Source organism: Pseudomonas sp. PDM32 (genome assembly GCF_019219225.1).
Taxonomy (GTDB): Bacteria; Pseudomonadota; Gammaproteobacteria; order Pseudomonadales; family Pseudomonadaceae; genus Aquipseudomonas; species Aquipseudomonas laurylsulfatiphila.
Genome location: NZ_JAHUWE010000002.1, coordinates 166,460 through 224,130 on the forward strand (window position 1 = coordinate 166,460; position 57,671 = coordinate 224,130).

The window sequence follows — 57,671 nt, forward strand, 5'->3', positions numbered from 1 at the left end:
ACTGACGACAGTTCGGCATATCGACGTTGTTACCTCAGGACACTCGCTCTAACAACAATAACAAGTCTACTTAACAACTCGGATTTCAACTGTCGAAACCTGAATGGACGTCTTTTGGGGATATGGTATGGATCTTACTCTTGGTATCAATCGAAACACTGGCCTCAAGGGACTTACCTTTTGGGGACAATGGGCGCTGGCACAGGGCTTTGTAGTTTCTCTGTTGTTCATACTTGCTGAACGGCACACAGGATCGGTCGAGTTCTATTACCGAATGTGCGCAACGCTCGCCGTCCTGGCCTCGGTTCCGGCTTATACGTTCAGCGGTGTGTACCGCAAAAGAGACAATTATCTGTCGGGGCTCGGACGCCTGTTCATGGGCTGGTCCATGACGATGGCAGCGCTGGCCTGCATCGCGTTTATCTGCAAGGCCGACGAACTGTTTTCCCGACAAGTCATTCTGGGTTGGGCGGTGTACGGTTTCCTCGGACAGGCGTTGCTGTATGCGCCGCTGCATGCGTTTTCGAAGTTCTACCAGCGGTCACGTAAAAGCGAGCATAAAACCCTGATCGTCGGCACCGGCGAACTGGCACTGGGATTGGCGAACAAGCTGAGCGACCTCGAAAACCTGCCATTGGTGGGCCTGGTCAGCAACGGCGCACCTTCTTCCCTGGAACCCGGCGCACCCCGCATCGTCGGCGCCCAGGAAGACCTGCTCGAACTGATCAAGACCCATGACATCCGTCGTTTGTACATCACGCTGCCCCTCTCGGAAGCGGCACAAATCGAAGCCATGTACGTCGATTTGCTGGATGCCAACGTTGACGTGGTCTGGGTGCCGGACTTGAACAGCCTGACGCTGCTCAATCACTCGGTGAAAGTCGTGGACGGCTTGCCGGCGATCTACCTGAACGAAAGCCCGCTAACCAGCCGGCCCACTGCCGCGCTGAGTAAAAGCCTGGCGGAAAAAAGCGTGGCCCTGCTGGCCATTATCCTGCTGAGCCCGGTGTTGCTGCTCATTGCACTGGCCGTAAAACTCAATTCGCCCGGCCCGGTGTTCTTCAAGCAGGATCGCCATGGCTGGAACGGCAAGGTGATCCAGGTGTGGAAGTTCCGCTCCATGCGGGTGCACGACGATCATGAGGTCAAGCAGGCCAGCCGTAACGACTCGCGCATCACCGCCGTCGGACGCTTTATCCGTCGCACTTCGCTGGACGAGTTGCCGCAACTGTTCAACGTGCTGCAAGGACACATGGCGCTGGTCGGCCCGCGCCCTCACGCCATCGCGCACAACAACTACTACTCCGGGAAAATTCTCGCCTACATGGCACGCCATCGAATCAAACCGGGCATTACGGGTCTGGCGCAAATCAATGGTTGCCGCGGCGAGACGGACACCATCGACAAGATGCAGAAGCGTGTCGAGATCGACCTCAAGTACATCAACAACTGGTCGTTGTGGCTGGACCTGAAGATTCTGGTGAAGACGCCGTTCACCTTGTTGTCGAAAGACATCTACTGATGGTCTAGGGCTGCACAAGGCAACACCGCAAGGGGACGCAAGTCCCCTTTTTTGTGGCTGTGATTCGGGAATTGGGCGGCTACCCGGATCTCCGATCCACCAAAAGCCCCCCTGTGGGAGCGAGCCTGCTCGCGAAGGCGTCGTGTCAGTCAACATCAATGCTGGATGTGCCGACGCCATCGCGAGCAAGCGCGCTCCCACAGGAATAGGGTATCTAGCCAGATTTCCGAGCCACCAATAGACCACTGTGGGAGCGGACTTGCCCGCGAAAGCGTGGGGTCAGCCAACATGGATGCTGGATGTGCCGACGCCATCGCGAGCAAGCTCGCTCCCACAGGAATCGGGTATCTAGCCAGATTTCCGAGCCACCAATAGACCACTGTGGGAGCGAACCTGCCCGCGAAAGCGTCGGGTCAGCCAACATGGATGCTGGATGTGCCGACGTCATCGCGAGCAAGCTCGCTCCCACAGGTTACTCGGTGATCTTCTCGAAGTTGCGATAGAACATGTCGTCGTCGCGGCTGTCGGTCATGGAGTGCAGCTGGAAGCTGCGATTGAGCCGTGCACCGCCGTCCCGGGTCAGTGGCGACCAGACGAGGTTGGCGCGGCGCATGGTCGACATGCTCATCAGTTCGTCGAACGGAATGGACAGATAAATACCCTTGTCGAAACTACCTTCGCCGTATTCAGCACCGGTGGCGGTGGTGATCGTTGCCCAGGCGCCAAACCGTACGCCGTTGGAAAACTCCCGCGAGATATCCAGTGTGCCGCCCCAGTCACCCGCCAGGTACCGCCCGACGCTGACGGCGGCCAGCGTATCGTAGGGCAAGTCGGTGTAGCCGGTGATGTGGCCGGTCACCACTGAATAATCACGCAAGCCAAACCCCTGGTCGAACTCCCGCTGGCGGACGTAGTTCAGGTCCGCGCCCACCGACCAGCGCTCGCCGGTCGGCCGGAACAGCACCTCGCCCCCGACGCCGGCAAACATCGACTCCAGGTAGCCACCGTAAACCATGCCATACAGGTCCTTGTCCAACTGCTCGGCATGGCTGACCTGGAACAACGGCATGGTGACATCGGACGTGGTCATGTACTGGCGCAAGTCCGTGCGCACGCGGGGCAAGCCGCTGGGTGCGTCATAGGTGAACTTGTCGAAGTTGTTGATCAGGTTGGCACTGAGCAAGCCACTCCACCAGGTGTTGCGGTTGAAGCGGTACTCGGCGTCCGCGTCGGCGCTGAACTGATAGAGCAAGCCATCGGGGCCGCCGACGTTCTGCTTGAAGCCCAGCCCGACACCATAAGCGAATGGCTGCATCGCTTCGGTGTAGAGGGTTTTCTCGTTGTGCGGCATCGCCGGGTTGATCTCGGTGGTGCGGTGCAGCGATTGCAGCGGCTCCTCATTGTTGATCACTTCGCGGAAGGTTTGCCGAGGCACGCTGGTTTCTTCAAGCGGCAGGCCGTAGCGCTTGTTCACCACGGTGAACCAGTCGATATCGTCGTTGACGCTGTTGTCCAGAATCCGGCTCGCGCGGCCTACGGCCTTGGCCGAATGGAAGTAACGCTGCTGCTCGCCGTACACGAACAATTCGGAATCGCGCTGGCTGATGCGCTCGACCTTGTACCCGGCATTTTGCTGCAGGCGCCGGGACACATCGGCCCAGTCGACCTGATCCATCCCGGTACTCGGCGCCTTCGTCGGTAAGGGTTCAGCCGGCGGGTCGAACGTCTTGGCCGGCGCCTTGCGGCTGGCGAAGTTGGTGTGGAAGGTGACGCCGAACATCGCCGTGTTGCCGCGCTCCCAGGCCGCGCTGACGTCGATCGAGTCAGTCAGCTTGAACACCGCGCCAAGGTTGATCGGCGTGTCCTGCTTGATCACGTTGTCCTTCGGCTCGTGCTTGTAATCGTTGCCTTCGTATTCGAGTTTCAGGCTGAGCCGATCCCAGGGTGTCTGGTAGCTCACGCCGCCGAAAAAGGAAGGGCTACCGCGAAAATAGGCCCCGGCGTTGACATCACCGGTGCCTTCGTTGTTCGGCCGGGTCTTGAATCGATCACCGAGGTAGCCCAGCGGGTTTTCGAAATCGCCGCGGTTGCCCAGGTAACCCCAGGCAATGCCGGCGCTGAAATCAAAATTGTCGTAGCGCTTGTTGGCCACCACGAACTCACTGGAGAACAGGCCTGTACCGCCGATGTCCCGGAAGCCCAAGGCCACCTCGGGCGCCCAATGGGTTTCTTCCCACAGGCGGGCCTTGAGGTCGACCGCCTTGTCCTTGTAGCTCTGGTTGCCGCTCAACGATTCGGGGCCGTAAGGGCGGTTGGTGATCGCGGTGTAGCGAAACGAACCTTCCAGCCACTCAAGCGGCTGAAGTGAAACGCTGTAGCGACTGTAGGGGTCGGTGCGGTTGGCATTCAGGCTCAACTCACCGGCCGGCGCCATCCGCGCCGTCGGCGTCTGCAACAAGCCCGCGCCACCGAAATCATTCTGGGTAATGCGTGGTTCTGCGTAAGCCAGACCACACGGCAATAACAATACGGCTGCAAAACGTAAATTCAACGAACCACCTCAGCCAGCTGCGTGGCAATAAATTCGGCCAACTGCTGATTCAGTTCAGGGACAGGCGGATCAAGGTCATCGGTTTTGACCGGGACCAGAATCCTGCTGCCGGCGACAGGTATCTGCCCGCTCTCGCGATTCCAGTGCGCAATGCCGACGCGTCGGGTGACACCGTTGGGCTGGATCAACCACAGGTAATCGGCGTCCGCATCGACCAGCGGCGTGCAACCCTGCAGGTAATCGCGGGCCTCTTGCAGGGGCTGATAGGTCAACCGGCACGACTCGACGACAGCGCCGAGCACCTCGACTTCGTCGACCCGCAACGGGTAGATGAGGCGGTCGCCGTCGTCCAGGCGGATGTTGCGGGCAAACCCGACTTCCACGGCGACCGGGTCCAGAACCGCCACCTGGCGCCCGGTGACCGGCATGCGCCGCACTTGCTCGGCCAACCGCACCGCCAGGGCAGCCCGGCTCGGCCTGTCGAAAAGCACAGCCATGCGCTGCAACACGTCCAGATCGAACAGCACCCCGGCCTTGAGCCGGGCCTGTTGCTCGACGAGGGACTGACGCAGCAATACGCCCGCCAACCAGTAACTCTCGGCATTGGGCTGGGCCACGTTAATCACGTCCAGCAACCGCCCGCCCGCCGGCAGTTCGACCGGCCCCGGATGGGCCACGTCACCGGTGACGGTGACCGCTGCATGGCTGACACTGGTGAGCAACAGCAGGCACGCCGATAGAGCCCTGACCCGCTTCACCGGGCATGCCTGCGGTCAGGGGTCAGTTGCAGGATCTTGACTCGCAGTTGCGAGGTCAGTTGCTGCTCACTCTGCACAATGAACCCGTCAACGGGGTCGACCCAGTAACGATTGGTCGCACGCAGGCCGATGGCCGGCGCGTCAATCTGCTCATCGACACGTAGCACGGCGTATTCCTTGTTGAGGATTTCCAGGGTTTCCACGGATTTGCGCGAGAAGCGACTGTTCAAGGTCACCCCGACTTCCTGGCCCTGGTAGAGATCGATCCAGCGCTGGCTGGTGTAACCATCGGGCACGTTGTGGAGGCCAAGCTTGAAGGGCGAGACGTCGGCAAGGCGTGTCCCGTCCAGATCGCCGCCCAGGCCCAAGCCGATGCTGCGCACTGCCAGGCCATCGCGCATGAGCAGAACCTGTTTGCCGGACGCGACCCAGAACTGCAGGTCGTCGCGCTCACGCACCAGCGCCAGCACGCCGGAACCGGACGGTGTGGTCAGCTTGAGCTGGGGATAGCGGACATCCGCCACCTGGGCCGCCGTCACGTCCAGCTCATCCGGCCCTGACACCGCCGATTTGAGGTTGGTCAGCGAAGCGACCATCAGCGGGTTACAGCCACACAACACCAAGGCCGCTATCAAGCAGACGCCAACTTTCAACGTTCTCACGATCGGACCCGGCCTTAATTGCTGTTGCTGCTGACTTCACTCATGTTCTTCGCCGCGGAAGCGCCCGTACCGACAATCGATGCCGACGGCACCAACTGGCTGATGAAGCGATTCCAGCGAGTCACGTTGGCAGGACCTACGTACACGACGTCCTGGGGACGTACTTCAAAGTGCGTGGCCAGCGCCATGGCGGTCGGTGATTCGGCTTGCAACTGATAGACCTTCGCCGGTTCCACATCGAGGTTTTCAACACCCCTGATCACGTACACGGCATTACCGTTGGAGGTGGTCTGACTCAATCCGCCGACCGAGCCCAGCACATCGGACAGGTTCATGGTGGCGGTCTTGAAGCTCAGTGCGCGCGGCTGGTTGACCTCACCCATGACGTAGATGCGCTTCTTGTCGTTGTACGGCAGATACAACTGGTCGCCACCCCTGAGGTAGACGTTCTGCAACTCGGAATCCGACTGATTGAGGGTGTCGAGATTGAGCGTATAGACCCGCCCGTTTCGCGTCAGCAACAGACCGGACAAGTCGGCGCTCGCCGTATCGATACCGGCGGAACCGAGGGCCTCGACCACACTGAGCGGGTTGGTGGAAATCGCTTGCGGACCGGCCTTCGAAACGGCGCCCGTCACCACGACTTTCTGGCTGGAAAAGCGCAACACGGCGACATCCACTTGCGGCTCCGCGATGAAGGCCGACAGCCTGGCTTCGATGTCCGCCCGCAGTTGCTGGACGGTTTTACCGGCCGCCTGGACCTCTTTGATAAACGGGTAGTAGAGCGTGCCATCGGCACGCACCAGGCGACCGTTGGCGTCAATCTGCTGTTGCGCGCCGGAGGGGGCCGTCAGCTCCGGGTGGTCCCAGACCGTGATGTACAGGACATCGTTGCTGCCGATGCGGTACTCGGCCGGGGCCGCCAACAATTCCGCCGGCACGGACTCACGCTTTTGCGTGGCCCTGTTCATGGAGATGAGCTTGGGGGTGATCGGAATGAGCTCGACCCGGCTGCTCTCACTGGCGCCCTGACGCGTGATATCACTGGTGCTCAGGTATTGGCCGGGGGAAAACATGCAACCTTGTAAAGCGATGCTTGCCAACATTAAAAGAGAAAAACTACGAGTCATAATGGCACTACGCTATTCAAGGGCGAATCTAAAAACAAGGTCACCCGATTTGCATCGGGCGACCTTGTACTGCACCAACAGGTGTTTCAGTTAGTTGTGCGTGCCGGTTGTACCCGTGGTACCTGTCGTACCCGTCGTACCGCCGTTTGCACTTCCACCACTGTTGGACGCCGCTACAGCACTGGCGACCATTGCAGTACTGGCTGCAGTGGCTTGAGTCGCCGCCACGTTACCCAATACATTGGTCGCAGTTGTAAGCGGCGCTTCTACCGCGGACGCCCAGTTGCTCAACATCGTCAACAGGGCAATTGCCATCGCTTTCTTCATATCAACTCCTTTCTAACATTCAACCTGATAGAAATCGGGCATTACGTTAGAGGTGGTAGAGTTCAAGTCCGCAAAAATGCGAACAAGATCCGTTGTTCTTTCACAGTCTTACCCAACTGATAAAAGTCGAACGGCAGGTTTATATCTACGGACTTGCAAAAGGCATGGCCAGTGTATTTTCCCGACGATATCTAACAACCTGACCGGAAATAACATTGGGCTAAAACGCCATCATCCCAGGTAGCCTTTGGGGTGATTCGATTGCCAGCGCCAGGTATCGATGACCATGTCCTGCAAGTTGCGCGTAGCCTTCCAGCCCAACTCCTTCTGCGCCTTGGAAGGGTCGGCCCAGCTCTCGGCGATATCACCCGAGCGACGCGGCATCATCCGATAGGGCACCGGCTGGCCGCACGCCTGCTCGAACGCCCGCAGGACTTGCAACACGCTGTAGCCATCGCCCGTGCCCAGGTTCCAGGTATGGATGCCGGTGCGCCCGGCGATAGATTGCAAGGCCTTGAGATGCCCGTCCGCCAGGTCCACGACGTGGATGTAGTCGCGTACCCCGGTACCGTCGACCGTGGGGTAATCGTTGCCGAAGATCGACAACTCCTGCAGGCTGCCCACCGCCACCTGGCTGATGTAGGGCACCAGGTTGTTCGGAATGCCACTGGGGTCTTCGCCCAGATGGCCGCTGTCATGCGCGCCAATCGGATTGAAGTAACGCAACAGCGCGATGCTCCAGCGCGGTTCGGCCAGGCTCAGATCGCGCAGTACATTTTCGACGATCAACTTGGATTGACCGTAGGGATTGGTGGGGTTGCCCGTGGGGAAATCCTCGCGGATCGGCATCTGCTCCGGCTCGCCGTATACCGTGGCCGATGAACTGAACACCAGGCGAAACACCCCGGCAGCGGCCATCGCCTGACACAGGGTGATGCTGCCGCTGACGTTGGTCTCGTAATACTCAAGCGGCTTGCGTACGCTCTCGCCCACGGCCTTGAGACCGGCAAAGTGCAGGACGGCATCGATGGCGTGCTGCTGGAAAATCCGGTCCAGCAAGGCCCGGTCGCACACATCGCCGCGAATCATCAGCGCACTCTTGCCGCAAATGGCTTCCACCGCTTGCAATGCCGCGTCGCTGCTGTTGCAAAGATTATCCAGCACAACAACTTCATAGCCTGCCTCAAGCAGCGCGAGCGTGGTGTGCGAACCGATATATCCAGCTCCACCCGTTACCAGAATTTTCATAGCGCGGTCCATAGTGGGAAAAGTGCGAAGTTGCGTGTCAAGCCCCTCTTGTTAAAGCTGTGTGCTGAACCACACAAATAAGAGCGACAACAACCCAAAACAAAATTAGTTCAACGACTGGCAATAAATATTTTTTCAGGCCAAACTGTATTGCGGAATACTTATTAGCATTCCGACGCACTCACCACTATCAACAGTTACCGACTAAAAATAACTAACAACTATCAACCCGACATCTCATAACATTGTCGCGTTATCCGCACATTGCTATTTGCCACTAGTGGCCAGTCTCAGGTATTAAAGTAAGCCTTCAATAATCATTGAAACTTGCAATCACTCGTTATTGCGCGCACCCGTTGGCTGTGTTCCATGACTGTCCAGGATACTTTTATGATTCGTAAATGTTTGTTCCCCGCTGCCGGCTATGGCACTCGTTTCTTGCCGGCAACCAAAGCCATGCCCAAGGAAATGCTGCCGATCGTCAACAAGCCATTGATCGAGTACGCCGTCGAAGAAGCACGGGACGCCGGCCTGCAACACATGGCGATCGTCACCGGGCGGGGCAAGCGCGCGCTGGAAGACCACTTCGACATCAGCTATGAACTGGAGCACCAGATTCGCGGCACCGAGAAAGAGAAGTTCCTGGCCGGAACCCGCGAGCTCATCGACACCTGTACCTTCTCCTACACCCGCCAGGTGGAAATGAAGGGCCTGGGCCACGCGATTCTCAGTGGCCGTCCGTTGATCGGCGACGAACCCTTCGCCGTGGTACTGGCCGATGACCTGTGCCTGAACCTGGAAGGTGATGGCGTCCTCACGCAAATGATCGAGCTCTACAAGAAATTCCGCTGCTCGATCGTGGCCATCCAGGAAGTCCCCCGCGACCAGACCCACAAGTACGGCGTGATTGCCGGCGAGCCGATCTCCGACGGGATCTACCGGGTCAACAACATGGTGGAAAAACCGGCCCCGCAGGACGCCCCGTCGAACCTGGCGATCATCGGTCGCTACATTCTGACGCCGGATATCTTCGACCTGATCGCCGACACCGAACCGGGTAAAGGCGGGGAAATCCAGATCACCGACGCGCTGATGAAACAGGCGCAGAACGGCTGTGTGCTGGCCTACAAGTTCAAGGGTTTGCGCTTCGATTGCGGCGACGCCGAGGGTTACTTGCAGGCGACCAACTTCTGCTACGAAAACGTGTATTTGAAGGGCCGCTAAGACGGCTCCAACCCCCGACGCCCACTCTTCATTCAGGCAGGCCAACCATGAACATTGCACAACTCTCGGCATACATTGAAATGGAGGTGGGCAACCTCGGGGTGATGTCCTCGTTATCGCGCCATCAGCGGTTGCCGAGCGCCAACGAATCCTGGCTCGGCCCCACTCTGCTGGTGGAGCGCATCGGTATGTTTCCCTCTTCCGGAGACATCCGCCGGCCGATGCTCGACCCCTATCCCCTCCTCGCTCACCTGAAAAGGCTTTACCGCGGGCAGGCGCTGGAAATCGACGACCGCGATGGACTGAAAGCAATTTTCAGCGACTGGCGGTTCCGGGTGCGCATTTGCTACAACGACGCGGCCATCATCATCAACGTGGAGACCCGTTGTGCTACGCAACTGATGCCGCTTAAAACCGCAGAGCTGCTCGCTCATCTGGAGCACTTCGAATCGGCTGCCCTGTAGGAGCGAGCTTGCTCGCGAAAAACTCAATGACACCGCAGCTCTCCAGGATTCGCGCGTTAACGTTGACGACCATCGCGAGCAAGCTCGCTCCTACAGGTGTCCTGTGCTGATTCCCCGGTATTGCCACCGACAATAAGACGATAGAAGTAATCGGCAATCACCCGCCCACCCGTGGCCGGAACCGGATGAATCTTGTCCGGGCCGATCATGGTGGCGGCATAGCGCTTGAAGTCGGTGCCGAACGCGCACTGCAGATTGGCGTAACCGAGGTGTTCCTTGCGTGCCCAGGGTTCCAGGACTTGTGCATAGGCCGACATCGGGTAAGCACTGGAACGTGTGGTGTCCTGACGCAGGATCAGGTTGATGCTCGCCGCCGGTTGAATCTCGCGAACCATCCCCACCAAACCCTGGATGTTCTTCAGGTACTGCTCGGGTTTCACGCCAAAACCCTGGTCGTTGCCACCCAGCATGATCAGGTAGATGTCAGCGGGAATCTTCGACACCACCGTCTTCCACTGCGCCTGCCAAGGGCCATCGCTGTGGTAGAAGTCAGCGGACGCCGCGCCGGATGCCGCGAGTTTGGACACCCTCACGCCGTCCTGTTCGTTGCTCATCCACAGGCCGAAGAGCGTTGGCGCGCCCCTCACCACTTCCAGCCGAAACGCCCAATCCTTCGCTGCCGATGTGCCTGGCAGTGGCACTTCCTGAACCCCTGAGCCTGCGAGCGTCAATGGCTGCCAGGATTGCGACGGTGCCCAGCGGTAGCGAACCTCATTGGGTTCGCCATTGCCGAGGTAGAGCAATTTCGCCTGGGTGACAGCCGTGTTGATGGTCGGTGTCGGATCGGCATCGATCTCCAGCCAGGCACCGGGCCGACCGGCAAGGGTACGACTGTCGGGGCTGGCCTGGCCGAGGGCGGACACTTGCCAGTCACCGCCGAAGTACTTCTCGCTGCTGCGGGTGTATTTGAAGTGCGTGCCGCCAAGTGCAGCGCCGTGGTTGAAGCCAACATAGCCGGGACCGGCGAAACCCGCCTCCCCGGCCAGCCGCTGCACCAGTTTGTTCAGATAGAAATCCTGCCCGGCACTGTAGCTGTCGCCGATCACCGAGATGGACAGGACCTTCCCACCCTTCCCTTCGCGCCACTGGCCAAACCGTTCACGAGCGTCGCCGACTTCGACCACTGACGCCGCAACTGGCTGGACGTCATCAACTGCCAACATGCATCGCTTCCTTCACTCGGGTACTCATCAGGTCTGGGGCACCGGGGAGACGTTTGCCGGCGGCTTTTTCGCCGCCGCACGCTCACCCAGGAACAGCACGGAGGTGAAGTTGAATCGACTGAAAACCATCGATAGCACCACCGGCCCCAGCAAGCCACACGCCAGGCCACCGAGCACCAGAAGGCTTTCGTCCTTCACGCCCAAACGCCCCAGGACAAACCGCGAAGTGGCGGCAAACAGCACATGGAACAAGAAGATCGCATAGGAATACCCGCCGAGCCAGGTCAGCCATTTCGAGCGCATGTCACTCGACAGCAACGCAATGCAGGACACGCAACCCACCGTCAAACCGATCAGGCTGCGGCGGTCGACGATCATCTCGCGATCAATCGCCGCCACGTACAGCAGCGTCAGCGAGATCAACACAAACACCAGCGGCCCGATCACCTTGAACCGTTGCTTCAACCCATCGACATTTTCCTGGCCAATCATCCCCGCCACAAAAAACGGTAGCAGGTAGATCGCGCCGTTGATGCCGAACGCATCGAACTTGAACGGCGGTAGCAAGAACAACACCGCTGCAAAGGCAAACAGCAGATACAGGCGCGTCGCCGAACGCAGCAAACCACGCCACTCCAGCAGGCCGACGAACATGAAAATGATGAACACCGCCTGCAAGAACCAGAAGTGGTTGATCGGCACCCAGAACGACAACAACGCATCGATCACGCCGACGTCCTTGTTCACGCCCGGGCCCACCGCCTGCAATACGGAGAACGGCACGCCCACGCAGAACAGCGGCACGATCAGCCGTCGCACCTTGCCGGAGAAGAACGCCGAAAAGTCATTGCCGCGGATTTTGTAGATGGAATAGATGTAGCCGGAAATGAAGGTGAACAGCGGCATGCGCACGTATACCATCGAGTCGGCGATCACCCGGAACGGCGAGCCCAGGTCGATTTTCAAGCCGCCGCCCAACGGGCCGATGACGTGATAGAGCACCAGCAGCAGGCACGCCAGGCCGCGCAGGGTTTCGATCTCCAGGGACTTTTTCTTGCTCGACATAAAGCACCTGCCTCAATTCAGAATTCTTGATTCAACCTGCACCGGCTTGTTCGCCCGCAACATCAACCCCAGGCCCACGAACAGCACCGGCACCACCATCGAGAAGTGCCGGGCGAAGGAGCCAAAGTCCGGCTCGAACAGGCCTTGAACCAGCAAAAATGCCAGCGGAATCGCGATCAGTTCCTTGGGTTTGGTCTGGATCGGCGCGCCTTTGTAATCGGTCGAGGTGATGACTTTGAACAGCAGCAGCGCGGTCATGATCATCAACGCCACGAAGATCACCTGCCCCGGCCCCGACAGCAGAATCAGCTCCACCGGGAACGACAACCGGAAGAAGATGATCATCGAATCCAGCGCCTGCGAGACAAAGTCGCTGCCGCTGAGCCACGAGACGATCAACGACTTGGAGCCCTCTTCGCCCGCCGTGCGCAGTTCGTTGTTACTGGCGCGAATCGACGACACCGGAAACCCGAGTGCCACCTGGATCGCCATGGCGACCGCCAGGTAGAACAGGAACAGCATCAGGAAGAAGGTGAAGCGCGAGACATACTTCTTCATCACACAGACCCCGACCCAGGACAATGAAAACAGAATCCAGTAGGGTCGGATCAGTACGCCGTAAATCACCGCCGAGAAGAAAAAACCGCCGCGATATTTACGCGTCAACGAGCTGAGCAAAATGCTCAACACCGCCACCGACACGATAATTTCCTTGGTCAGGTTTTCGAGGAAAAACGAGCGAACGATGCCCCACAGACACAGCGTGCCGAAAATCGTCAGGGGCATGCGCCGGAAGACCACCACCGGAATCGCCGTGAGGAAAAAATTGCAGAACATACCGTAGGCCCAGGCATTGGTCAGATTGATCCCGGTTGGCCGCAGCAGAAACGCCGAACACTCATAGGAAGAGCGATCCGGCGAGAACGGGTTCCAGAAATTGCAGTTGTCGGCACGGGCGTAGGACGACCACAAGGTCATGGCATCCGGGCCCGGATCGCGGGGGACCAACAGCGGCATGGCTACCGACAGAAACAACCCGGTGAAGAGGATCAGGAACGAAATCGAGGAATCGAGTCTCTTGCCGCGAAACTCGATGCACGGCAGCTTCAACCCCATGCCAAACCCCCTTTCGGCCGGGTCACACGGGTCAACACGACAATCACGCCGAGCTGCACGATGATCGCAAAGACATTGCCCCAGGCAGCGCCGTAGATCGAGTAGTGCTTGATCAGCACGTAGCTGACCGGCACCGAAACCAACAAGCAGATCGCCGCACTGGCCAGTGACACCCGGCTGTTCTTCGAGGCAATCAGCCCGCCCCAGACGATGTCGCCAATCGCGCGCAAGGCAAAGGAAAAAATCAGCACGCCAAGAATCGCATTTTCCGGACGCGGAACACTCGTGGCGACGTAATCGAGCACAACGTTGAAGAACAGATAAATCAGCACCGCCACCGCAGCGGACACCACCAGCGAGCGCATGACCCATTTGTTCACGAACAGTTGCCGGACCGTGAACGGCTGTTGATCAGCCTGAAACCGCTTGGCGAGCACAGGAATGCCGACCACCGCCACCACCGCATAGGACAGCGCCTGCAAGGTATTGGCCGCCGACCAGGCGTACACGTATTTACCCAGGCTGGCGTAGGGTTCCAGATCGACGATCAGAAAGCGTTCGGCGTACTGACTCAACGCGATCAAGCCTGTGCCGAGATAGAACGGCAGCCCGGCCTTCCACACGGTTGCCGTGGCCAGCGTCCCGCTCACCCGGCCTTTGTGCACCGTCACCACGATCAGGTAGCCGACCACGATCACCAGCACGTTGGCCGCCACCCACAACCACAGCACACTGGCGACCCCGGACACCCAGCCGAGCATCATCCCGCCAACGGCCAACAGCGCCCAGAGACCGGTCTTGATGAAAAACAGCAGCGCGCCGGCCGTGGCTTTCTGCGCGGAAAACACGAAGGAGTTGATTTCGAACGACAGGTGTTCGGTGAGCAAAACCAGGGTCACGCAGAGGATCAGCGCCGTCGTTGCCTCGACTGCTTGGAACAGCGAATACACCAGCACCGTCGCCACAGACAACAGCAACCCCACGGCCAGGTACAGCAGCAGGACCTTGTCGACGACCCGTCGCGAACTGCCGCCGACGCTGATCAGCCGATTGATTTCGGAACTGAAGCCGACGCTGTAGAACTTCGACGCAATCAACGAGGCAGCGACCACCACGCCGTAAAAACCCAGCGCCTCATAACCGAGGAAATGGGTAATCGCCAGCACCAGCAAAAACTTCGCGCCCAATGCCCCGCCGCGAAGCAGTAGCCGAAATATCATCGAACGATACCTTTGATGATGTCGTCCATGGCCACGGTTTTTGCCTCGATCTCACGGCAGGTATCGGTCAGGCGCTGGCCGAAATTCGACAGAGCATTCGGTGCGTAGACCGTGTCGATGATGGTGTCGACGTTGATGTCGCCGCCGTTGATCACCCAGTCTTCAACGCCCATGTCCTGATAGGCACCAAATCCTTTGCGCTCATAGCTGATGTGGTAGGCCGGGACGCCGGACAGCAGCGATTCGATGGCGCCGTGCAGGCGCACGGAAATCACCAGGTCCGGCTGGTATTTGGCCAAGGTCGCTTTCAATGGCAGCAGGTCTTCGGTAATGCCCAGTTCGCGATAGAACGCACCGTCATCGTTGCCGCGCACGGCGCTCTGCACCGCACAAACCACTTTGCTTTTGTTCTTCAAGCGCTGCAGCAGCAACTTCAGATTGGCCACGTAGGCGACCTTCTTCTCCTTGCTCCACTCTGGCGGTTTGCGCAGCACAACACACACCGTTGCCGGCGATGAGGCGCAACGGGTGAACTTGGGCTGCATGAGGATTTTGCTGGCCAATGACTGGACCGCCAGATCCGGCGCGCGGTAGACGTTTTCACAGGCATCGAAAATCGCCGATGAGCGATTGTCGCGCACGAACACCGCATCGGCGCTGGCGTAATGCTCGACGATCTTGCTGCTCTCGCCGTGGAACGGCCCGATGCTTTGCGGCAGGTACACCGACGGCACTTTGCTGAGGATCGCCGTTTCCAGTTGCTTGGCGTGGCCCAGTTTCAACTTGATGTGTTCGAAGGCGCTTTTGGAGCGCATGTAGCCGCCACCGACGCCGACGATCAAATCGGTTTTCTTCAACAGATCCGCGAGACCGGCGTAGGACTGGTTGAGGAACACCGCTTGCTTGACCCGCCCGAGCCCCTTGGCCGCCATGACCGGCGCGTCAAAACGCGGGTGCGGCAAGTAACTGAAGGACTCTGGATCGGAGGCCACGACACTGATTGAGGTTTCGTCACCAAAGTTTCGCTGCACCAGGGCGATGGCCAGATCCACGAGCAGACCGTCACCGGAGTTGGACGCACTGTAGCCATGCAAAATCGTTACGTTCATATGCTTGATTTCTACTTAAAAGTGGGGGCGCGATACAGGTCATAGGTCTGGCGGATCATCAACGCGGCGCTGAAGCGCTCGCGGACGATGCTGCGCCCTTCGCTGCCAAGGTCGAGCAGCCGCGGTTTCTGGATTTTCGTCAGCACATCGGCCAGCGCCTGGTGGTCGCCGCTGGGGAAGACGTAGCCCGACACTTCGTTGGTGACCAGTTCGGGCAGCGACGTGCAGTTGCTGGCAATCACCGGCAAGCCCATGGCCATGCCCTCGAGCGGCACCATGGCAAAGCCTTCCCAGCGACTCGGGACGATCAGCGCATCGGCTTTGCGGTACAGCGCCTGGACTTCGCTCGGCGTCACCCATGGCAGGTATTCAACCCCGTCCATCGGCGGGCACTCGACCGAATCCTCGTTCACGGCGCTGCCAACCACCGTCAGTTTCAGGTCGCTGCGCTGGACGTTGGCGAAAGCCTTGAGCAACACGTCGAAGCCTTTCTGATAGTCGAGACGGCCGACGAAGAGCAAATGGATGGGCGCGGGGCTGCTGGCTTTCGGCGCGTCATCCTTGTGATGAATGCCGTTGTAGATCAGCTTCATGCGTTTGCGCTGAATGCCGAAGCGTGCGGCTTTGTCGAGCTCGTACTGGCTGACGCAGATGATCACGTCGGTGACCTTCTGCAGTACCCGCTCGATCCACGCGTAGGCTTTCTGCTTGGTCGGCGAACTTTCCATCAGGAACGAAAAGGCATGGGGGCAGTAGACGACTTTCGGCTTGCGCCAAGGTCGCAACAGCACGCACACGCAACGCCCGATAACCCCGGAAAAGGTGCTGTGCAAATGCACGACATCGGGTTTTTCCTTGAGCATCACCTGGGTCAAGCGCCAGGCGAAGCGCAGCAACGACGGCACATTGCGTCCGGTCCGGGCGAAGGTACGGATCTGTTGCCCGGCAATCCCGTGCAGTTCCTTTTCCTGATCCTGCGGGACCAGATAGACCAGCTCATAGTTTGCCGCGTCGCCTTCGGGGGAAGCCGAAATCGTACGGATCACCGTCGCGACGCCACCTTTGATCGTCTCTGCCACGTGCAGTATTTTTTTCACAACTCACCCACTTCAAACATGAAAGGACACCCCCTGACACTCAGGATTTGTCGGACGCGTATTCGTAGTTGTAATAGCCGTAGCCGCCGTTGCCGTAGTAGCTGGCCGCGCGCTTCTCGACGCCGTTGAATACCGCGCCCTTCAATTCGATGCCGTTCTGGGCGAAGCGCCGAATCGTCAGTTCGATCTCTTTGGCCGGGTTCACCCCGAAGCGCGTGACAATCAGGCTGATCCCCGCTTCGCGACCGACAATCGCCGCATCCGTCACCGCCAGCAGCGGTGGCGTGTCGATGATCACCACGTCATACAGCTCGCTGAGTTGCGCCAGCAGCTCACGAAAGTTGGCGTGCATCAACAGCTCGGAAGGATTGGGCGGGACCTGCCCGCGACTGATGAAATGCAGGTTGTCGACTTCGACTTTATGGATCGCCTGCTCGAGGCTGCAGCGCTTGACCAAGAGGTCCGACAAACCGTTGTCGATCGGTGTGTTCAGCGTCTTGTGCAGATGGCCTTTGCGCATGTCGGCATCGATCAGCACCACTCGCTGCCCGCTCTGCGCCATGACCGCCGCCAGGTTGGAAGAGACGAAGGTCTTGCCGACCTGGGGGCTCGGGCCGGAAATCATGATCCGGTTGCTGGTCGAATCCAGCCCGGCAAAGTGCAGGCAGGTGCGCAAACTGCGGATCGACTCGATGGACAGGTCCGTCGGATTACGCAGGGCCAACAGGTACGCCGGCTTGTCCGCCCCGTCCTTGGCGCGAATTTTTTTACTGTCTTCTTCCTGCTGCAGTGCGCTGTATGGAATCGATGCGTACACCGGCAAGCCGAGTTGCTCGATGGCCTCCGGACCTTCCAGGCCCCGGCTCAGGGACTTGCGCAGCAACACCACCGCCACCCCGAAAAAGGCACCGAGGAAGGTTGCGATCAGAACGATCAAGGCTTTTTTCGGTTTGACCGGGCTGGTCAGGTCGACATCCGCGGAATCGACCAAGCGCACATTGCCCACTGCCCCTGCCCGGACGATATCCAGTTCCTGGGATTTGTTCAGCAGTTGCGTGTAGATCTGCGACGCCACTTCCACATCGCGGGTCAGGTTAAGCAGTTCCTGTTGCGTCGCCGGCAGGTCCTGGGCCTTGCTCTCCAGCGCCTTCTGCTGCTGAGTCAATTCGCCGATCTGGGTCATCAACGCGCGATACGCCGGATGCTGCCTGGTGAACTTGCGATCCATCTCCGCCTGTTGCATTTTCAGTTCGGAGATACGTGTGTCCAGACTGACGACCTGCTCCAGCACCGATTGTGTTTCGAGGGAAATGTTGACCGTCTTGCCGCGGGTCTGATAACCGTTGAGCGCATCGCTCGCCTTGGCCAGGTCGCGTTTGACCTGCGGCAGCTGGCCTTGCAGGAACGCCAGGCTCTGCGCCGCTTCCGCCGACGTGCGTTGGACGTTCTGCTGCACGTACAACGAAGCGATCTTGTTGAGGATTTTCACCGCCTCTGCGGCGTCGGTGCTGGCCAGGGCCAGACGAATAATCCCCGACTCCTTGCCTTGCTCGGCAATATCCAGCGCATCCTGGTAACTCTGGATGGTCACGATTCGTGGATTGCGCACCACCTCGAAGCGGGTGCCCGGGTTCGCCGACAACTGAGCGATTTGCCCCTCTATACCGTCTTTCGCGAACGCCTCGCCAGCGACGCCTTCAACCAGCAGGTTGTCGTTTTCATCGAACAACTGGAATTGATGCTGTTCACCGGCAATCAGCGTGAGTTTCTTGCCCAGCAGTTCTTTCGGCAGATTGAGCCGGTTGATCTCCAGGCGCTCACCGCCCCAGGCGTAGCTGTTCAGGCCGAAACGCGGCGCCGCGACACTGGACTCGGTCTCGCCGCGATAACGTCGGGCGAGAAAACCGCCGATGACCGGGAAGGTGTTGGGGGTGACGTCGATATCAAGGCGCAGATCATCAACCGTTTTGCCGATCACCGCGCGGGACTTGATGATGCCGATTTCGGTCACCGACGGCGATTGCCCGCCGAGCATGCTGTTGAGATCGGAGAACCCGAGCATGTCGTTCTTCTTCGGTTCGACCTGCACCAGCGCGTTCGCCAGGTACACGGGCGTTGCCAAAACCGCATAGGCAACGCCGGTTGCCATGAAGGCACCGGTGAGCGCACCGATCAACCATTTCTGGTCAATCAGACTGCCAAATATGCCCAGAAGATCAATGCTGTCTTGATCGTTGTCACGGGTGCCGATTACTGACGGTAACTGCATAAGTCTGTTCTTACCATTCACTGATCTGAAGAATGTTCATCAATGTCCGAGGCGCTGCGCCCATGAGCTAACAGCATCTTCAATCAATGCATGGGCATGAATAAAAGCGGCCTTTCCTTGACGATACGGATCCTGTATTTCTCGCTCGCTCTGCCACTTTCCGAGCAGAAAAACTTTGCCCCTGGCATGAGAGGCAATCTTCAGTACTTGTTTTACATGCTCTTTTTCCATGACCAGAATCAGGTCTGATTCATTAACGATGTCCGGTGTAATTTGCCGCGCCTTAAACCCCTGGGCACTGTGCCCATGGTCTTCCAGAACCTGGAGGGCCGACGGTTCCATGGCCTCGCCTACCCGTGCGGCAAGGCCCGCCGAGGTGACCGTGATCGTTGAAGGGGCCAGCGCGTTACGCAGCAAAGTTTCTGCTGTCGGACTTCGGCAGATATTGCCCACGCAAACGACAAGGATCTTTCTGAACAAGGTTACTTTCCCGTGTAATATCAATAGGCCAATATGCCAGTGGGCTTTAGTGAACCCACAAGACCTCGCGGCACTGAGAAATAGATTCGCCCTGTTAATACAAGTGCATTAAGTACCACAGCCCCCAAAAGCCACCCAACCAGAATTACCGGACCAAAAATAACTGTGATTTTCCGGAACTGAATACCTGACAAAAAATAACATTCGCGCACTTCGCACCCTCGCGAGTATCGAAATGAAAGTAACGCGTCAACGATTGGAAAATGTCATTACCCGCCAGGAGTGCAGGCATGAAAGCAGTACGCTTCAAACGGCTTAGCGCCTCAGCCCTGTTAATGCTGGGTGCAGCCAGTCAGGTTTACGCCAGTGACTTGTTCCCCGTACTGGCCGCCAACAAGACCATCGGTGTCCAGGTGAAGATCCAGACCTTCTCCCCTGCCGATGCCGAGCAGATCAAGGCCGCCGGCTTCGGATTCGTGCGCTTTGGCGTGTGGACCAACAGCCTGGGCGGCGCGGCGTATCAAAAGCAGATCAGCGACGCCTTTGCCGCAGCCAGGTCCGCCGATCTGCCGGTACTGATGACCGTACGCTCGACCAAGACGCTGGCCTCCGCGCCCGACAACACCAACGAACTCGTTGCGGCGGGCGAATCGTTCGCCAGTTCGGTGAAGAGGCTGGAAAAGTCATACGGCGTGCAGCTCGTCGCGATTGAAATATGGAACGAACCGGACCTGGCGAAGTACTGGCCAACCCGAAAGCTCGACACGACATTCGTGCCGTTCATGAGTGCCCTGTGCAAGTCGATGCAGGACCAACCGCCATCAACGCCACTGATCGGCTTTGGCTTCGCCCGGCCACCGAGTGTTGGCACCACGTCAGCCTTGGCGCTGAAGAAAATCGTCGGTGAATACCCCCGATGCCTGAGTGCGATCTCCTATCACCCCTATGGCATGTCCGGCGAGCAGATCAGCAAGGCCCAGGCGTTTATTCAGCAGAACTACCATCTGCCGGGCGTCATCAGTGAATGGGGCGTACCCTCCCTCAGTTCGAACGGCGGGATTGAAGCCCAGGCCAGCAAAATCAGCACCTTCATCGCCGACGTCAAGAAGCTCGACATCCCGCTGACATCGATTTACGAGTGGAAAAACAGTGAAACGGGCAGCAACGACCGGGAGCGGAATTTCGGTTTCCTGACCTCCGACGGCCAGGCGAAACCGGCGAAAATGGCCGTCTCTACCCAGCTGAAAACGCAGTAGGACGTACGTCCACGGGGCGCTGACGGTCAGTTGCTTTGAACCTGTGCCGCGTTTCGGCATCGTATTCATCGATACCACGCCCCGCCTTTCAAACAATCGTTTTCAGGTTGTTGCCATAGGGGCCGTCTATACACGTACACGCCCTTGAGTGGCTGTCAGCGCTCGGGTAATGTCATCAGACCCATAGGACAGAGCACGCCCATGACTTCCAAGCTGGAACAACTCAAACAAATGACCACCGTGGTTGCCGACACCGGCGACTTCGAAGCGATCGCTCGCGTTAAACCGGTGGACGCGACCACCAACCCTTCCCTGCTGCTCAAGGCCGCGGCCATTCCTGCGTATGCCGAGCTGCTGAACGCCAGCGTCAACGACTGCAAGGGCGATGTGGGCCTGGCCAGCGACCGTTTCGGCGTGGCCGTGGGTCAGGAAATCCTGAAAGTGATCCCGGGCCGCATTTCCACCGAAGTGGATGCGCGCCTGTCGTTCGATAGCGATGCCATGTTGAAGCGCGCCCATCGCCTGATCGAGCTGTACGACAAGGCCGGCATTGGCCGCGACCGCGTACTGATCAAGATCGCCTCCACCTGGGAAGGCATCCGCGCCGCCGAGATCCTGGAAAAGGAAGGCATCCAGACCAACCTGACCCTGCTGTTCTCCTTCGCCCAGGCAGCCGCCTGTGCCGATGCCGGTGTGTTCCTGATTTCGCCGTTCGTGGGCCGTATCTACGACTGGTACAAGAAAGCCAACGGCAACGATTACACCGGTGCGGATGATCCGGGCGTGCAGTCGGTGACGCGCATCTACAACTACTACAAGGCCAATGACTACAAGACCGTGGTCATGGGGGCGAGCTTCCGCAATCTGGGCCAGATCGAGCAACTGGCCGGTTGCGACCGCCTGACCATCAGCCCGGACCTGATCGACAAGCTGGCAGCGGATACCGGCAAGCTGGAACGCAAACTGGCGCCAGGCCATGCCGGCGAAGCGCGCCTGAGCCTCAACGAATCGCAGTTCCGCTGGTTGTCCAACGAAGATGCGATGGCGACCGAGAAGCTGGCTGAAGGTATTCGTCAGTTCGCGCGGGATCAGGAGAAGCTTGAGGCGTTGTTGCAAGCCAAGCTGTGATCGGAGCGGGTGTCATGCAAAAAGGGCGAACCCTCACGGGTTCGCCCTTTTTTATAGTGCGTTACTTTGTGGCAGATGATGATGTGTGGCGAGGGAGCTTGCTCCCGTTGGACTGCGCAGCAGGCCCATTTGGTGGGGCCGCTTCGCTGCCCAGCGGGACGGTGCGGCGATCCGACAAGCCCCCTCACCACAGGTCAACAGTGTTCTCAAGAATTACAGGAAATCAGTGCCGCTCCAGCGCATTCACCAGGTCATGGAAGGCTTCACGATTGGTGTCGTTCAGGCCCATGAGGATCTTGTGCGCTTCGAGCACCTTGATCCGCACCACCTCTTCGGACTGATCCTGGTCTGGCAGATCGTCCAGGCATTCCGGGCAGGGCACCGGCTTGTCGACGATGTTGAAGACCTGCTCGAAGCCCATGGACTGCAGCAGCCGCGTGATGTCTTCGTGGGTGGTGACGACGGTCGGCAGCAGTCCGACTTTCTGCCGCGACAGAATCGACAGCTTGGCCAGAAGGCCAAGCGTGGTGCTGTCGATGCTGCGAGTTTCGGTCAGATCGATCACGATCGCGTTGAAATTCAACGCGCTGAAGATCCGCTCAATAGTCGCATCCAACGCCGAACACAGGGTCAGGCGAACTTCACCGACGAACTTCAGGACGAAAGTGCCGTCCTGCTCGGCGAACTGGATTCTACCGGTACTCATCAAAGATTCCTGCTCAACACCAACAGGGCGATATCATCCGGCATCTCCCCTAGCGTGGCCAATCCAAAAACCTGCCGCAGCCCATCCAGGGTGCCGCCCGCCGCCTTGACCCTTTGGGGCAACGCCGCTTCTTTTTCTTTGAGTGTGGGTTCTGGCAAAAGGTCCAGAATGCCATCAGACATCAGCGTCAGGCTGAACGTCGGCGGCAACTCCAGCACGTGGTCTTCATAGGTGGCTTCGTTGAAGAGGCCCACCGGCAGGCCACGCCCTTCCAGATAACGAACACTGTCTGGCGTGTACAACACTGGCAACGGCAAATGACCGCCGATGCTATAGGTCAACAAACCGGTCTCCTCGTCGATGACTCCACCGACCATTGTGACGTGTTTACCCAGCTTACAACTGATCAGGCCCCGGTTGATATGACCAAGAACCTCTGAAGGCTTGAATTCCGGCAAGGTGCCGCTGCGCTTGGATTCGAACAGCAAGCGCGTGGTCATGAACTTCAACAGCACGGTGACGAAGGCTGAAGAGGCGCCATGACCGGAAACGTCCGCCAGGTAAAACGCTACCCGACGCTCGTCGACGCGAAAGTAGTCGACGAAATCACCCGACAGGTACAGCGACGGGATGATCTGGTGAGCAAATTTGAACTCGTTGATGGTCCACGGGCTGACCGGCAGCATGTTCATCTGCACCTGGCGACCGGCGTTCTGGTCTTCCTGGAGCAGGTTCAGGCTGGCTTCGAGCTCGCGGTTGGCCTTCTCCAGCTTCTCGCGGTAGCGCTGGTTCTCCAGCAGCAGGCGCGCGCGATCCAGGGCCCGGCGCACAGAGTGCTCGAGCACGGCCAGATCTTCGAGAGGCTTGATCAGGTAGTCCGCCGCGCCCAGGCGCAGGGCCTCGACCGCGTCGTTCATCACGCCGGCACCCGACACCACGATCACCGGTGTTTGCGGCGACAGCTCGGTGACCTGGCGGATGAGTTCGAGTCCGCCCATCTGCGGCATGCGCAGATCGCAGATGACCAAGTCGGGCTTGTCTTGCTCGAATACCTGAAGACCCTGCTGGCCATTGCTGGCCTGCAAGACGCTGAAACCACTGTCTTCCAAATAGGCGGCGAGGCTCGCGCGCACTACTTCGTCATCATCGATTATCAGCAGCGTGGCACTGGTTTTTGGCATGTGGGCAAACGGCGCCAGAATTAGGTTGGCGTAGCAGGCGGGGATTTTGACCCGGCACTCACTACTGGATTCGCTTTCTAGCCTCTCTGTCGCACCGCTTTCGGGCATTTGCCCTACACACGTGTACACCAGAGGTGCCCTTCTAAGGCGCAGACGGTACTCCCATCCGCGGGGCGTTTCAAGCTCACGCCGATGGTCGCTTGACGTCTTTGTTTGTCAAATCACCGAGAGTTATAAGAACAGTCAAATCCGTAACCCAATGGAAGGTTCAAACCCACGAGTGAAACCAGTCGAGACTACAGTGAATAGCGCGATTTCATCTGCACGCGAGTCTTCGCAAACAAAAAAGGCGACCTTGATGGCCGCCCTTTTTCGGTTTACCGGTCGAAATCAGAAATCGTCTTCGACCTGACCGTCTTTCACCTTGAATTCCCGGTTCTGCAAGTACGCATTACGGATGAAGGTGTATTTGTCCCCAGTGATCAGCTTCTCGCTCGACAGCAGGTTGGCACGGGTATCGATGATGTCCAGGGCGAAGAACGAGTTACGCACAGGAACGTCGTTTACGTAGCGATAGGCGCCCGTGTAGCTGTCGACGTACTTGGACGGTGCATCGCGCAAGGTGCTTGGGCCCAGCAGCGGCAGCATCACGTAAGGGCCGCTGCCGACACCCCAGTAACCCAGCGTCTGGCCGAAATCTTCGTCATTGCGCTGCAGGCCCATTTTGGTGCCGACATCAATCACGCCCAGCAAGCCGAAGGTGGTGTTGAAAATGATGCGTGCGGTATCAACGCCGGCGGCACGGGGCTTGGCCTGCAGGATATCGTTGGCGAGGTTTCGCACATCGCCGATGTTCCGGAAGAAGTTGTGAACGCCGTCCTCGACAAACTGCGGAGTTATGTACTGGTAGCCCTGGGCCAAGGGCTTGAGCGCGTAGGTGTCGATCACGTCGTTGAACTGGTAGATCGGGCGGTTGACGCTTTCCCAAGGATCATCTTCCGAGGCTGCCTGGGCAGCGAACGGAACCAGCATCACACTGGCGCATACACAAATCCTGGCTAGATGATTGCTCCAGCGCATAGAAAAAAACTCCTTGGTTTGTACCGGCTCGGGCGCCTGGCCCGGGCAATAAGTGGGCAAGTATAAGACGTAAACGCCGTTTAAGGCACTTTGCGCGCATCCCGCGCCGAAGGAATCATGCCAAATGTGAGCGATTCACATCCATGTCACTCAACTGTCACCCTTGCCCGCTAACCTTCAGGCTATTTCAGGGACGTCCACATGCCGCTCGCCGAAGCCTTGCCCCAAACCGCACCCCGCCTGACCGCCGTCCTCTTCGGCCTCAGTGGCTGCCTGGTGGATTTCGGCGCGCACACCCATCGCCACGGCAGCCATTCGGCCGAGCACGCAGAGTCCACACCCGGCGCACTGGACAGTCTGCTCAGTTTGCAGCGCCAGCAAATCCCCTGTGCCTGGCTCGATGAACTGCCCCCGGAGCTCAGCCAGCCCCTGGCGGCTGCGCTGTCTGAATGGATCAAACCAACGCAATATCCTGTAACAATTCGCCCATGGCCCGCCCCGGATGCCTGCTGGCAAGCCCTGATGACCCTGAACGTTGATCGACTCGACGGCTGTGTACTGGTGAGTGGTGAACCCCGTCTGCTGCAAGCGGGGCTTAATGCCGGGCTGTGGACCATCGGCCTGGCGTCCTGCGGTTCGCTGTGCGGGTTGACTCCCCGGCAATGGCAAGCGTTGACCCAGCAGGAGCGCGACATCAAACGCGGCAAGGCCACGATGCAATTGTTCGGCCTGGGCGTGCATTCGGTGATCGATCACCTCGGTGAACTCGACACCTGCCTGGCAGACATCCAGTTGCGCCGGTTCAAAGGCGAAAAGCCCTGATCGAGATCATGCAGGTTAGACAGGAGTGGATTAATCTAAAGGTCAGCCATAGACCTTTGGCGGACCGCTGCGGTCTATGCCAGTGCCAATCGAGAGAAGGAAGAACGCCATGCCTGCCCGCGAACTGCAAGAACAGCTCAATGCCCTGCGCGAGCAATTGGAACAGAATCCTCCATTGTCTGAAGCACAACGCGCCGAGTTACACGATCTGATGCAACAGATCGAACTTGAGCTTGAGCTCGAAACCAAGACCAAAGATTCCAGTATCGCCGACAACGTCAACCTCGCCGTCGAACGCTTCGAACTTGAACACCCGACCCTTGCCGGGACCCTGCGCAACATCGGGCAGGCCTTGGTCAATATGGGAATTTGAACCAGACAATGCCTTTGTAGGAGCGAGCTTGCTCGCTCCTACAGGGTTTCGTTACTGACGGACCAGGCGATGGTTCGGCAGTTGCACCGCTTCAGTGCTGCGGTACGGGTTGATATCCAGCCCGCCACGACGCACATAACGCGCGTACACCGTCAGTTTCTCCGGTTTCAGCAACCGCTGCAGGTCAAGGAAGATCCGCTCCACGCACTGCTCATGGAAGTCCGAATGCTGACGGAAGCTGACGATGTACTCGAGCAGACTCGCGTGATCCAGCGCCGCACCACGGTACTCCACCGCCACGCTGCCCCAGTCCGGCTGGCTGGTGACCGGGCAGTTGGACTTGAGCAAATGGCTGTGCACGCTCTCCTCGACCATGCGCGAATCATCGCAACGCAGCAGTTCCGGCCGTGGATGCTCGTAGTTGCTGACGCTGATATCCAGTTCATCGATGCACACGCCCGGCAAGGCCACGACGCCTTCGCGCTCGACATCCTTGAGACTGCGAATGCGCACCCCCACCGGCTTGCCGGCAGCCGCCGACAAGTCCTTGGCCAGCGTCGCCTCGAGGCTCGCAGTGTCGGCAAACGGCGTCTGGTTCAGGGAGTTGAGGTAGAGCTTGAACGATTTCGACTCGATGATGTTCGGCGAGTCCGCCGGAATGCTGAATTCGCCGATCGCCACCACCGGCTTGCCCGACGGCAGCAGCCAGGACAGTTCGAAGCAGTTCCAGAAGTCCACGCCTTTGTACGGCAGGGTTTCAGCCGTCAGGCCCAGCTCCGCCCACTTCGCGGTGCGCGGGATCGGGAACAGCAGGGACGGCGTGTAGGTGGCGATGTATTCGCTGGACTTGCCCAGCGGCGAGTGTTCGGCTGCGGGATGCATGGCGGAAACCTGACTGAAGAATCAGCGGATTCTATCAGCCTTTGCTCTCGCCTTTGAGTGCTTACTGACTGACAGTCAGTTTGCCGACCATGCCGGCTTGATAATGACCGGGGATGTTGCAGGCAAACTCAAGGCCGGTGGCCTCACTGAAGGTCCAGGTCAGCTCGGCGGTCTTGCCCGGCTCCACCAGCACGCTGTTGGGGTCGTCGTGCTTCATGCCGTGATCCATTTTGCCGTGATCCATGCCGGCCATGCTGCCGTGGTCCATGGCCTTCATGCCTGTTGGCGTCAGCATGCCGCCCTGTTGCATCTGCAACATTTCCTGCTGGTGCCTGGCGTGCATCGCCGCATCCCCCAGATTGAACTCATGCAGTAACTGGCCCTTATTGACCAGTACGAAGCGCACGGTTTCCCCGGCCTTGATGTCGATGGCCTTCGGCGTGAAGGACATGTCCCCCATGACCAGTTCGACACTGCGAGTCGCATTGGCCGCCGGAGCCGGCTGGCCGAAATCGTAGGCATGCCCGCCAGCCGCCCACACCGGTGAGCTCAGCGCCAGCAAACAGAGGATTTGCGCCAGGGATTTGCGTGAAAACATCGTCGTACTCCAACAAGATAAGGCTAAGCATGAGGAAAACTCTAAACTGCTGCCACTGCCCGTAACCTGACAGCCGGATTACAACTTTGTCAGGTTGACCTGAATGAACGCTGCCCACGGTATAAAGCGTTCGTTCCATTTGCCATGAGTCGCCCATGAAACTGCTGATTGTCGAAGACCAACCAAAGACCGGCCACTACCTGCGTCAGGGTCTGGCCGAGGCCGGGTTCAACACGGAACTGGTGGCCGATGGCAACACCGGCCAGCAACTGGCCCTCACTGGCGAGTATGCCCTGCTGATTCTCGATGTGATGCTGCCCGGCCGCGATGGCTGGCAGATCCTGCAAGCCGTGCGCAGCGCCGGCCTGGATACGCCGGTACTTTTTCTGACAGCGCGTGACGCCGTGGAGGACAGGGTTCACGGCCTCGAACTGGGCGCCGATGACTATCTGGTCAAGCCGTTTGCTTTTTCCGAACTGCTGGCCCGGGTCCGCAGCCTGTTGCGTCGCGGTAGCGCCACGCCTCAAGAGACCAGCCTGCAACTGGCCGATTTGCGCCTGGACCTGATCCGGCGCCGGGTCGAACGCAGCGGCCAGCGGATCGACCTGACCGCCAAGGAGTTCGCCCTGCTGGAAATGCTCCTGCGCCGCCAGGGCGAAGTCCTGCCCAAGTCGCTGATTGCGTCCCAGGTCTGGGACATGAATTTCGACAGCGACACCAATGTCATCGAGGTGGCGATCCGCCGCCTGCGCCTGAAGATCGACGACGAATTCCCCAACAAGCTGATCCACACCGTGCGAGGCATGGGCTACGTGCTTGAAGAGCGCCCCGCCTGATGCGTCGTCTCTCCTTGAGCAGCCGCCTGGCGCTGTTGTTTGCCGCCTGCACCGCCGTGGTGTCGTTGTTCGCCGGGGTGCTGTTCAGCCGCGCCAGTGAGGCGCACTTTGTTGAGCTCGACCAGCAATTGCTGGACGCCAAGCTGATGGGCTTGCGTCGGGCCCTAAACGACTTCCAATCGAGTGACAGCGAAGTGAAGCTGACGGAGGAACTGAGCCGGCAAGCTGATCTGTCACTGCGCATCACCGGCAGCGACGGTCAGCGCCGGTATGACAGCTCGGCAAACCTTCCGCAGCTGTTGCCGCGCCAGCCCGGATTGTCGACGGTGAGCCATGAAGGCACGGATTACCGCGTGCTGAATGCGCCGCTTGTTGCGGACAAACCCGACTCACCGCAACTGACCCTGCTGCTGGACATCACCCACCACCAGCACTTTCTGCAACGCATGCAGCATCTGATCTGGCTGACCGTCGGCCTGTCGGCCCTGGCCACCGCACTGCTGGGGGCCTGGGCGGCGCGCAGCGGCTTGCGCCCGTTGCGACGCATCAGTGCGGTAGCCAGCGGTGTTTCCGCGCAATCGCTGAACATGCGGTTGCCAGAAGAAAACATGCCACCGGAACTGACGGACATGGCCCACAACTTCAATGCCATGCTCGGACGCCTCGACGACTCTTTTCAGCGCCTGTCCGCGTTCTCTGCCGACATCGCCCATGAATTGCGAACGCCCTTGTCGAACCTGCTGACCCACACCCAGGTCACCCTCACCCGCCCCCGCCCCATCGAGGACTACCGCGAAGCCTTGCACAGTAACCTCGAAGAACTGCAATGGATGGCGCAACTGGTCAACGACATGCTGTATCTGGCCAAGGCGGACCATGGCCTGTTGATGCCCAAGCGCGAGCCATTGGAGCTGGGGCAGGAAGCGGATCTGTTGCTGGAGTTTTTTGCGCCGCTGGCAGAGGACGCCCGGATCACGCTCACCCGCGAAGGGCTTGGCCGCATGGAGGGTGACCGCAGCATGTTGCGACGGGCGCTGTCCAATCTGCTGGACAATGCATTGCGGTTCACGCCGGCCGAGGGCGAAGTCCGGGTGCGGATTGTCGAGCAGCCCAAGGGGTTGAGCCTGACGGTCGAGAACAGCGGCGAAGGCATTGACGGGTCGTTGCTGCCGCGTTTGTTTGATCGCTTCTACCGGGCCGATCCAGCGCGGCAGGAAGGCAGCAGTGAGCATGCCGGGTTGGGCCTGGCGATTACCCAGTCGATCATCCGCGCCCACGGCGGGCAGATTCGTTGCGAATCGAATGATGGATGGACCAGGTTTGTAATCGAATTACCAAGGGAAAGCGCCCTGTAGGAGCTGCCGAAGGCTGAGATCTTCTGATTTTGCCCTTGAAAAGATCAAAAGATCGCAGCCTTCGGCAGCTCCTACGGGGTGTGGGTCATGAATAGCGCAACGAGCCGCACGCCACGCCAAACCCTGCACAGCGGCAGATTCGTTGCGAATGGACCAGGTTTTTGATCGAGTTACCAAGAGAAAACACCCTGTAGGAGCTGCCGCAGGCTGCGATTTTTTGATTTTGTTTTTAAAAAGCAAGATCAAAAAATCGCAGCCTGCGGCAGCTCCTACAGGGTGTGTATTACGAATAGCGCAACGCGTGAGCCGGTTCGATCTTCGCCGCACGCCATGCCGGGTAAACGGTGGCGAGGAAACTCAATACAAACCCGGCAGAGCAGATCAGCACAACATCCCCGCCTTGCAGCTCGGACGGCAGGTTGCTGACGAAATACACGTCCGAACTGAAGATGTGCTGCCCGCTGACCCGCTCGATCCAGCCCACGATCTGGCTGACGTTCAGCGCGGCAATCACGCCCAGCACACCGCCAATCAAGGTGCCGACAATACCGATCACCGTGCCCTGCACCATGAAGATCGCCATGATCTGCCGTGGCGTGGCACCGATGGTGCGCAGGATCGCGATGTCCGCGCCCTTGTCGTTCACCACCATGATCAGGGTCGCGATGATGTTGAACGCCGCCACCGCGACGATCATCAGCAACAGCAGGCCGATCATGGTTTTTTCCATCTTCATCGCACTGAACAGGCTGCCCTGGGTGTGGGTCCAGTCGTCAGCCTTGTAGGCGGCGCCCAGCCCCGTGGCGATGTCGCTCGACACTTGCGGCGCGGCGTACAGGTCCTTCACCGCCAGGCGCACGCTCTGCACCTGATCCGGTTCCCAGTGCTGCATCTGCGCGGCATCGGCCATGTGGATCAGGGCCATGGTGCCATCCAGCTCGGCACCGACCTTGAACACACCGACCACATTCAGCCGTTGCATACGCGGGGTGATGCCGCCCGGCGCATTGCTGACTTCCGGCACGATCAGGGTGATCTTGTCGCCGACGTTCAAGCGGAAGCGCCGCGCCGTGATCTCGCCGATCACCACGCCGAATTCGCCCGGCTTCAGGGCCTCGAGACTGCCCTGGACGATATGCTTGGCGACAATCGACACCTGGCCTTCCAGCGCCGGGTCGACACCGCTGACCTGGATGGGCTGCATCGTACCCTTGTAGGACAGCATGCCTTCCATCTCGGTGAACGGCACCGCCGCCGTCACTTCCGGGTTTTTCATCGCCGCCGCTGCCACGGGCTTCCAGTCGTCAATCGGGTTGACGCCGACGATGGTGGCATGCGGCACCATGCCGAGGATGCGCGAGCTCATTTCGCGCTGGAAGCCGTTCATCACCGACAACACCACGATCATGGCGAGCACGCCCAGGGCGAGGCCTATCATCGAGGTCATCGAGATGAAGGAAACAAAGCGATTACGACGCTTGGCGCGGGTATAGCGCGTGCCGATAAAGATCGATAACGGTCTGAACATTCGCTGGGGCACCGTATAAAAATAAAAGACCCGACGCCTTTCCAGGCATCGGGTTGCAGCCAATCAGATGGGCGTGAGGCAACCTTCCTGCAGGTGCAGGACGCGGTCCATCTGGCGGGCCAGGTTCATGTCGTGGGTCACCACCAGGAACGCCGTGCGCATCGAGGTGCTGAGTTCCAGCATCAAGTCCTGAATGCCCTGGGCGGTGTGGGCGTCGAGGTTGCCGGTCGGCTCGTCGAGCATCACCAGGCCTGGTGTGTTGACCAGGGCGCGGGCGATGGCCACGCGCTGGCGCTCACCACCGGACAATTCGGCCGGTTTGTGTTCCAGCCGGTGGCCCAGCCCTACCCGCTCCAGCAGCGCCGTGGCACGCTGACGCGCTTGCGGGATCGCGGTCTTGCCGATCAGCAGCGGCATGCAGACGTTTTCCAGTGCGGTGAATTCCGGCAGCAGGTGGTGGAACTGGTACACGAAGCCCAGGGCTCGGTTACGCAGCAGGCCGCGTTTCTTCTCGCTCAGCGCCGACAGCTCTTCGCCATCGAGCCAGACGCTGCCCTTGGTCGGCGTATCGAGGCCGCCCAACAGGTTGAGCAAGGTACTTTTGCCCGAGCCCGACTTGCCGACAATCGCCACACGCTCGCCCGGATGCATTTCCAGTTGCAGCCCGGCCAGGACCTCTACCGACTCCGGACCTTCCTCGTAGGATTTGCCCAGGTTGCGGCAGCTCAAGATTGCTTTATCACTCATGCCCGACTCACTCATAACGTAGCGCCTCCGCAGGCTGGGTGCGCGCGGCACGCCAGGCTGGATACAGGGTGGCGAGGAAACTCAGGATCAACGCGGCGGCGCAGACCATGACAACGTCCTGGCTCTGCACTTGCGACGGCAGGTAATCGATGAAGTACACGTCGGCGTTGAGGAATTTGTGGCCGATCAGGCCTTCGAGGGCCGAGATCGCGGCACTGACATTCAGCGCGGCGAAGATCCCGACCACGGCGCCAATGGCCGTGCCGACCACGCCAATGACCGTGCCCTGCACCATGAAGGTGCGCATGATCGTGCCCGGCGTGGCGCCCAGTGTGCGCAGGATCGCGATGTCGCCCTTCTTGTCGTTCACCACCATCACCAGCGTGGAAATGATGTTGAACGCCGCGACGGCAACGATCAGCAGCAGCAACAGGCCGATCATGGCTTTTTCCATGCGGATCGCCTGATACAGGTTGCCGTGGGTGCGGGTCCAGTCGCGGGCGTAGAAGCGGTCTTCGCCGAGATCGCGGGCGATGCTCCACGCGGTGCGCGGCGCCTGGAACAGGTCGTCGAACTTCAGGCGCAGGCCCTGGACCTGATCCGGTTTCCAGCGATGCAGCCGGGCCAGATCCTGCAGATTGGTGACGCCGAGGTAGCCATCGAGCTCACCGGCGCCGACATGGAAAATGCCGACCACGGTAAAGCGCTTCATGCGCGGGAACATCCCGGCCGGGGTCACGGTGACCTCCGGCGCGACGAAGGTCAGCTTGTCGCCGATGACCGCACCGAGCTTGGCTGCGGCCTTGTCGCCGATGACGATGCCGAACTCGCCCGGCACCAAATCGTCGAGTTTGCCCTGGGTCATGAAGTGATCGATGATCGACACCTGGCGCTCTTGCGCCGGGTCGATGGCATTGAGCAGGACCTTCGAGACCTTGCCGTTATTGGTCAGCAACCCCTGCATTTGCGTAAACGGCGCCACGGCCGTCACTTGCGGGTTCTGCCTGACCTTGGCCGCCAGGCTTTGCCAATCACTGATCGGCTCGCCGGACTCGATGGTCGCGTGGGGCACCATGCCCAGCACGCGGGTGCGCATCTCATGATCGAAGCCGTTCATCACCGACAGCACCACGATCATCACGACCACGCCAAGGGCGAGCCCGATCATCGAAGTCAGGGAAATGAATGACACAAAATGATTGCGACGCTTTGCACGGGTGTAACGCGTGCCGATAAATACGAAGAGAGGTCTGAACATGTCGGGGCTTGTTCGGAGGGAAAAGGAACGTCCTTGTGGCGGGGGTCGATAACCAGCTTTACACTCAGACCACCGCCGCTACCATGGGTTCGCCATGTCGACATTAGATGAAGAAGATCGCCGCGAATACTACCGTATCGAGGATACGATCGCACTGGAAATTCGGCCCCTGTCCGCTTCTGAAGCCGCAGGCCAGGAAGTGTTGCAGGATGCTTCCCCACTCTTCAACTTGCTCAGCGAACTGCACCTCAGTGAATTCGAGTCGCAGCACCTGTTGCGCCAGATCAATGAGCGCGACCGCAACATTGCGGCATTCTTGAAATCACAGAACAAACGCATCGATCTGCTGAGCCAGGTGATCGCCATCACCGTGCTCGGGCAGATTGGCGAACCACAGCCGGTGATCATCTCCGAAGGCGGCATCGACTTTCAGCACCCATCGCCCATCGCCGCCGGCGCACACCTGTCGGTCAAGCTGGTGCTGATGCCGCAAGCCCTGGGCCTGCTGCTGCGCGCCCGCGTCACCCATTGCGACCGAAAGGGCGATGGCTATGACGTCGGCACCGAGTTCGAACACCTGACCGACGCCCAGCGCCAACTGTTGGCCCGCCACATCTTGCAGAAGCAGGCCCAGGAACGACGCCTGGCCCGCGAACAACTCGAATCAGGCAATTAATTTAAGGAAGAACCGTGACCCTCATCTACGGCCATCGCGGCGCCAAGGGCGAAGCACCGGAAAACACCCTGACCAGCTTTCAGGAATGTCTCAAGCACGGCGTGCGTCGCTGCGAACTGGACCTGCACCTGTCCAGGGACGGCGAGTTGATGGTCATCCACGACCCGACCCTCAAGCGCACCACGGACCGTCGCGGCAAGGTCGTCGAACACACGGCGGCCGAGCTTGTGACCTATGACGCGCGCAAGGGTGGCCCGGGCTGGATCAAGCCGTGCCCGATTCCGACGCTGGAAGAACTGTTCGAGAAGTGCGACTTCGATCACTGGCAGCTGGAAGTCAAGAGCGCATCACGGATGCGTGCCGCGACCACCGTGCTGGCGATTCGCGAAATGGTCCAGCGTCACGGCCTGATGGACAAGGTGACCATCACCTCGAGCTCCCGTGAAGTGCTCAAGGCTGCATTGGAGCTGGTGCCGGACGTGTCCCGCGGACTGGTGGCCGAATACGCCTGGCTCGACCCGCTGAAGGTCGCGGCCAGCTATGGCTGTGAGATTCTGGCACTGAACTGGACCCTGTGTACGCCGGAACGCCTGCAAAAGGCGCAGCGTCAGGGGTTGCATGTGTCGGTATGGACCGTCAACGAGCCTGCGCTGATGCGCAGACTCGCCGACTTCGGCGTTGACAGCCTGATTACAGACTTTCCCGGTTTGGCCAGCGCCACGCTCGAGAATTGCTGAAATCGGTCTCCCCGGCCGGCTCAGGCCACCGGCCGGAGCCACTCAAAAAAGCCGGTTGAGGCCGTCGTACGCCGCGACCCGATAAGCTTCGGCCATGGTCGGGTAGTTGAACGTGGTGTTGACGAAATACTTCAGCGTGTTCTGTTCGCCCGGCTGGTTCATGATCGCCTGACCGATGTGCACGATCTCCGATGCCTGATAACCGAAGCAGTGAACGCCCAGCACTTCCAGGGTTTCACGGTGGAACAGGATCTTCAGCATGCCTTGCGGCTCGCCGGCAATCTGCGCCCGCGCCATGCTCTTGAAGAACGCCTTGCCGACTTCGTACGGCACCTTGGCCTGGGTCAGCTCCTGCTCGTTCTTGCCGATCGAGCTGATCTCCGGAATGGTGTAGATGCCGGTCGGCACGTCATTGACGAAACGCCAGCTGCCGTTGTCGACAATGCTGCCAGCGGCCGAACGACCCTGGTCGTGGGCGGCACTGGCCAGGCTCGGCCAACCGATCACGTCACCGGCGCCATAGATGTTCGGCACGCAGGTGCGATACGCCTCGTCGACTTCGATCTGGCCACGGCTGTTGACCTTCACGCCGATGTTTTCCAGACCCAACTGATCGGTGTTGCCGGTACGGCCGTTGCACCAGAGCAAGGCGTCGGCCTTGATCTTCTTGCCGGACTTGAGGTGCAGGATCACGCCGTTGTCCACGCCTTCGACGCGGTCATACTCTTCGTTGTGGCGAACCGTGATGTTGTTGTTGCTGAAGTGATAGCTCAGGGCCTGGGAGATTTCCGAGTCCAGGAAGCTCAGCAACTGGCCACGGTTGTCCACCAGCTCGACCAGCACACCCAGGCCGCTGAAGATCGAGGCGTATTCGCACCCGATCACGCCTGCGCCGTAAACGATGAGCTTGCGCGGGGTGTGGCCGAGGCTGAGGATGGTGTCGCTATCGTAGATACGCGGGTGGTGGAAATCGATGTCCGCCGGGCGATACGGACGCGAACCGGTGGCGATGATGATGTGCTTGGCCACCAGTTTCTCGACCACGCCGTTGGCGCAGACCACTTCGATGGTTTGCTCGTCGGCGAAGCTGCCGGTGCCGAAGAACACGTCGACGCGGTTGCGGGCATAGTAGCCGGTACGCGAAGCGACTTGCTTGGAGATGACTTTCTCGGCGCTTTTCAGTACGTCCGGGAACGAGAACCAGCGCGGTTCACCAATGGCCCGGAACATCGGGTTGGTGTTGAACTGCATGATCTGCCGCACCGAGTGACGCAGTGCCTTGGAGGGGATGGTGCCCAAGTGAGTGCAGTTGCCGCCGACCTGGCGACGGCTATCGACCATCGCCACCTTGCGCCCTGCCTTGGCGGCGTTCATTGCCGCGCCTTCCCCCGCCGGGCCGGAACCCAACACCACCACGTCGTAGTTGTAGACAGCCATGCGTACTCCTCAGAACAGGCCGCGGCACCCTCGGCACCTGCGGCTAAATCACGCCAATCTGTGGCATGAAGGAACAATTTGGGGCCAGTACAGAACCCGGACACAGTCTATAGAAGCGTCAACGCCGGGCACATTAACCCTTGGTCGCGTCGTAGGCTACTTTTGCCTGCGCTACAACGCCAGTTTTCAATGCTCAAATCGCCGAAATCACTCGGTTTTCTTGCCACTGAGGCGCTCAAAAGCGTGACTGCTGCGTGTGACGAAACCTGTATCGGCACGAATCACAAAAAATGCGCCGATATCGTATTTTTCCGCGTAGTCCCAACCGCGCTCCGGGCCGAGAATCAGCAACAGCGTCGATAAGCCATCGGCCATCAACGCTGAAGGATGAATCACCGTAACGGACGCCAGGGCGTGTGAGACGGGCGCACCGATGCGGGCATCGAAGGTGTGGGAAAAACGCTGCCCGCCTTGCTCGAAATAATTCCGGTAGTCGCCGGAAGTTGAAAGGCCATAACCGTCGACCGCAACGATGCGCTCGGCCACCTGTTGGTCATCGCGGGGCTCTTCCAGTGCAATGCGCCATGGGGAACCATCGGGTTTCCTGCCGGCCGCCTTGAGCTCGCCTGTCGCCTCCGCAAGGTAGTCGTGGACGCCCATCGCCTCGAGCCTTGCGGCAATCGTGTCCACCGCATAACCGGCGGCGATACTGTTGAAGTCGACCTCGACGGCGGCGTCCTTGCACAAATTGTCGCCATCGATGCGCAAGTGTTGGTGGCCGACGCGCTGGCGGGCTTCAGCGAGCGCTTCGGCGGTCGGGACTTTCTCCTCCCGGGCCTGCGGACCAAATCCCCAGAGGTTCAGCAACGGCTCCACCGTCAGGTCGTAGGAACCCTCGCTTTGCACGGACAGTTGCTCGCCCACGCGGACCAACTCGAGGATCGACGCCGGCATTGCCTGACAGCGATTGGCCGGCAATGCATTGAAGCGTTCGATGTCCGAGTCGCTGCGGTAAGTTGACATTTGCCGGTCCACGTCAGCGAGGATTTGCTCGACCTGGACACGGACTTCGCCAGGTGCCGGAAGGCCGGCATGGCGTACGTACTTGATCGAATAAGTGCTGCCCATGGTCGGGCCGCCGAAGCTTTCGAGGGCGTCGTTGTTGCCACAGCCTGATAGTGCGCCGAGCAGCAAAAATGCCACCCCCTGCCACCTGATCAACAATTCCCGAGCTCCCCAATACATCCCCTGACACGCCGCCAGGGCCAGCCATTATGCGATAGAACTGTGGGAGCGGGCTTGCTCGCGAAGAGGCCGGCACATTCAACAGAGATGTCGACTGATCCACCGCTTTCGCGAGCAAGCCCGCTCCCACAATTTTGATCTTCAGTGACCGCCAATCCCACGGCCGGCCACAACCCCTGTGGGCGCGGGCTTGCCTGCGAAGTGACCAGGCCGAACAACACACCCATCAACAGACAAAAGCAGCCCAAACAAAAACGCCCCGACCAAGGTCGGGGCGTTTTCAGGTGCAGCTAAGGCTTAGCGCGGGAATGCTGGCGGGTTTACACCGGCCATGTCTTCCATCACGCGAACCACCTGGCAGCTGTAACCGAACTCGTTGTCGTACCAGACGTACAGAACAACGCGGTTATCCTGGGTGATGGTCGCTTCAGCGTCCACTACGCCTGCGTGGCGCGAGCCAACGAAGTCGGTGGAAACCACTTCCTGGGAGCTCACGTAGTCGATCTGCTTGTGCAGGTCCGAGTGCATGGCCATCTGGCGCAGGTACTCGTTGATCTCTTCGCGAGTGGTGGCCTTTTCCAGGTTCAGGTTCAGGATGGCCATCGACACGTTCGGCGTAGGAACGCGAATCGCGTTGCCGGTCAGCTTGCCCTTGAGCACTGGCAGCGCCTTGGCGGCTGCGGTGGCGGCACCGGTCTCGGTGATGACCATGTTCAGCGGCGCGGCGCGGCCACGACGGCTGCCCTTGTGGAAGTTGTCGATCAGGTTCTGGTCGTTGGTGAACGAGTGAACGGTTTCGACGTGGCCGTTGACGATGCCGTACTTGTCGTTGACTGCCTTGAGCACCGGCACGATGGCGTTGGTGGTGCAGGAAGCCGCCGAGATGATCTTGTCGTCAGGGGTGATGTCGCCGTGGTTGATGCCGTGCACGATGTTCTTCAGCGCGCCCTTGCCAGGTGCGGTGAGGATCACGCGGGCAGCGCCCGGGCAGGCCAGGTGCTGGCCCAGGCCGTCGGCGTCACGCCATACACCGGTGTTGTCGACGATCAGAGCGTTTTCGATGCCGTACTGGGTGTAGTCGACTTCGGTCGGGCTCTTGGCGTAGATAACCTGGATCAGGTTGCCGTTGGCGGTGATGGTGTTGTTGGCTTCGTCGATGGTGATGGTGCCATCGAACGGACCATGTACCGAGTCACGACGCAGCAGGCTGGCGCGCTTGACCAGGTCGTTCTCGGCGCCCTTGCGGACAACGATGGCACGCAGGCGCAGGCCGTCGCCGCCACCGGTTTTCTCGATCAGGATGCGCGCCAGCAGACGGCCGATACGACCGAAGCCGTAGAGGACAACGTCGGTGCCTTTGCGGGCCGATGCGTTTTGCTGGCCAACCACGTCGGCCAGTTCTTCACGGACGAACTGCTCGGCAGTACGGCCATTGCCTTCGGCCTTGAATTTGGCCGCCAGCTTGCCCAGGTCCACCGAGGCGGCGCCGAGCTTGAGTTCGCTCATTGCCTTGATCAGCGGGAATGTTTCGTGGACGGACAGCTCGCTTTCGTCGGACTGACGGTGACGAGCAAAGCGGTGAGCTTTGAGAATCGCAATGACTGAACGATTGATCAGGCTGCGGCCATAGATCGAGCTCACCACGTTGTTATTGCGGTAGAGCTGACCGATAAGCGGAATCATCGCTTCTGCGAGTGCTTCACGGTCGATCCATTCACCAAGACACTGGTCGGGCTTCTGAGTCACGGGAACCTTCCACATGTAGGGGCAGAAAAAAGGGGCTACATTATGCCGCCGAGTGACAGCCGTAGCAATGCGCGCCCGTCGTGCTTTACGTAACAATTCGTCGTTCAAAAAATTTTCGTCTCGCGCGAACCCAATAAAACCGGGGCTTTCAGCGCAGTCAATTTTTTGGAGGTCGCGCTACCTTATCCGTAACCCTCCGTAACACTCGTTGTATTTGCCACTACATATTCAATAATTTCGGGTAAAAAACCCGCGAATTTTGTCTTTACCACTACATTTCGCCAAACCCGTGCTTTAGACACAGTCAGCAACTGACAGGCGGCATCGTAGACCGCTACAATTACCGACTTTGTCGCAACGCTTGGAGCTCAACCTTCCGTGCCCGTTCTGCGTCTACCGCTTCTCCCTGCTGCGGCAGGTAAACAGCACTGGGGCAACCTGCCCGGTGCCGCCCTGAGCCTGGCCATTGCCGAGGCCGCCAGCGCTGCCAAGCGCTTTACCCTGCTGCTGACCGCCGACAGCCAAAGTGCCGAACGGCTGGAACAGGAGCTGGGTTTCTTCGCCCCGGATTTGCCCGTACTGCACTTTCCCGACTGGGAAACCCTGCCCTACGACCTGTTCTCGCCGCACCAGGACATCATTTCCCAGCGCATCGCCAGCCTGTACCGGTTGCCGGAACTGAGCCATGGCGTACTGGTGGTGCCGATCACGACCGCCCTGCATCGCCTGGCACCGACCAAATTCCTGCTCGGCAGCAGCCTGGTGCTGGACATCGGCCAGAAACTCGACGTCGAGCAAATGCGCACCCGGCTTGAAGCCACGGGTTATCGCTACGTCGATACGGTGTATGAACACGGCGAGTTCACTGTTCGCGGCTCGTTGATCGATCTGTTCCCGATGGGCAGCAAGTTACCGTATCGCATCGACCTGTTCGACGACGAAATCGAAACCCTGCGCACCTTCGACCCGGAGAACCAGCGGTCCATCGACAAAGTCGAATCGGTCAAGCTGCTGCCGGCCAAGGAGTTCCCGCTACAGAAAGAAGCGGTCACCCGTTTCAAGGCACGCTTCCGTGAGCGTTTTGACGTCGACTTCCGCCGCTGCCCGATCTTCCAGGACCTGAGCAGCGGGATTACCCCGGCCGGCATCGAGTACTACCTGCCACTGTTCTTCGAAGAAACCTCGACGCTGTTCGATTACCTGCCCCAGGACACGCAAGTGTTTTCCCTGCCGGGCATCGAGCAAGCCGCGGAAAACTTCTGGAACGACGTGCGCAATCGCTATGAAGAACGCCGCGTCGACCCGTCCCGTCCTTTATTGCCGCCCGCCGAACTGTTCCTGCCGGTGGAAGATTGCTTCGCACGCCTGAAGAACTGGCCGCGCGTGGTGGCCAGTCAACAGGATGTGGAAAGCGGTGTCGGTCGCGAGCGCTTCCCGGCTCGCGAGTTGCCGAACCTGGCCATCGAAGCCAAGGCTACCCAGCCGTTGGCGGCATTGGCGGACTTCCTCGACCAGTTTCCCGGTCGCGTGCTGTTCACCGCCGAATCCGCAGGCCGTCGCGAAGTGCTGCTGGAGCTGCTGGAACGCCTGAAGCTGCGACCAAAAACCGTCGACAGCTGGCCGGATTTCGTCGCCGGCAAAGACCGCCTGGCGATCACCATCGCGCCGCTGGATGAAGGCCTGGTACTGGACGATCCAGCCCTGGCCCTGGTTGCCGAAAGCCCGCTGTTTGGCCAGCGCGTGATGCAGCGCCGTCGCCGCGAAAAGCGCGCCGATGCCAACAACGACGCCGTCATCAAGAACCTCACCGAGCTGCGCGAAGGGGCGCCGGTGGTGCACATCGACCACGGTGTCGGCCGTTACCTGGGCCTGGCAACCCTGGAAATCGACAACCAGACCGCCGAATTCCTTGCCCTTGAATATGCCGAAGGCGCCAAGCTTTACGTGCCGGTGGCCAACCTGCACCTGATCGCCCGCTACACCGGCAGCGATGACGCCCTGGCCCCGCTGCACCGCCTCGGTTCCGAGACCTGGCAGAAAGCCAAGCGCAAAGCCGCCGAACAGGTGCGCGACGTGGCCGCCGAGTTGCTCGACATCTATGCACGCCGCGCCGCCCGCGAAGGCTACGCTTTCGCCGATCCGAAAGCCGACTACGCCACCTTCAGCGCCGGTTTCCCGTTCGAAGAAACCCCGGACCAGCAAACCACCATCGAGGCGGTGCGCGAAGACATGCTCGCGCCCAAGCCAATGGATCGCCTGGTGTGCGGCGACGTCGGCTTCGGCAAGACCGAAGTGGCGATGCGCGCCGCGTTCATCGCGGTGCACGGTGGTCGCCAGGTGGCGATCCTGGTACCGACCACCCTGCTCGCCCAGCAGCACTACAACAGCTTCCGCGACCGCTTCGCCGACTGGCCGGTGACCGTGGAAGTGATGAGCCGCTTCAAGTCGGCCAAGGAAGTGAATGCCGCCGTCGCCGATCTGGCCGAAGGCAAGATCGACATCGTCATCGGCACGCACAAGCTGCTGCAGGACGACGTGAAGATCAAAAACCTGGGCCTTGTGATCATCGACGAGGAACACCGTTTCGGCGTGCGCCAGAAAGAACAGCTCAAGGCCCTGCGCAGCGAAGTCGACATCCTCACCCTGACCGCCACGCCGATTCCGCGCACGCTGAACATGGCGGTGTCGGGCATGCGCGACCTGTCGATCATCGCCACCCCGCCGGCCCGCCGCCTGTCGGTACGCACCTTCGTCATGGAGCAGAACAAGAGCACGGTCAAAGAGGCCCTGCTGCGTGAGCTGCTGCGTGGCGGCCAGGTCTATTACCTGCACAACGACGTGAAGACCATCGAGAAATGCGCCGCCGACCTCGCCGAGCTGGTACCGGAAGCACGGATCGGCATCGGTCACGGGCAGATGCGCGAACGCGAACTCGAACAGGTGATGAGCGACTTCTACCACAAGCGCTTCAACGTGCTGATCGCCTCGACCATCATCGAGACCGGCATCGACGTGCCGAGCGCCAACACCATCATCATCGAGCGTGCCGACAAGTTCGGCCTGGCCCAGTTGCACCAGCTGCGCGGTCGGGTCGGACGCAGTCACCACCAGGCCTATGCCTACCTGCTGACGCCACCGCGCCAGCAAATCACGCCGGATGCGGAAAAGCGCCTGGAAGCGATCGCCAACACCCAGGACCTCGGCGCGGGCTTCGTGCTCGCCACCAACGACCTGGAAATCCGTGGTGCCGGCGAACTGCTCGGTGACGGTCAGAGCGGGCAGATCCAGGCGGTCGGCTTTACGCTGTACATGGAAATGCTCGAGCGCGCGGTGAAGTCGATCCGCAAGGGCGAGCAGCCGAACCTCGATCAACCGCTCGGCGGTGGTCCTGAAGTCAACCTGCGGGTACCGGCGCTGATTCCGGAAGACTACCTGCCGGATGTCCACGCCCGCCTGATTCTCTACAAGCGCATTGCCTCGGCCACCGATGAGGACGGTCTCAAGGATTTGCAGGTGGAGATGATCGATCGATTCGGCCTGTTGCCGGAACCGACCAAGAACCTGATCCGCATCACTGCATTGAAGCTGCAGGCCGAGCAACTGGGCATCAAGAAAGTCGATGGCGGCCCGCAAGGCGGTCGCGTCGAGTTCGCTGCGCAGACGCCGGTCGACCCGTTGACCCTGATCAAGCTGATCCAGAGCCAGCCAAAACGCTACAAATTCGAAGGGGCCACGATGTTCAAGTTCATGGTTCCGATGGAGCGCCCGGAAGAGCGCTTTAATACTGTAGAGGCGCTGTTCGAGCGCCTCGTTCCGAAAACTGCTTGAAGGACGCCGCATGCGCCTGTTCCGCTCATTGACCCTGCTGACCCTTTTGATGTCAGCGCTGGCCACCCCCACAGCATTTGCCGATGACCTGTATCAGGTCGAAATGATTCTGGTCCGGCAAAACGCCGTGCCGGCGATTGTCAGCCGCGCCGCACCGGAAGACTGGGCCGCTGGCGCCCAACCCGTCAGCCCCGACAGCCTGCGTACGCCAAGCCTGAATGGCGAGGTGGCAAAACTCACCAGCAGCGCCGACTACACGGTGTTGCTGCACAAGGCCTGGCAACAGACCCTCGGCGAAAACGCCAGCAAAGTGGCGATAAGCGACGGCAAGGAACAATATGGTCAGTTCCCGATCGAGGGCACGCTGAGCATGAAACTGGGACGCTTTACCGACGTCGACGCCGACTTCTGGGTCAATCAGATCGATGCCAATGGCATGGTGACTGCCAGCGAGCGCTTGAAACAGGAAAGCCATACCAAGAACGGCCAGCTGAACTTCCTCGACAACGGCCACCTCGGCCTGCTGATCAAGATCACCTCGCTGACCGCCCCCGCCCCCCGAGCAGCTCCCGAAGAAATTCCGGACTGATTCCCTATGTCCGCGACCCTGAGCAAACCCCTGGCACCATCCTGGGTCAGCCGATTCAAGGAACAGAGCCTGGAGCGTGGTCGCCGTTACGCGCTGGAGAATCGTGTCAGGATCGTCGAGGCCGGCGACGCAACCATCGTCGCCGCGTGCGAAGGCTCGGGCGGTAACGTTTACCGTCAGACCATTCGCCTGCGCGAGTCAGCCAAAGGCACGCTGCTGATGGTCGATGCCATCTGCTCCTGCCCGGTCCACAGCAACTGCAAACATTGCGCAGCGGTGCTCCTGCAAGTACAGGAAACCCTCGACTACCCCGCTGCCGCCAAAGACGCCGAACTCCTGGAAAAACTCCAGGCCGTCCTGGAAAACCGCAGCCCGAAAGCCCCGCCGCAAGTGCTAGTGGACAATGTGCAGCCGGTACCGCGCCTGTGGCTGGCCAGCATCGAGTTCAGCGCCTTCGAACCGCGCAATGGGCGAATGCAGCGTTACATCCAGCATCGTGCGGCACTGTCCTTCAGCTATCTGGACGAGTACGTCTCCGGTCAGAAAAACACCGACATCCTGATCCGCCAGGAAACCCAGACGTTGAGGATAAAACGCCACCCGGACGTGGAACAGTCCTACCGGGAACAGCTGCGAATCCTCGGCTTCAAAGTCGCCACCCGACAAAGCAAGGCCTTGCCGGAAAGTGCCGGCGAACTGTTCGAAATGGTCAATGACAGTGCCTGGCTGACCTTTACTCTCAATGAACTGCCGAAGTTGCGCACCCAGGGCTGGGAATTACAGATCGACGAGGACTTCGGTTTCGACCTGACAGCGGTAGACGACTGGTACGCCACGGTCGAACAGGCTCCGGAGCGAGACTGGTTCGACCTGGAGCTGGGGATCATCGTCAACGGCGAGCGCCTGAGCCTGTTGCCGATCCTGCTCAACCTGATGCGCTCCCACACCGAAATCCTCAACCCGGAGCGCCTTGCCCGACGCCGCGACGACGAGTTGATCCTGGTCAACATCCCCTATCGCCCGAACTCCGAGCACGGCCCGCTGCAAGTCGCCCTGCCCTTCGGCCGCCTGAAACCGGTGCTGGCCACCCTCGGCGAGTTCTACCTGCAGGAGCCCGGTGACACCACGCTGCGCCTGAGCAAGGCCGATGCCACGCGCCTGAACCCGCTGGAAGACATGCCACTGCTCTGGGAGGGTGGCGAACAGATCCGCACCTTTGCCCAGCGCCTGCGTGACATCAAGGACCACACGGCTGCCGCCCCGGAAGGGTTGAATGCGACGCTGCGCCCGTATCAGCTTGAGGGCTTGAGCTGGATGCAATCACTGCGGCAGCTGGAAGTGGGTGGCATTCTCGCGGACGACATGGGCCTGGGCAAAACCCTGCAGACACTGGCGCACGTGCTGAGTGAGAAAAACGCCGGCCGTCTCGATCGGCCGTGCATGGTGGTGATGCCGACCAGCCTGATTCCCAACTGGCTCGACGAAGCGGCGCACTTTACGCCACAGCTCAAGGTACTGGCGCTGTACGGCGCCAGCCGCAAAAAACACTTCGACAAGCTGGCCGACTACGACCTGATCCTGACCACCTATGCTCTGCTGCCCAAGGATGTCGAGCGCCTGGCGGCGCAGCCCTTGCACATACTAGTACTGGATGAAGCGCAGTACATCAAGAACCCGACCAGCAAGGCCGCCCAGGCTGCCCGCGAGCTCAATGCCCGGCAGCGCCTGTGCCTGAGCGGCACACCGCTGGAAAACCATCTCGGCGAACTCTGGTCACTGTTTCACTTCCTCTTGCCCGGCTGGCTCGGTGACGTCAAAAGCTTCAACCGCGATTACCGCGTGCCGATCGAAAAACGCACCAGCGAGGTCAGGCTTCAGCACCTCAACGGCCGGATCAAGCCCTTCCTGCTGCGCCGCACCAAGGAACAGGTGGCCACCGAATTGCCGCCGAAAACCGAGATCATCCACTGGGTCGAACTCAACGAGGCCCAGCGTGACGTTTACGAAACCATGCGCCTGGCCATGGACAAGAAAGTCCGCGACGAGATCACCCGCAAAGGCGTGGCCCGCAGCCAGATCATCATCCTCGAAGCGCTGCTGAAACTGCGTCAGGTGTGCTGCGATTTGCGCCTGGTCAACGAGGCGACCCTGCCAAGCCGTGGCAGCACCTCGGGCAAACTCGACAGCCTGATGGAAATGCTCGAGGAGTTGTTCGAGGAAGGTCGGCGGATCCTGTTGTTCTCGCAGTTCACTTCAATGTTGTCGCTGATTGAGGATGAGCTGAACAAGCGTGGAATCGCCTACGCCCTGCTGACCGGCCAGACCCGCGACCGCCGCACACCGGTGAAGGAATTCCAGAGCGGCAAGCGTCAGATATTTCTGATCAGCCTGAAGGCCGGCGGCGTTGGCCTGAACCTGACCGAAGCGGACACGGTGATTCACTACGACCCGTGGTGGAACCCGGCGACGGAAAACCAGGCGACCGACCGGGCGTATCGCATTGGTCAGGAGAAGCCCGTGTTCGTTTACAAACTGATTGCGCGCGGCACGGTGGAAGAGAAGATCCAGCACCTGCAGAAGGAAAAGTCCGACCTCGCGGCCGGCGTGCTGGATGGACGCAAGGCGGGGGACTGGAAACTGCAGAACGATGATATCGAGGCGCTGTTTGCGCCGTTGCCGGAAAATCTCGGAAAGCGTTGAGATTTTTGGCGCCTGAACCGGCCCCTTCGCTGGCAAGCCAGCTCCCACAGTGACCGCGTCGAACACAAATTCTGCGAACGCCACTAAACCTATGGGAGCGGGCTTGCCCGCGAAGGGAGCAACTCGGTACCAAGGCTGACTCAGCCCTTGAGCACCCGCGCCAACGTCGATTTCACCTTGCCCATGCCGTCATGCAACGCCTGCTCGATCTCGGCCATGGTAATCACCGCCGTCGACTTGCCCGCCGCCGGGTTCACCACCAGTGCCAGACAGGCGTAATCCAGTTCCAGCTCGCGGGCCAGGGCAGCTTCCGGCATACCGGTCATGCCGACGATGTCGCAGCCGTCGCGCTCCAGCCGGGCGATTTCAGCCACCGTCTCCAGGCGCGGCCCCTGAGTGCAGGCATACACGCCATGACTGCTGTAGCCCACACCTTCCGCCGCCAGCGCCGCGATCAATTGCTGGCGCAACGGCTCGCTATAGGGGTAGCTGAAGTCGATATGGGTGACGTGCTCCAGATCATCGGCAAAGTAGGTGTGCTCGCGACCGCTGGTGTAGTCGATCAACTGATGCGGCACGCAGAAATGCCCGGTGCCCATGGCGGCATGAATTCCGCCCACGGCGTTGACCGCCAGAATGGCTTCGGCACCGGCCTGCTTCAGCGCCCAGAGGTTGGCGCGATAGTTGACCTGATGCGGCGGAAAACGATGGGGATGGCCGTGACGCGCGAGGAACAGCACTTCCTTGCCGGCATACTCGCCGATCTGAACGTCGGCCGAAGGGGCGCCATAAGGCGTGTCCACTGCCAGTGACTGGCGAATGCTCAGGCCTTCGAGTTGAGTCAGGCCAGTGCCACCGATAATCGCGTAAACCGTCATAACGAACAGTCCTTAATCAATCAATTGAGCTTCTTTGAGCGCGCCGACAGCGGCCAGCCAGCGCGGGTCTTGACGGTATTCGGTGCTGGCGAATGACTGGCCGCGCATCCGCGCAATGCGCCCGGAAGGCTTGACCTTCAGGCGTTGCGCAGCGCTCAGGGCCAGTTCGGCGGCCGCACGGTCGTTGCACACCAGGCCCATGTCGCAACCGGCCGTCAGCGCCGCTTCGATCCGACTGGCGGCATCGCCGACCACGTGGGCGCCTGCCATGGACAGGTCGTCACTGAAGATCACGCCATCGAACTGCAACTCGCCGCGCAGGATGTCCTGCAACCAGCGGCGGGAGAAGCCTGCGGGCTGGGAATCGACCTGTGGATAAATAACGTGGGCCGGCATGACCGCAGCCAATTGCTTGCTCAGCCTGGCAAACGGCACCAGGTCGTTGGCGCGGATCTCGTCGAGGCTGCGTTCGTCGTTGGGGATCGCGACGTGGGAGTCAGCCTCGGCCCAGCCGTGACCCGGGAAGTGCTTGCCGGTAGCGGCCATCCCGGCGCTGTTCATGCCACGGATGAATGCACCCGCGAGCAAGGCAGCGCGCTCGGGATCACCTTCGAACGAACGGGTGCCGACAACGGCGCTGCGCTGGTAATCGAGGTCGAGCACCGGGGCGAAACTCAGGTCCAGGCCAACGGCCAGCACTTCGGTCGCCATGATCCAGCCGCACTGCTCGGCCAGGTATTCGGCGTTCGGGTTGTCGGCAATGGCGCGCATGGCGGGCAGGCGCACGAAACCCTGGCGCAGGCGCTGCACACGGCCGCCCTCTTGATCCACCGCCAACAGCAGATCGGGGCGAATGGCGCGAATCGCTGCACTCAGCTCGCGCACTTGACGCGGATGCTCGATGTTACGGGCAAAGATGATCAGGCCACCCACTTCGGGCTGGCGCAACAATTGGCGATCTTCAGCCGTCAGCCAGGTACCGGCGACGTCCACCATCAACGAGCCTTGCAAGCCAGCAGTCATAAAAATTCCTTGATAACAGAAAACCCGGCGCACGCGAATTCGCCGCCAGGGGCAAGGCCTGGCAGATTGGCGAGTTCGATGGGAAGCGGGTTCAGAACGAGAGTCGGCATGGGCGGCTAGCTTAGCGGATGTCGGCTGCCGCGCCCACCCGTGCGCGGTTAAACCTTGGCGGCAACCGGTGTCGATTTGCTGCGTGGACGCAACTGGGCAGTGGCCATGGCGGTATCGGTTACACCGGATTCGGCACGCATGCCGGCGGCCAGGAACGGCACCATCAGGCGCATGACCTGCTCGATCGAGGTGTTCACGCCGAAGTCGGTTTCGGCAATCGCGCGCAAGGCCTTGATACCGGACATGCTGAACGCCGCTGCACCCAGCATGAAGTGCACCCGCCAGAACAGTTCGATAGGCGGAATACGCGGCGCCGCTTCGTTGACCAGCATCATGTAGCGGCGGAACACCTTGCCGTACATGTCTTCCAGATAACGACGCAAGTGTCCCTGGCTCTGACTGAACGCCAGCCCCAGCAAACGCATGAAGATAGACAGGTCGTTGCCGCTGCGCGGCTGCACCACCAGGGCCTGCTCGACGAGGATTTCCAGCAACTCTTCGAGGGTTGGCTTGATTTCAGGCTTGGCCTGACGCCGCTCCAGCTCTTTATCGAGGCTGATGCAGAACGGCCCGAGGAACCGCGAGAAAACCGCCTGGATCAACGCCTTCTTTGAACCGAAGTGATAGTTCACCGCCGCCAGGTTGACACCGGCCTTGCTGGTGATCAAGCGCAACGAGGTTTCGGCGAAACCTTTTTCCGCGAACAACTGCTCGGCTGCATCAAGAATGCGTTCAACGGTTTCCGACTGGGCCATGGCTACTCCGCCTGACAAACACTTGTTTGAAACATACGTTTCAGCCTGTGCCTTGTCAAGTCTGGCAGTTCGTTTCGGGAATGGTCGGTCAGATATTTAACCACACAACGGCGAAGCTTGAATCCACTGACTGATTGACCGTCTGGCGGCGACTGAAAAATGGAGCATTGCCAAGACCGACTTACTGTATATAATCCCAGTCACTGTATAAAAAAACAGAGCGATCAATATGCTAAAGCTGACGCCACGACAAGCAGAGATTCTGGCTTTCATCAAACGCTGCCTGGAAGACAACGGATACCCCCCCACCCGTGCGGAAATCGCTCAGGAGCTGGGTTTCAAGTCACCCAATGCGGCGGAAGAGCACCTCAAGGCGCTGGCCCGCAAGGGTGCCATCGAGATGACGCCTGGCGCCTCTCGTGGCATTCGCATCCCCGGCTTCGAAGCCAAGGCCGACGATTCCACCCTGCCAATCATTGGCCGGGTCGCAGCCGGCGCCCCGATTCTAGCGCAGCAACATATCGAAGAGTCCTGCAACATCAATCCTGCCTTCTTCCATCCGCGCGCCGACTACCTGCTGCGCGTCCACGGGATGAGCATGAAGGATGTCGGCATTTTCGACGGCGACCTGCTGGCCGTCCACACTACCCGCGAAGCCCGTAACGGCCAGATCGTGGTTGCACGAATCGGCGACGAAGTGACCGTCAAGCGCTTCAAGCGTGACGGCAGCAAAGTCTGGCTGATCGCCGAGAACCCCGAGTTCGCCCCTATCGAAGTGAACCTTCAAGATCAGGAACTGGTGATCGAAGGCTTGAGTGTCGGCGTGATTCGCCGCTAAAGGAGGCTCCATGCAGTTCCCACAGCCATCACCACAGCAAACCCAACTGCCGTTGTTCGAAGCGTTCATGGCACAGCCATTGGCGCCGATCCTGAAAGACGTAGTCGAGTCCCCCTGGAGCGCCGAACCTGACGTTTTCAGCGAGCTGTCACTGCGTGGTGCAGCCGGGAACTGCCTGAGCCTTCTGGCACCGATCCTCAGGGAATTGAGCCAGGACCAGGACGCACGCTGGCTGACACTGATCGCGCCGCCCGCCAGCCTGACTCAAGCCTGGCTGCGAGATGCCGGCCTCAACCGCGAGCGCATTCTGTTGCTGCACCCCCGGGGCACCCAAAGCGCCCAGCAACTGACCTGCGAAGCCCTGCGTCTTGGGCGCAGCCATACGGTTGTCAGTTGGCTCAACCCGCTGAGCAGCCAATCCCGGCAACAGCTGATCAGCGCCGCCCGGACCGGGGACGCTCAGAGCCTGAATATTCGCTTGGGATAACTGACAGCCAAGGCGCGAGCTTAACCGCGCGAGGTTTCTCCAGGGAGAGAGAAGCCGATGTGTAGCGACATCAGGAAAACCGACGGACGGGGATCAATGAAGAACCCGCGGTCCCTCGTCCTTGTCGAGTTCGCCTTCAACCAGGCGGCCTGCCATCTGGACTCCCACGCTCAACATCGCCTTGGCGACTTCCACGTGTTGCCCTTGCAGGAACGCTTTGGCGTCCTCGGAGAAATCCAAAGTAACCAGAGAACCCTCGTCCTCGGCCCTGCGCAGCTCGATACGGCCGTCTGGTAACTCGACAATTTCTAAAAAGGACGTTGGCATAAAGGACTGTTCTCCACGAAAGGCGGGGATTATATAGGCATCGGCCAGGCTTCGCTCGGGATCTTGACCAGATGCCATCCCCAAACTGTTTCTGTCAGCACTCGTTCAGGCCTTCGCGAAAGCGGATCGCCAATCCTTTCAGATTCTGGCGCCAGCTCTCCAGCTCTTCCCGACTCAGTTCCTCTGGCTCATCCACTTCATCCAGATTGACAGCCTGAATCAGTGGCTGGGTCACGTCCCCTTTTGGCTTGTGGGGCGCGCGCGGCGGCTGAAACAACGCAGCATGGGCAGCCAACAACTTGGCCAGCCAGGTCTCCGGGTTATTGGCCAGTTCGACCAGCTCGGCCATTTCCGGAATGGCGATGGTTTCCAGCACTTCGCGAGTCAGCAGCAGCTCCGCACGGGGTGCATTGGCCTGAGGCAGGCGATAAAAGCCGGCGATTTCATGACACAGACCCAACAGCGCGCCGTACAGGTGAAACAGCGCAGATTCGCGTCCGGCCTGGATCAGCGCCAGGGAATTCATCGCCCGACCCTCTTCAGTGCGCGCCAGTGCTTCCAGCGACAAGCCGGCGAAGTAAATCTTCTGATTGGTGCGGGTATAAAGTTCGTGGGCCATGACGGCAGCCTCCACAACGAAATAATTGCTTCACGCAGGTCCTGTGTAGGAGCGAGCCTGCTCGCGATGGACGTCAACGATGACGCGGGAAACCTGGCACTCCGCGGCGGTCTCAGGTTCATCGCGAGCAGGCTCGCTCCTACAGGGGTCTTGCGATTCTACGCCTTCGCAGTCCCATGCGCCTTTTGTAGGAGCGAGCTTGCTCCGGGCGGCGTTCCGACGATGGACCTGAGAGCAACGCGGGCATCCTGAAGGCCCGCGTCATCGTTGACGACCATCGCGAGCAAGCTCGCTCCTACAGTTTCAAGCCTTCGCAGCCGGGCGCTTGTCTTCAACCGTCCATTTGCCGCCGTCGTAGAACGCTTTCCAGCCAGTCGGCTTACCGTCAACTTCGGTCTGCACGTACTGTTCCTTGGTCTTGCGGCTGTAACGAATCACCGCCGGGAGGCCGTCCGGATCTTTCTTCGGCGCTTCGCAGAGGAAGTGATACTTCGGATCGATCTCATCCTTGTGCGGCACGATCTCGATAACCAGCGGAGCACGCGTCTCACGGTTTTTCGGGAACTGGCTGGCCGCCAGGAACAGGCCGGATGCTCCGTCGCGCAGGATATAGGTGTCGTTGACCTTTTCGCATTTCAGCTCAGGCATCTTCACCGGGTCCATCTTCGGCGGCGCCGCATCACCGCTCTTCAGCAGTTTGCGGGTGTTCTTGCAGGTCGCGTTGGTGCAACCGAAGAACTTGCCGAAACGGCCGGTCTTGAGCTGCATCTCGCTGCCGCACTTGTCGCATTCCAGGCTCGGACCTTCATAGCCCTTGATGCGATAGGTGCCCTCTTCGATTTCGTAGCCGTCGCAATCCGGGTTGTTACCGCAGATGTGCAGCTTGCGCTTCTCGTCCAGCAGGTAGGCATCCATCGCCGTGCTGCAGATCGGGCAGCGATGCTTGCCACGCAATACCAGCGACTCCGACTCACCTTCGTCGTCCGCGGCGATTTCGTCGCCCGGCACCAGGTTGACGGTGGCCTTGCAGCGCTCTTTCGGCGGCAGGCTGTAGCCCGAGCAACCGAGGAACACACCGGTCGACGCAGTACGAATCTGCATCGGACGACCGCAGGTCGTGCACGGAATGTCAGTCATCACCGGCTGGTTGGCACGCATGCCGTTTTCCGGGCTTTCGGCTACTTCGAGCTTCTTCTTGAAGTCACCGTAGAACTCGTCGAGCACGTTTTTCCAGTCGCGCTCGCCCTGAGCCACGTCATCGAGATGTTCTTCCATGCCGGCGGTGAAACCGTAGTCCATCAGGTTCGAGAAGCTCTCGGCCAGGCGCTCGGTGACGATGTCGCCCATCTTTTCCGAGTAGAAGCGACGGTTGTGCAACGCCACGTAACCACGGTCCTGAATGGTCGAAATGATCGCTGCGTAGGTCGAAGGACGACCGATGCCGCGTTTTTCCATTTCCTTGACCAGGCTGGCTTCCGAGTAACGCGCCGGCGGCTTGGTGAAGTGCTGGGTCGGATCAAGCTTGATCAGCTTCATCGCGTCGCCCTGGGCCATGTCCGGCAGCACATCGTCGTCGCCTGGCTTGGCGATTTGCGGCATGACGCGGGTGTAACCGTCGAACTTCAGGATACGACCCTTGGCACGCAGCTCGAAGTCGCCAGCGCCCACAGTGACGGTCGTCGACAGGTATTGCGCCGGCAGCATCTGGCAAGCCAGGAACTGGCGCCAGATCAGCTCGTAGAGGCGTTCAGCGTCACGCTCCATGCCCGACAGCTTGCTTGGCTCGGTATTGGCGTCGGAGGGACGAATCGCTTCGTGAGCCTCTTGTGCGCCTTCCTTGCTGCTGTAGACGTTCGGGGTTTCCGGCAGGTACTTCTTGCCGAACTCGCCTTCAATATAAGTACGCGCCATCGCCACGGCATCAACCGAGAGGTTGGTCGAGTCGGTACGCATGTAAGTGATGTAGCCGGCTTCGTACAGACGCTGGGCCATCATCATGGTTTTCTTCACCCCGAAGCCCAAGCGATTGCTCGCGGCCTGCTGCAGGGTGGAGGTGATGAACGGCGCCGACGGCTTGCTGCTGGTCGGTTTGTCTTCGCGCTTGACGATGCTGTAGCTGGAAGCCTTGAGCTTCTCCAGCGCGGCCATGGCCTGGGCTTCGTTGAGCGGCTTGAAGGCTTCGCCTTTCTCGCGGGCCACGTCAAAACGCACGGTCGCGCCTTTTGCGGTGCCGAGGTCGGCGTGCACTTCCCAGTACTCTTCCGGGATGAACGCGCGGATTTCTCGCTCGCGCTCAACCACCAGCTTCACGGCAACCGACTGCACGCGACCGGCGGACAGACCGCGAGCGATCTTGGCCCACAGCAGTGGCGAGACCATGTAGCCCACGACGCGGTCGAGGAAGCGACGGGCCTGCTGGGCGTTGACGCGGTCGATATCCAGCTCGCCCGGCTGGGAGAAAGCTTCCTGGATCGCCTTCTTGGTGATTTCGTTGAACACCACGCGCTTGTAGCGGCTGTCGTCACCACCAATGGCTTCGCGCAGGTGCCAGGCAATGGCTTCCCCCTCGCGGTCCAAGTCGGTTGCGAGATAGATGGTGTCAGCATCCTTGGCGAGCCGGCGCAGCTCTTCGATGACTTTTTCCTTGCCCGGGAGGATCTCGTACTTGGCTTTCCAGCCATGATCAGGATCGACACCCATACGCGCGACCAGCTGCTTGCGCGCTTTTTCTTTAGGCGACAGTGCCGGCGCTTCACCCGCAGCAGCCTTGCCGCGCTTGGCGGCTGGCTCTTTGTTGGCGCTAGCCGAACCGCTGGTGGGCAGGTCTCGGATATGGCCGATACTCGACTTCACCACGTATTCGTTGCCCAAATACTTGTTGATGGTCTTGGCCTTAGCCGGGGATTCCACAATGACCAGCGATTTGCCCATGGATCAGAAAATTCCTGAATTCGAGAAGTGAAAGGCGATTGGCGCCTGACGCGGCACCGCTATATATAGTGGCTACAAGGTGAGGTCAAGCGCAGGGTATTGCGCGCACTCAGCTTATGGCTTGGTAAAAAGGCTTTCTTCGGCCTGCACCAAAGCAAAGCGTGGCACCTGTTCGCCGTCAACTTCGACGGACTCCAGGAACATGCTCAAGGGACGCACCCAAAAGCCGTAATCGCCATACAGGGCTTGATAGAAGACCACTTCTTCTTCGGTTTCCGAATGCCGCGCAACACTGAATACGCGGTACTGCGGACCTTTGTAATGTTGGTAGAGCCCTGGTTGTATCGGCATGCTTTGGCCCTCACTCAAATTTTTTCAAAATAAAAACAAAATAAATCCGGAAAAACAAAAACCGGGGCACTTGGCCCCGGCTTCCATCAACGAGACGCTTAAACGCGCTCGAAGACGGTGGAGATGCCTTGGCCGAGACCAATGCACATGGTGGCTACCCCGAAGGTACCGCCATTCTGCTTCATCACATTGAGCAAAGTGCCGGAGATACGCGCACCGGAGCAACCGAATGGGTGACCCAGGGCGATCGCGCCGCCGTGCAGGTTAACCTTCTCGTTCATCTTGTCGAGCACTTTCAGATCTTTCAGCACTGGCAGGGCCTGTGCGGCGAAAGCTTCGTTGAGCTCGAAGAAGTCGATGTCGGAGATACCAAGACCCGCGCGCTTCAGTGCTTTTTGTGTGGCCGGTACTGGACCATAGCCCATGATTGCCGGATCCACACCTGCCACCGCCATCGAGCGAATCACCGCCATAGGCTGGATGCCCAGGTCCTGTGCGCGCTGCGCCGACATTACGATCATGCACGAAGCACCATCAGTGATCTGCGACGAAGTACCCGCTGTCACGGTGCCACCCTTCGGATTGAACGCTGGCTTGAGAGCCGCCAGGCTTTCCAGGGTGGTTTCCGGACGAATGGTTTCGTCGTAGTCGAAGGTTTTCAGGAAACCATTCTCGTCATAGCCCTGCATCGGGATGATTTCGTCTTTGAATTTGCCTTCCACGGTCGCCTTGTGGGCGAGTTGGTGGGAACGCATGCCGAAAGCATCTTGCTGCTCGCGGGTAATGCCGTGCATTTTGCCCAGCATTTCTGCGGTCAGGCCCATCATGCCCGAGGCTTTCGCCGCGTACAGCGACATGTGCGGGTTCGGATCGACACCGTGCATCATGCTCACGTGGCCCATATGCTCGACGCCACCAACGACGAACACGTCACCGTTGCCGGTCATGATCGCTTGCGCAGCAGTGTGCAGAGCGCTCATGGACGAGCCGCACAGACGGCTGACGGTCTGGCCGGCCGAGGTGTGCGGGATCTGGGTCATCAGCGACGCCATGCGCGCGATGTTCCAGCCCTGCTCCAGGGTCTGGTTCACACAGCCCCAGATCACGTCTTCGACTTCGTTCGGGTCGACCTTGACGTTGCGTTCCAGCAGTTTGCTGATCAGGTGCGCCGACATGTCTTCGGCGCGGGTGTTGCGGTGCATGCCGCCCTTGGAGCGGCCCATCGGAGTACGACCGAAGTCGACAATCACGACGTCTCTAGGATTCAAGCTCATAAGTTCACTCTCACTCTAGTTGGGGGCGCTTAACCGAAGAAGCTCTGGCCGTTCTTGGCCATTTCGCGCAGCTTCGCGGTCGGGTGGTACAGCGCGCCCAAATCAGCGTACTGGTCAGCCAGGGCAACGAACTCTGCCACACCGATCGAATCGATGTAACGCAGCGCACCGCCACGGAATGGAGGGAAACCAATGCCGTAGACCAGCCCCATGTCGGCTTCGGCAGCGGTTTCGACGATACCGTCTTCCAGGCAACGCACGGTTTCCAGGCACAGCGGGATCATCATCCAGTTGATGATGTCTTCGTCAGTGACTTCGCGCTGCTCGTAAACGATCGGCTTGAGCACTTCCAGTACCGACGGGTCGGCGACTTTCTTCTGCTTGCCCTTCTTGTCGGTCTCGTAGGCGTAGAAGCCCTTGCCGTTCTTCTGGCCCAGGCGCTTGGCTTCGTAGAGTACGTCGACGGCCGAGCGACGGTCGTCCTTCATGCGGTCCGGGAAGCCTTCAGCCATCACGTCACGGCCGTGGTGGCCTGTGTCGATGCCGACCACGTCCATCAGGTAGGCCGGGCCCATAGGCCAGCCGAATTTTTCCATGATCTTGTCGATACGGACGAAGTCCACACCGGCGCTGACCAGCTTGGCGAAACCGCCGAAGTACGGGAACAGCACGCGGTTGACCAGGAAGCCCGGGCAGTCGTTGACGACGATCGGGTTCTTGCCCATTTTCTTGGCGTAGGCAACGGTGGTGGCAACAGCCAGCTCGCTGGACTTCTCGCCACGGATCACTTCCACCAGCGGCATCATGTGCACCGGGTTGAAGAAGTGCATGCCGACGAAGTTTTCCGGACGCTTGAGGGCCTTGGCCAGCAAGGTGATGGAAATGGTCGAGGTGTTGGACGCGAGGATGGTGTCCTCTTTGACCTGGTCTTCAACTTCAGCCAGTACGGCTTGCTTGACCTTCGGGTTCTCGACGACCGCTTCCACCACCAGGTCCACGTGACCGAAATCACCGTAGGACAAGGTCGGACGAATGCCGTTGAGCACTTCAGCCATTTTCGCGGCGGTCATGCGACCTTTATCAACGCGGCCAACCAGCAGTTTGGCGGCTTCGGCCAGACCCTGCTCGATGCCGTGCTCGTTGATGTCCTTCATCAGGATCGGCGTGCCTTTGGAAGCCGACTGATAGGCGATACCGCCACCCATGATGCCGGCGCCCAGTACGGCGGCCTGCTTCACGTCCTTGGCGATTTCGTCGTAGGCCTTGGCCTTTTTCTTCAGTTCCTGGTCATTCAGGAACAGACCGATCAGGCTCTGCGCGGCAGAGGTCTTGGCCAGTTTGACGAAACCTGCAGCTTCAATTTCCAGGGCCTTGTCGCGACCGAAGTTCGCGGCTTTCTGAATGGTCTTGATCGCTTCAACCGGCGCCGGGTAGTTCGGGCCAGCCTGGCCTGCCACGAAACCCTTGGCGGTTTCGAAAGCCATCATTTGCTCGATGGCGTTCAGCTTCAGTTTTTCCAGCTTCGGCTGGCGCTTGGCCTTGTAGTCGAACTCGCCGGAGATGGCGCGTTTGATCAGTTCCAGCGAAGCCTCTTGCAGCTTCTCTGGAGCAACCACTGCATCGACAGCGCCAACTTTCAGCGCGTCTTCAGGACGGTTTTCCTTGCCGGCGGCAATCCACTCGATGGCGTTGTCGGCACCGATCAGACGCGGCAGACGAACGGTACCGCCGAACCCCGGGTAGATGCCCAGCTTGACTTCCGGCAGGCCGATCTTCGCCTTGGTGGACATGATGCGGTAGTCCGCCGCCAGGCACATTTCCAGACCGCCACCCAGCGCGATGCCATTGATCGCGGCAACGGTTGGAACGTTGAGGTCTTCGAAATCGCTGAAAATCTTGTTGGC

Annotated in this window: 50 protein-coding genes (1 of these 50 cut by a window edge); 16 read left to right on the forward strand and 34 right to left on the reverse strand. The window is 59.9% G+C overall.

Annotation, left to right across the window (positions count from 1 at the left end):
• Positions 1–127: 127 nt before the first annotated feature.
• On the forward strand, positions 128–1,522 hold the full coding sequence (locus KW846_RS04310; protein ID WP_218481448.1) for an undecaprenyl-phosphate glucose phosphotransferase: 1,395 nt from the start codon (positions 128–130) through the stop codon (positions 1,520–1,522).
• A gap of 472 nt (positions 1,523–1,994) precedes the next feature.
• Here the strand turns inward: KW846_RS04310 and KW846_RS04315 are convergent, their stop codons facing one another.
• From KW846_RS04315 to galE, 6 genes are all read right to left on the reverse strand, one after another.
• Positions 1,995–4,073 carry a YjbH domain-containing protein gene (locus KW846_RS04315; RefSeq protein ID WP_218481449.1) on the reverse strand — a complete coding sequence of 693 codons (2,079 nt, stop codon included), beginning with the start codon at positions 4,071–4,073 and terminating at the stop codon, positions 1,995–1,997.
• The gene (locus KW846_RS04320) at positions 4,070–4,831 is read right to left on the reverse strand and encodes a capsule biosynthesis GfcC family protein (protein WP_218481450.1); all 762 of its coding nucleotides are present in this window, start codon (positions 4,829–4,831) and stop codon (positions 4,070–4,072) included. The genes KW846_RS04315 and KW846_RS04320 overlap by 4 nt, the downstream gene beginning before the upstream one ends.
• Positions 4,828–5,493: a YjbF family lipoprotein gene (locus tag KW846_RS04325; protein WP_218481451.1), complete on the reverse strand. Its 666-nt coding sequence runs from the start codon at positions 5,491–5,493 to the stop codon at positions 4,828–4,830. The genes KW846_RS04320 and KW846_RS04325 overlap by 4 nt, the downstream gene beginning before the upstream one ends.
• A 14-nt stretch (positions 5,494–5,507) precedes the next feature.
• Entirely contained in the window at positions 5,508–6,569 is a 1,062-nt protein-coding gene (locus KW846_RS04330; RefSeq protein ID WP_218481452.1) for a polysaccharide biosynthesis/export family protein, read from the reverse strand.
• Between the two features lie 144 nt (positions 6,570–6,713).
• Positions 6,714–6,950 carry a hypothetical protein gene (locus tag KW846_RS04335; RefSeq protein ID WP_102698709.1) on the reverse strand — a complete coding sequence of 79 codons (237 nt, stop codon included), beginning with the start codon at positions 6,948–6,950 and terminating at the stop codon, positions 6,714–6,716.
• Between the two features lie 231 nt (positions 6,951–7,181).
• Entirely contained in the window at positions 7,182–8,198 is a 1,017-nt protein-coding gene (galE, locus tag KW846_RS04340; RefSeq protein WP_218481453.1) for a UDP-glucose 4-epimerase GalE, read from the reverse strand.
• A gap of 390 nt (positions 8,199–8,588) precedes the next feature.
• On the opposite strand from galE, the gene galU reads away from it, so the two are divergent.
• Both galU and KW846_RS04350 read left to right on the forward strand, forming a co-directional pair.
• Positions 8,589–9,422: a UTP--glucose-1-phosphate uridylyltransferase GalU gene (gene galU, locus KW846_RS04345; protein WP_102698711.1), complete on the forward strand. Its 834-nt coding sequence runs from the start codon at positions 8,589–8,591 to the stop codon at positions 9,420–9,422.
• A gap of 47 nt (positions 9,423–9,469) precedes the next feature.
• On the forward strand, positions 9,470–9,886 hold the full coding sequence (locus KW846_RS04350) for a mannose-1-phosphate guanylyltransferase (RefSeq protein ID WP_218481454.1): 417 nt from the start codon (positions 9,470–9,472) through the stop codon (positions 9,884–9,886).
• A gap of 56 nt (positions 9,887–9,942) precedes the next feature.
• Here KW846_RS04350 and KW846_RS04355 read toward each other — a convergent pair whose 3' ends face one another.
• From KW846_RS04355 to KW846_RS04390, 8 genes are read right to left on the reverse strand one after another with little or no spacing between them, the layout of a single operon-like run.
• Positions 9,943–11,109 (reverse strand): SGNH/GDSL hydrolase family protein, encoded by a 1,167-nt coding sequence (locus KW846_RS04355; protein WP_218481455.1) that lies wholly within the window; start codon positions 11,107–11,109, stop codon positions 9,943–9,945.
• Positions 11,110–11,136: 27 nt separating this feature from the next.
• A complete protein-coding gene (locus KW846_RS04360; RefSeq protein WP_218481456.1) occupies positions 11,137–12,174 on the reverse strand; it encodes an acyltransferase family protein in 1,038 nt (345 codons plus the stop codon).
• Positions 12,175–12,186: 12 nt separating this feature from the next.
• Positions 12,187–13,290 (reverse strand): hypothetical protein, encoded by a 1,104-nt coding sequence (locus KW846_RS04365; RefSeq protein WP_218481457.1) that lies wholly within the window; start codon positions 13,288–13,290, stop codon positions 12,187–12,189.
• Positions 13,281–14,510, reverse strand: coding sequence for a polysaccharide biosynthesis C-terminal domain-containing protein (locus KW846_RS04370; RefSeq protein WP_218481458.1), 1,230 nt, complete (start codon positions 14,508–14,510; stop codon positions 13,281–13,283). Before KW846_RS04370 ends, KW846_RS04365 begins: the two co-directional genes overlap by 10 nt.
• Positions 14,507–15,619 carry a polysaccharide pyruvyl transferase family protein gene (locus tag KW846_RS04375; protein WP_218481459.1) on the reverse strand — a complete coding sequence of 371 codons (1,113 nt, stop codon included), beginning with the start codon at positions 15,617–15,619 and terminating at the stop codon, positions 14,507–14,509. Before KW846_RS04375 ends, KW846_RS04370 begins: the two co-directional genes overlap by 4 nt.
• A gap of 11 nt (positions 15,620–15,630) precedes the next feature.
• The gene (locus KW846_RS04380; protein WP_218481460.1) at positions 15,631–16,716 is read right to left on the reverse strand and encodes a glycosyltransferase; all 1,086 of its coding nucleotides are present in this window, start codon (positions 16,714–16,716) and stop codon (positions 15,631–15,633) included.
• A gap of 40 nt (positions 16,717–16,756) precedes the next feature.
• A complete protein-coding gene (locus tag KW846_RS04385; RefSeq protein ID WP_218481461.1) occupies positions 16,757–18,985 on the reverse strand; it encodes a polysaccharide biosynthesis tyrosine autokinase in 2,229 nt (742 codons plus the stop codon).
• A gap of 39 nt (positions 18,986–19,024) precedes the next feature.
• Positions 19,025–19,465 (reverse strand): low molecular weight protein-tyrosine-phosphatase, encoded by a 441-nt coding sequence (locus tag KW846_RS04390; protein WP_102698720.1) that lies wholly within the window; start codon positions 19,463–19,465, stop codon positions 19,025–19,027.
• Between the two features lie 290 nt (positions 19,466–19,755).
• Between KW846_RS04390 and KW846_RS04395 the strand changes: the two genes are divergently transcribed.
• Together KW846_RS04395 and tal are read left to right on the forward strand one after the other, a co-directional pair.
• Positions 19,756–20,721 (forward strand): glycosyl hydrolase family 5, encoded by a 966-nt coding sequence (locus tag KW846_RS04395; protein WP_218481462.1) that lies wholly within the window; start codon positions 19,756–19,758, stop codon positions 20,719–20,721.
• A gap of 201 nt (positions 20,722–20,922) precedes the next feature.
• Positions 20,923–21,849 (forward strand): transaldolase, encoded by a 927-nt coding sequence (gene tal / locus KW846_RS04400; RefSeq protein WP_102698722.1) that lies wholly within the window; start codon positions 20,923–20,925, stop codon positions 21,847–21,849.
• A gap of 223 nt (positions 21,850–22,072) precedes the next feature.
• Here the strand turns inward: tal and rssC are convergent, their stop codons facing one another.
• The 3 genes from rssC to KW846_RS04415 all read right to left on the reverse strand — a co-directional run bounded on the left by rssC (position 22,073) and on the right by KW846_RS04415 (position 24,816).
• The gene (gene rssC / locus KW846_RS04405) at positions 22,073–22,555 is read right to left on the reverse strand and encodes an anti-sigma factor antagonist RssC (protein WP_007978612.1); all 483 of its coding nucleotides are present in this window, start codon (positions 22,553–22,555) and stop codon (positions 22,073–22,075) included.
• Entirely contained in the window at positions 22,555–23,736 is a 1,182-nt protein-coding gene (rssB, locus tag KW846_RS04410) for a two-component system response regulator RssB (protein WP_033048238.1), read from the reverse strand. Before rssB ends, rssC begins: the two co-directional genes overlap by 1 nt.
• Before the next feature lie 390 nt (positions 23,737–24,126).
• Positions 24,127–24,816 carry a VacJ family lipoprotein gene (locus tag KW846_RS04415; RefSeq protein ID WP_218481463.1) on the reverse strand — a complete coding sequence of 230 codons (690 nt, stop codon included), beginning with the start codon at positions 24,814–24,816 and terminating at the stop codon, positions 24,127–24,129.
• Positions 24,817–25,017: 201 nt separating this feature from the next.
• Here KW846_RS04415 and KW846_RS04420 point away from each other — a divergent pair, with 201 nt between their 5' ends.
• Together KW846_RS04420 and KW846_RS04425 are read left to right on the forward strand one after the other, a co-directional pair.
• Complete coding sequence (locus KW846_RS04420) at positions 25,018–25,638, forward strand: HAD family phosphatase (RefSeq protein ID WP_116582091.1); 621 nt, start codon at positions 25,018–25,020, stop codon at positions 25,636–25,638.
• A 109-nt stretch (positions 25,639–25,747) separates the two neighbouring features.
• Positions 25,748–26,011, forward strand: a complete 264-nt coding sequence (locus KW846_RS04425) for a DUF4404 family protein (RefSeq protein ID WP_218481464.1) — start codon at positions 25,748–25,750, stop codon at positions 26,009–26,011.
• A 51-nt stretch (positions 26,012–26,062) separates the two neighbouring features.
• Here the strand turns inward: KW846_RS04425 and queF are convergent, their stop codons facing one another.
• Together queF and KW846_RS04435 are read right to left on the reverse strand one after the other, a co-directional pair.
• On the reverse strand, positions 26,063–26,893 hold the full coding sequence (gene queF / locus KW846_RS04430) for an NADPH-dependent 7-cyano-7-deazaguanine reductase QueF (RefSeq protein ID WP_116582092.1): 831 nt from the start codon (positions 26,891–26,893) through the stop codon (positions 26,063–26,065).
• A gap of 61 nt (positions 26,894–26,954) precedes the next feature.
• Complete coding sequence (locus KW846_RS04435; RefSeq protein ID WP_218481465.1) at positions 26,955–27,491, reverse strand: plastocyanin/azurin family copper-binding protein; 537 nt, start codon at positions 27,489–27,491, stop codon at positions 26,955–26,957.
• 155 nt (positions 27,492–27,646) lie between these two features.
• Here KW846_RS04435 and KW846_RS04440 point away from each other — a divergent pair, with 155 nt between their 5' ends.
• Positions 27,647–28,327, forward strand: a complete 681-nt coding sequence (locus KW846_RS04440; RefSeq protein WP_218474966.1) for a heavy metal response regulator transcription factor — start codon at positions 27,647–27,649, stop codon at positions 28,325–28,327.
• The gene (locus KW846_RS04445) at positions 28,327–29,682 is read left to right on the forward strand and encodes a heavy metal sensor histidine kinase (protein ID WP_218481466.1); all 1,356 of its coding nucleotides are present in this window, start codon (positions 28,327–28,329) and stop codon (positions 29,680–29,682) included. Before KW846_RS04440 ends, KW846_RS04445 begins: the two co-directional genes overlap by 1 nt.
• A 283-nt stretch (positions 29,683–29,965) precedes the next feature.
• Here the strand turns inward: KW846_RS04445 and KW846_RS04450 are convergent, their stop codons facing one another.
• The 3 genes from KW846_RS04450 to KW846_RS04460 all read right to left on the reverse strand — a co-directional run bounded on the left by KW846_RS04450 (position 29,966) and on the right by KW846_RS04460 (position 33,215).
• The gene (locus KW846_RS04450) at positions 29,966–31,210 is read right to left on the reverse strand and encodes a lipoprotein-releasing ABC transporter permease subunit (RefSeq protein WP_116582096.1); all 1,245 of its coding nucleotides are present in this window, start codon (positions 31,208–31,210) and stop codon (positions 29,966–29,968) included.
• Between the two features lie 63 nt (positions 31,211–31,273).
• Positions 31,274–31,957 (reverse strand): lipoprotein-releasing ABC transporter ATP-binding protein LolD, encoded by a 684-nt coding sequence (gene lolD, locus KW846_RS04455; protein WP_167399534.1) that lies wholly within the window; start codon positions 31,955–31,957, stop codon positions 31,274–31,276.
• A 7-nt stretch (positions 31,958–31,964) separates the two neighbouring features.
• Complete coding sequence (locus KW846_RS04460) at positions 31,965–33,215, reverse strand: lipoprotein-releasing ABC transporter permease subunit (RefSeq protein WP_007972108.1); 1,251 nt, start codon at positions 33,213–33,215, stop codon at positions 31,965–31,967.
• A gap of 94 nt (positions 33,216–33,309) precedes the next feature.
• Here KW846_RS04460 and KW846_RS04465 point away from each other — a divergent pair, with 94 nt between their 5' ends.
• Both KW846_RS04465 and KW846_RS04470 read left to right on the forward strand, forming a co-directional pair.
• Complete coding sequence (locus KW846_RS04465; RefSeq protein WP_095965249.1) at positions 33,310–33,891, forward strand: PilZ domain-containing protein; 582 nt, start codon at positions 33,310–33,312, stop codon at positions 33,889–33,891.
• 14 nt (positions 33,892–33,905) lie between these two features.
• On the forward strand, positions 33,906–34,628 hold the full coding sequence (locus KW846_RS04470; protein ID WP_015095944.1) for a glycerophosphodiester phosphodiesterase: 723 nt from the start codon (positions 33,906–33,908) through the stop codon (positions 34,626–34,628).
• Between the two features lie 42 nt (positions 34,629–34,670).
• On the opposite strand, the gene sthA is transcribed toward KW846_RS04470, so the two are convergent.
• The 3 genes from sthA to KW846_RS04485 all read right to left on the reverse strand — a co-directional run bounded on the left by sthA (position 34,671) and on the right by KW846_RS04485 (position 39,071).
• Positions 34,671–36,065 carry a Si-specific NAD(P)(+) transhydrogenase gene (gene sthA, locus KW846_RS04475; protein ID WP_007972111.1) on the reverse strand — a complete coding sequence of 465 codons (1,395 nt, stop codon included), beginning with the start codon at positions 36,063–36,065 and terminating at the stop codon, positions 34,671–34,673.
• A gap of 207 nt (positions 36,066–36,272) precedes the next feature.
• Complete coding sequence (locus KW846_RS04480; RefSeq protein ID WP_218481467.1) at positions 36,273–37,310, reverse strand: FAD:protein FMN transferase; 1,038 nt, start codon at positions 37,308–37,310, stop codon at positions 36,273–36,275.
• 297 nt (positions 37,311–37,607) lie between these two features.
• Complete coding sequence (locus KW846_RS04485; RefSeq protein WP_015095946.1) at positions 37,608–39,071, reverse strand: glyceraldehyde-3-phosphate dehydrogenase; 1,464 nt, start codon at positions 39,069–39,071, stop codon at positions 37,608–37,610.
• Between the two features lie 363 nt (positions 39,072–39,434).
• Between KW846_RS04485 and mfd the strand changes: the two genes are divergently transcribed.
• Genes mfd through KW846_RS04500 form a run of 3 tightly spaced genes read left to right on the forward strand, consistent with a single transcriptional unit; the run spans position 39,435 to position 46,173 of the window.
• Positions 39,435–42,884, forward strand: coding sequence for a transcription-repair coupling factor (gene mfd / locus KW846_RS04490; RefSeq protein WP_218481468.1), 3,450 nt, complete (start codon positions 39,435–39,437; stop codon positions 42,882–42,884).
• Between the two features lie 10 nt (positions 42,885–42,894).
• Positions 42,895–43,473, forward strand: coding sequence for a CsiV family protein (locus KW846_RS04495; RefSeq protein ID WP_218481469.1), 579 nt, complete (start codon positions 42,895–42,897; stop codon positions 43,471–43,473).
• A 6-nt stretch (positions 43,474–43,479) separates the two neighbouring features.
• On the forward strand, positions 43,480–46,173 hold the full coding sequence (locus KW846_RS04500; RefSeq protein ID WP_218481470.1) for a DEAD/DEAH box helicase: 2,694 nt from the start codon (positions 43,480–43,482) through the stop codon (positions 46,171–46,173).
• Between the two features lie 140 nt (positions 46,174–46,313).
• Here the strand turns inward: KW846_RS04500 and KW846_RS04505 are convergent, their stop codons facing one another.
• The 3 genes from KW846_RS04505 to KW846_RS04515 form a co-directional block, all read right to left on the reverse strand.
• Positions 46,314–47,051 carry an S-methyl-5'-thioinosine phosphorylase gene (locus tag KW846_RS04505; protein WP_007974037.1) on the reverse strand — a complete coding sequence of 246 codons (738 nt, stop codon included), beginning with the start codon at positions 47,049–47,051 and terminating at the stop codon, positions 46,314–46,316.
• A gap of 12 nt (positions 47,052–47,063) precedes the next feature.
• Positions 47,064–48,074, reverse strand: coding sequence for a beta-N-acetylhexosaminidase (gene nagZ / locus KW846_RS04510; protein WP_218481471.1), 1,011 nt, complete (start codon positions 48,072–48,074; stop codon positions 47,064–47,066).
• A gap of 158 nt (positions 48,075–48,232) precedes the next feature.
• Positions 48,233–48,940 (reverse strand): TetR/AcrR family transcriptional regulator, encoded by a 708-nt coding sequence (locus tag KW846_RS04515; RefSeq protein WP_007974041.1) that lies wholly within the window; start codon positions 48,938–48,940, stop codon positions 48,233–48,235.
• A 229-nt stretch (positions 48,941–49,169) separates the two neighbouring features.
• On the opposite strand from KW846_RS04515, the gene lexA reads away from it, so the two are divergent.
• Both lexA and sulA read left to right on the forward strand, forming a co-directional pair.
• The gene (gene lexA, locus KW846_RS04520; protein WP_007974043.1) at positions 49,170–49,778 is read left to right on the forward strand and encodes a transcriptional repressor LexA; all 609 of its coding nucleotides are present in this window, start codon (positions 49,170–49,172) and stop codon (positions 49,776–49,778) included.
• A 10-nt stretch (positions 49,779–49,788) separates the two neighbouring features.
• On the forward strand, positions 49,789–50,265 hold the full coding sequence (gene sulA, locus KW846_RS04525; RefSeq protein ID WP_095965240.1) for an SOS-induced cell division inhibitor SulA: 477 nt from the start codon (positions 49,789–49,791) through the stop codon (positions 50,263–50,265).
• A 93-nt stretch (positions 50,266–50,358) separates the two neighbouring features.
• Here the strand turns inward: sulA and KW846_RS04530 are convergent, their stop codons facing one another.
• From KW846_RS04530 to fadB, 6 genes are all read right to left on the reverse strand, one after another.
• Positions 50,359–50,592 carry a hypothetical protein gene (locus KW846_RS04530; RefSeq protein WP_007974047.1) on the reverse strand — a complete coding sequence of 78 codons (234 nt, stop codon included), beginning with the start codon at positions 50,590–50,592 and terminating at the stop codon, positions 50,359–50,361.
• A 94-nt stretch (positions 50,593–50,686) separates the two neighbouring features.
• On the reverse strand, positions 50,687–51,211 hold the full coding sequence (locus KW846_RS04535; protein ID WP_015095954.1) for a DUF6586 family protein: 525 nt from the start codon (positions 51,209–51,211) through the stop codon (positions 50,687–50,689).
• 303 nt (positions 51,212–51,514) lie between these two features.
• Entirely contained in the window at positions 51,515–54,142 is a 2,628-nt protein-coding gene (gene topA, locus KW846_RS04540) for a type I DNA topoisomerase (RefSeq protein WP_218481472.1), read from the reverse strand.
• A 114-nt stretch (positions 54,143–54,256) separates the two neighbouring features.
• Positions 54,257–54,493 carry a DUF1653 domain-containing protein gene (locus KW846_RS04545; protein WP_007986363.1) on the reverse strand — a complete coding sequence of 79 codons (237 nt, stop codon included), beginning with the start codon at positions 54,491–54,493 and terminating at the stop codon, positions 54,257–54,259.
• Between the two features lie 98 nt (positions 54,494–54,591).
• On the reverse strand, positions 54,592–55,767 hold the full coding sequence (fadA, locus tag KW846_RS04550; RefSeq protein ID WP_095965237.1) for an acetyl-CoA C-acyltransferase FadA: 1,176 nt from the start codon (positions 55,765–55,767) through the stop codon (positions 54,592–54,594).
• A 29-nt stretch (positions 55,768–55,796) separates the two neighbouring features.
• On the reverse strand, positions 55,797–57,671 hold the 3' portion of the coding sequence (gene fadB, locus KW846_RS04555) for a fatty acid oxidation complex subunit alpha FadB (protein WP_218481473.1). Its footprint extends 273 nt past the window's final position; only the last 1,875 of its 2,148 coding nucleotides appear in the window; its start codon lies off the right edge, out of view; it ends in the stop codon at positions 55,797–55,799.

What these genes read in the sequence shown, in the direction of transcription:
- KW846_RS04310 (WP_218481448.1), top strand. Translation starts at nt 128, where the DNA reads ATGGATCTTACTCTTGGTATCAATCGAAACACTGGCCTCAAGGGACTT.
- KW846_RS04330 (WP_218481452.1), bottom strand. Translation starts at nt 6,569, where the DNA reads ATGTTTTCCCCCGGCCAATACCTGAGCACCAGTGATATCACGCGTCAG.
- KW846_RS04335 (WP_102698709.1), bottom strand. Translation starts at nt 6,950, where the DNA reads ATGAAGAAAGCGATGGCAATTGCCCTGTTGACGATGTTGAGCAACTGG.
- galE (WP_218481453.1), bottom strand. Translation starts at nt 8,198, where the DNA reads ATGAAAATTCTGGTAACGGGTGGAGCTGGATATATCGGTTCGCACACC.
- galU (WP_102698711.1), top strand. Translation starts at nt 8,589, where the DNA reads ATGATTCGTAAATGTTTGTTCCCCGCTGCCGGCTATGGCACTCGTTTC.
- KW846_RS04350 (WP_218481454.1), top strand. Translation starts at nt 9,470, where the DNA reads ATGAACATTGCACAACTCTCGGCATACATTGAAATGGAGGTGGGCAAC.
- KW846_RS04355 (WP_218481455.1), bottom strand. Translation starts at nt 11,109, where the DNA reads ATGTTGGCAGTTGATGACGTCCAGCCAGTTGCGGCGTCAGTGGTCGAA.
- KW846_RS04360 (WP_218481456.1), bottom strand. Translation starts at nt 12,174, where the DNA reads ATGTCGAGCAAGAAAAAGTCCCTGGAGATCGAAACCCTGCGCGGCCTG.
- KW846_RS04365 (WP_218481457.1), bottom strand. Translation starts at nt 13,290, where the DNA reads ATGGGGTTGAAGCTGCCGTGCATCGAGTTTCGCGGCAAGAGACTCGAT.
- KW846_RS04370 (WP_218481458.1), bottom strand. Translation starts at nt 14,510, where the DNA reads ATGATATTTCGGCTACTGCTTCGCGGCGGGGCATTGGGCGCGAAGTTT.
- KW846_RS04375 (WP_218481459.1), bottom strand. Translation starts at nt 15,619, where the DNA reads ATGAACGTAACGATTTTGCATGGCTACAGTGCGTCCAACTCCGGTGAC.
- KW846_RS04385 (WP_218481461.1), bottom strand. Translation starts at nt 18,985, where the DNA reads ATGCAGTTACCGTCAGTAATCGGCACCCGTGACAACGATCAAGACAGC.
- KW846_RS04395 (WP_218481462.1), top strand. Translation starts at nt 19,756, where the DNA reads ATGAAAGCAGTACGCTTCAAACGGCTTAGCGCCTCAGCCCTGTTAATG.
- tal (WP_102698722.1), top strand. Translation starts at nt 20,923, where the DNA reads ATGACTTCCAAGCTGGAACAACTCAAACAAATGACCACCGTGGTTGCC.
- rssC (WP_007978612.1), bottom strand. Translation starts at nt 22,555, where the DNA reads ATGAGTACCGGTAGAATCCAGTTCGCCGAGCAGGACGGCACTTTCGTC.
- rssB (WP_033048238.1), bottom strand. Translation starts at nt 23,736, where the DNA reads ATGCCAAAAACCAGTGCCACGCTGCTGATAATCGATGATGACGAAGTA.
- KW846_RS04415 (WP_218481463.1), bottom strand. Translation starts at nt 24,816, where the DNA reads ATGCGCTGGAGCAATCATCTAGCCAGGATTTGTGTATGCGCCAGTGTG.
- KW846_RS04420 (WP_116582091.1), top strand. Translation starts at nt 25,018, where the DNA reads ATGCCGCTCGCCGAAGCCTTGCCCCAAACCGCACCCCGCCTGACCGCC.
- KW846_RS04425 (WP_218481464.1), top strand. Translation starts at nt 25,748, where the DNA reads ATGCCTGCCCGCGAACTGCAAGAACAGCTCAATGCCCTGCGCGAGCAA.
- queF (WP_116582092.1), bottom strand. Translation starts at nt 26,893, where the DNA reads ATGCATCCCGCAGCCGAACACTCGCCGCTGGGCAAGTCCAGCGAATAC.
- KW846_RS04435 (WP_218481465.1), bottom strand. Translation starts at nt 27,491, where the DNA reads ATGTTTTCACGCAAATCCCTGGCGCAAATCCTCTGTTTGCTGGCGCTG.
- KW846_RS04440 (WP_218474966.1), top strand. Translation starts at nt 27,647, where the DNA reads ATGAAACTGCTGATTGTCGAAGACCAACCAAAGACCGGCCACTACCTG.
- KW846_RS04445 (WP_218481466.1), top strand. Translation starts at nt 28,327, where the DNA reads ATGCGTCGTCTCTCCTTGAGCAGCCGCCTGGCGCTGTTGTTTGCCGCC.
- KW846_RS04450 (WP_116582096.1), bottom strand. Translation starts at nt 31,210, where the DNA reads ATGTTCAGACCGTTATCGATCTTTATCGGCACGCGCTATACCCGCGCC.
- lolD (WP_167399534.1), bottom strand. Translation starts at nt 31,957, where the DNA reads ATGAGTGATAAAGCAATCTTGAGCTGCCGCAACCTGGGCAAATCCTAC.
- KW846_RS04460 (WP_007972108.1), bottom strand. Translation starts at nt 33,215, where the DNA reads ATGTTCAGACCTCTCTTCGTATTTATCGGCACGCGTTACACCCGTGCA.
- KW846_RS04465 (WP_095965249.1), top strand. Translation starts at nt 33,310, where the DNA reads ATGTCGACATTAGATGAAGAAGATCGCCGCGAATACTACCGTATCGAG.
- sthA (WP_007972111.1), bottom strand. Translation starts at nt 36,065, where the DNA reads ATGGCTGTCTACAACTACGACGTGGTGGTGTTGGGTTCCGGCCCGGCG.
- KW846_RS04480 (WP_218481467.1), bottom strand. Translation starts at nt 37,310, where the DNA reads ATGTATTGGGGAGCTCGGGAATTGTTGATCAGGTGGCAGGGGGTGGCA.
- KW846_RS04485 (WP_015095946.1), bottom strand. Translation starts at nt 39,071, where the DNA reads ATGTGGAAGGTTCCCGTGACTCAGAAGCCCGACCAGTGTCTTGGTGAA.
- KW846_RS04495 (WP_218481469.1), top strand. Translation starts at nt 42,895, where the DNA reads ATGCGCCTGTTCCGCTCATTGACCCTGCTGACCCTTTTGATGTCAGCG.
- KW846_RS04500 (WP_218481470.1), top strand. Translation starts at nt 43,480, where the DNA reads ATGTCCGCGACCCTGAGCAAACCCCTGGCACCATCCTGGGTCAGCCGA.
- KW846_RS04505 (WP_007974037.1), bottom strand. Translation starts at nt 47,051, where the DNA reads ATGACGGTTTACGCGATTATCGGTGGCACTGGCCTGACTCAACTCGAA.
- nagZ (WP_218481471.1), bottom strand. Translation starts at nt 48,074, where the DNA reads ATGACTGCTGGCTTGCAAGGCTCGTTGATGGTGGACGTCGCCGGTACC.
- KW846_RS04515 (WP_007974041.1), bottom strand. Translation starts at nt 48,940, where the DNA reads ATGGCCCAGTCGGAAACCGTTGAACGCATTCTTGATGCAGCCGAGCAG.
- lexA (WP_007974043.1), top strand. Translation starts at nt 49,170, where the DNA reads ATGCTAAAGCTGACGCCACGACAAGCAGAGATTCTGGCTTTCATCAAA.
- sulA (WP_095965240.1), top strand. Translation starts at nt 49,789, where the DNA reads ATGCAGTTCCCACAGCCATCACCACAGCAAACCCAACTGCCGTTGTTC.
- KW846_RS04530 (WP_007974047.1), bottom strand. Translation starts at nt 50,592, where the DNA reads ATGCCAACGTCCTTTTTAGAAATTGTCGAGTTACCAGACGGCCGTATC.
- KW846_RS04535 (WP_015095954.1), bottom strand. Translation starts at nt 51,211, where the DNA reads ATGGCCCACGAACTTTATACCCGCACCAATCAGAAGATTTACTTCGCC.
- topA (WP_218481472.1), bottom strand. Translation starts at nt 54,142, where the DNA reads ATGGGCAAATCGCTGGTCATTGTGGAATCCCCGGCTAAGGCCAAGACC.
- KW846_RS04545 (WP_007986363.1), bottom strand. Translation starts at nt 54,493, where the DNA reads ATGCCGATACAACCAGGGCTCTACCAACATTACAAAGGTCCGCAGTAC.
- fadA (WP_095965237.1), bottom strand. Translation starts at nt 55,767, where the DNA reads ATGAGCTTGAATCCTAGAGACGTCGTGATTGTCGACTTCGGTCGTACT.